The sequence below is a fragment of the Hydrogenophaga sp. genome (genome assembly GCF_048549895.1).
GTDB lineage: Bacteria > Pseudomonadota > Gammaproteobacteria > Burkholderiales > Burkholderiaceae_C > Hydrogenophaga.
Genome location: NZ_JBLYYB010000084.1, coordinates 1 through 49,373 on the forward strand (window position 1 = coordinate 1; position 49,373 = coordinate 49,373).

General features: G+C 65.3%; 41 protein-coding genes. 14 read left to right on the forward strand and 27 right to left on the reverse strand.

Annotated features, from left to right (window positions below):
• From ACN4F8_RS09235 to ACN4F8_RS09270, 8 genes are all read right to left on the reverse strand, one after another.
• The coding region (locus tag ACN4F8_RS09235) for a Clp protease N-terminal domain-containing protein (protein ID WP_419473307.1) at positions 1-1,958 on the reverse strand (1,958 nt) is incomplete at its 3' end.
• Between the two features lie 150 nt (positions 1,959-2,108).
• Positions 2,109-2,582 carry a molybdenum cofactor biosynthesis protein MoaE gene (locus tag ACN4F8_RS09240; RefSeq protein ID WP_419473308.1) on the reverse strand — a complete coding sequence of 158 codons (474 nt, stop codon included), beginning with the start codon at positions 2,580-2,582 and terminating at the stop codon, positions 2,109-2,111.
• Between the two features lies 1 nt (position 2,583).
• On the reverse strand, positions 2,584-2,835 hold the full coding sequence (locus tag ACN4F8_RS09245) for a MoaD/ThiS family protein (RefSeq protein WP_419473309.1): 252 nt from the start codon (positions 2,833-2,835) through the stop codon (positions 2,584-2,586).
• Positions 2,832-4,115: a gephyrin-like molybdotransferase Glp gene (gene glp, locus ACN4F8_RS09250; protein ID WP_419473310.1), complete on the reverse strand. Its 1,284-nt coding sequence runs from the start codon at positions 4,113-4,115 to the stop codon at positions 2,832-2,834. The genes ACN4F8_RS09245 and glp overlap by 4 nt, the downstream gene beginning before the upstream one ends.
• Positions 4,112-4,648, reverse strand: a complete 537-nt coding sequence (mobB, locus tag ACN4F8_RS09255; RefSeq protein WP_419473311.1) for a molybdopterin-guanine dinucleotide biosynthesis protein B — start codon at positions 4,646-4,648, stop codon at positions 4,112-4,114. The genes glp and mobB overlap by 4 nt, the downstream gene beginning before the upstream one ends.
• Entirely contained in the window at positions 4,645-6,087 is a 1,443-nt protein-coding gene (gene thrC / locus ACN4F8_RS09260; RefSeq protein ID WP_419473312.1) for a threonine synthase, read from the reverse strand. Before thrC ends, mobB begins: the two co-directional genes overlap by 4 nt.
• Positions 6,087-7,409 (reverse strand): homoserine dehydrogenase, encoded by a 1,323-nt coding sequence (locus ACN4F8_RS09265; RefSeq protein ID WP_419473313.1) that lies wholly within the window; start codon positions 7,407-7,409, stop codon positions 6,087-6,089. The genes thrC and ACN4F8_RS09265 overlap by 1 nt, the downstream gene beginning before the upstream one ends.
• A 26-nt stretch (positions 7,410-7,435) precedes the next feature.
• Positions 7,436-8,662 carry a pyridoxal phosphate-dependent aminotransferase gene (locus ACN4F8_RS09270; RefSeq protein WP_419473314.1) on the reverse strand — a complete coding sequence of 409 codons (1,227 nt, stop codon included), beginning with the start codon at positions 8,660-8,662 and terminating at the stop codon, positions 7,436-7,438.
• A gap of 139 nt (positions 8,663-8,801) precedes the next feature.
• Here ACN4F8_RS09270 and ACN4F8_RS09275 point away from each other — a divergent pair, with 139 nt between their 5' ends.
• The 3 genes from ACN4F8_RS09275 (at position 8,802) to ACN4F8_RS09285 (ending at position 11,782) form a co-directional block, all read left to right on the forward strand.
• Positions 8,802-9,182, forward strand: coding sequence for an Mth938-like domain-containing protein (locus ACN4F8_RS09275; RefSeq protein WP_419473315.1), 381 nt, complete (start codon positions 8,802-8,804; stop codon positions 9,180-9,182).
• Between the two features lie 166 nt (positions 9,183-9,348).
• Complete coding sequence (locus ACN4F8_RS09280) at positions 9,349-9,825, forward strand: peroxiredoxin (RefSeq protein ID WP_056276841.1); 477 nt, start codon at positions 9,349-9,351, stop codon at positions 9,823-9,825.
• Positions 9,826-10,012: 187 nt separating this feature from the next.
• Positions 10,013-11,782 (forward strand): PhoH family protein, encoded by a 1,770-nt coding sequence (locus ACN4F8_RS09285; RefSeq protein ID WP_419473316.1) that lies wholly within the window; start codon positions 10,013-10,015, stop codon positions 11,780-11,782.
• Positions 11,783-11,848: 66 nt separating this feature from the next.
• On the opposite strand, the gene dnaB is transcribed toward ACN4F8_RS09285, so the two are convergent.
• The 9 genes from dnaB to ACN4F8_RS09330 all read right to left on the reverse strand — a co-directional run bounded on the left by dnaB (position 11,849) and on the right by ACN4F8_RS09330 (position 18,565).
• Positions 11,849-13,273: a replicative DNA helicase gene (gene dnaB / locus ACN4F8_RS09290; protein ID WP_419473317.1), complete on the reverse strand. Its 1,425-nt coding sequence runs from the start codon at positions 13,271-13,273 to the stop codon at positions 11,849-11,851.
• A gap of 200 nt (positions 13,274-13,473) precedes the next feature.
• Entirely contained in the window at positions 13,474-13,926 is a 453-nt protein-coding gene (gene rplI / locus ACN4F8_RS09295) for a 50S ribosomal protein L9 (protein WP_069046752.1), read from the reverse strand.
• Between the two features lie 13 nt (positions 13,927-13,939).
• Entirely contained in the window at positions 13,940-14,221 is a 282-nt protein-coding gene (rpsR, locus tag ACN4F8_RS09300; RefSeq protein ID WP_056276851.1) for a 30S ribosomal protein S18, read from the reverse strand.
• Between the two features lie 11 nt (positions 14,222-14,232).
• Entirely contained in the window at positions 14,233-14,520 is a 288-nt protein-coding gene (priB, locus tag ACN4F8_RS09305; protein ID WP_056276853.1) for a primosomal replication protein N, read from the reverse strand.
• A gap of 26 nt (positions 14,521-14,546) precedes the next feature.
• Entirely contained in the window at positions 14,547-14,945 is a 399-nt protein-coding gene (gene rpsF / locus ACN4F8_RS09310) for a 30S ribosomal protein S6 (protein WP_056276857.1), read from the reverse strand.
• Positions 14,946-15,134: 189 nt separating this feature from the next.
• Complete coding sequence (locus tag ACN4F8_RS09315) at positions 15,135-17,246, reverse strand: sodium:solute symporter family protein (protein ID WP_419473318.1); 2,112 nt, start codon at positions 17,244-17,246, stop codon at positions 15,135-15,137.
• 4 nt (positions 17,247-17,250) lie between these two features.
• Positions 17,251-17,511, reverse strand: a complete 261-nt coding sequence (locus ACN4F8_RS09320; RefSeq protein WP_419473319.1) for a DUF4212 domain-containing protein — start codon at positions 17,509-17,511, stop codon at positions 17,251-17,253.
• A 146-nt stretch (positions 17,512-17,657) separates the two neighbouring features.
• Positions 17,658-18,239 (reverse strand): tetratricopeptide repeat protein, encoded by a 582-nt coding sequence (locus tag ACN4F8_RS09325; RefSeq protein ID WP_419473320.1) that lies wholly within the window; start codon positions 18,237-18,239, stop codon positions 17,658-17,660.
• Positions 18,230-18,565 (reverse strand): hypothetical protein, encoded by a 336-nt coding sequence (locus tag ACN4F8_RS09330; RefSeq protein WP_419473321.1) that lies wholly within the window; start codon positions 18,563-18,565, stop codon positions 18,230-18,232. The genes ACN4F8_RS09325 and ACN4F8_RS09330 overlap by 10 nt, the downstream gene beginning before the upstream one ends.
• A gap of 126 nt (positions 18,566-18,691) precedes the next feature.
• On the opposite strand from ACN4F8_RS09330, the gene ACN4F8_RS09335 reads away from it, so the two are divergent.
• Positions 18,692-20,182 carry a putative nucleotidyltransferase substrate binding domain-containing protein gene (locus tag ACN4F8_RS09335; RefSeq protein ID WP_419473322.1) on the forward strand — a complete coding sequence of 497 codons (1,491 nt, stop codon included), beginning with the start codon at positions 18,692-18,694 and terminating at the stop codon, positions 20,180-20,182.
• A gap of 23 nt (positions 20,183-20,205) precedes the next feature.
• Here ACN4F8_RS09335 and ACN4F8_RS09340 read toward each other — a convergent pair whose 3' ends face one another.
• The 5 genes from ACN4F8_RS09340 to ppsA form a co-directional block, all read right to left on the reverse strand.
• On the reverse strand, positions 20,206-22,404 hold the full coding sequence (locus ACN4F8_RS09340) for an exonuclease domain-containing protein (RefSeq protein WP_419473323.1): 2,199 nt from the start codon (positions 22,402-22,404) through the stop codon (positions 20,206-20,208).
• On the reverse strand, positions 22,401-22,775 hold the full coding sequence (locus tag ACN4F8_RS09345) for a response regulator transcription factor (RefSeq protein WP_419473324.1): 375 nt from the start codon (positions 22,773-22,775) through the stop codon (positions 22,401-22,403). The genes ACN4F8_RS09340 and ACN4F8_RS09345 overlap by 4 nt, the downstream gene beginning before the upstream one ends.
• Positions 22,772-25,522: an ATP-binding protein gene (locus tag ACN4F8_RS09350; RefSeq protein ID WP_419473325.1), complete on the reverse strand. Its 2,751-nt coding sequence runs from the start codon at positions 25,520-25,522 to the stop codon at positions 22,772-22,774. Before ACN4F8_RS09350 ends, ACN4F8_RS09345 begins: the two co-directional genes overlap by 4 nt.
• 2 nt (positions 25,523-25,524) lie before the next feature.
• On the reverse strand, positions 25,525-25,737 hold the full coding sequence (locus tag ACN4F8_RS09355) for a hypothetical protein (protein WP_419473326.1): 213 nt from the start codon (positions 25,735-25,737) through the stop codon (positions 25,525-25,527).
• A 157-nt stretch (positions 25,738-25,894) separates the two neighbouring features.
• Entirely contained in the window at positions 25,895-28,306 is a 2,412-nt protein-coding gene (gene ppsA, locus ACN4F8_RS09360; protein ID WP_419473327.1) for a phosphoenolpyruvate synthase, read from the reverse strand.
• A gap of 158 nt (positions 28,307-28,464) precedes the next feature.
• Between ppsA and ACN4F8_RS09365 the strand changes: the two genes are divergently transcribed.
• Entirely contained in the window at positions 28,465-29,286 is an 822-nt protein-coding gene (locus ACN4F8_RS09365) for a pyruvate, water dikinase regulatory protein (RefSeq protein WP_419473328.1), read from the forward strand.
• 87 nt (positions 29,287-29,373) lie between these two features.
• Here the strand turns inward: ACN4F8_RS09365 and ACN4F8_RS09370 are convergent, their stop codons facing one another.
• The 3 genes from ACN4F8_RS09370 to ACN4F8_RS09380 all read right to left on the reverse strand — a co-directional run bounded on the left by ACN4F8_RS09370 (position 29,374) and on the right by ACN4F8_RS09380 (position 31,991).
• Positions 29,374-29,733, reverse strand: a complete 360-nt coding sequence (locus tag ACN4F8_RS09370) for a hypothetical protein (protein WP_419473329.1) — start codon at positions 29,731-29,733, stop codon at positions 29,374-29,376.
• Between the two features lie 127 nt (positions 29,734-29,860).
• Positions 29,861-31,714 (reverse strand): sodium:solute symporter family protein, encoded by a 1,854-nt coding sequence (locus tag ACN4F8_RS09375; protein WP_419473330.1) that lies wholly within the window; start codon positions 31,712-31,714, stop codon positions 29,861-29,863.
• 16 nt (positions 31,715-31,730) lie between these two features.
• Positions 31,731-31,991, reverse strand: a complete 261-nt coding sequence (locus ACN4F8_RS09380) for a DUF4212 domain-containing protein (RefSeq protein WP_419473331.1) — start codon at positions 31,989-31,991, stop codon at positions 31,731-31,733.
• Between the two features lie 330 nt (positions 31,992-32,321).
• Here ACN4F8_RS09380 and ACN4F8_RS09385 point away from each other — a divergent pair, with 330 nt between their 5' ends.
• The 9 genes from ACN4F8_RS09385 (at position 32,322) to ACN4F8_RS09425 (ending at position 46,923) form a co-directional block, all read left to right on the forward strand.
• Positions 32,322-32,630 carry a DUF485 domain-containing protein gene (locus ACN4F8_RS09385; protein ID WP_419473332.1) on the forward strand — a complete coding sequence of 103 codons (309 nt, stop codon included), beginning with the start codon at positions 32,322-32,324 and terminating at the stop codon, positions 32,628-32,630.
• Positions 32,627-34,354, forward strand: coding sequence for a cation acetate symporter (locus ACN4F8_RS09390; RefSeq protein ID WP_419473333.1), 1,728 nt, complete (start codon positions 32,627-32,629; stop codon positions 34,352-34,354). The genes ACN4F8_RS09385 and ACN4F8_RS09390 overlap by 4 nt, the downstream gene beginning before the upstream one ends.
• A gap of 235 nt (positions 34,355-34,589) precedes the next feature.
• Positions 34,590-35,498, forward strand: coding sequence for a caspase family protein (locus ACN4F8_RS09395; protein ID WP_419473334.1), 909 nt, complete (start codon positions 34,590-34,592; stop codon positions 35,496-35,498).
• Positions 35,499-35,556: 58 nt separating this feature from the next.
• Positions 35,557-36,504, forward strand: coding sequence for an N-acetylmuramoyl-L-alanine amidase (locus ACN4F8_RS09400; protein WP_419473335.1), 948 nt, complete (start codon positions 35,557-35,559; stop codon positions 36,502-36,504).
• Between the two features lie 36 nt (positions 36,505-36,540).
• Positions 36,541-42,135 (forward strand): CHAT domain-containing protein, encoded by a 5,595-nt coding sequence (locus ACN4F8_RS09405; RefSeq protein WP_419473336.1) that lies wholly within the window; start codon positions 36,541-36,543, stop codon positions 42,133-42,135.
• Complete coding sequence (locus ACN4F8_RS09410) at positions 42,132-43,193, forward strand: toll/interleukin-1 receptor domain-containing protein (RefSeq protein ID WP_419473337.1); 1,062 nt, start codon at positions 42,132-42,134, stop codon at positions 43,191-43,193. Before ACN4F8_RS09405 ends, ACN4F8_RS09410 begins: the two co-directional genes overlap by 4 nt.
• A 29-nt stretch (positions 43,194-43,222) precedes the next feature.
• Positions 43,223-44,248, forward strand: a complete 1,026-nt coding sequence (locus ACN4F8_RS09415) for a M12 family metallopeptidase (protein ID WP_419473338.1) — start codon at positions 43,223-43,225, stop codon at positions 44,246-44,248.
• 15 nt (positions 44,249-44,263) lie between these two features.
• Positions 44,264-44,992: a toll/interleukin-1 receptor domain-containing protein gene (locus ACN4F8_RS09420; protein ID WP_419473339.1), complete on the forward strand. Its 729-nt coding sequence runs from the start codon at positions 44,264-44,266 to the stop codon at positions 44,990-44,992.
• Complete coding sequence (locus tag ACN4F8_RS09425; RefSeq protein WP_419473340.1) at positions 44,989-46,923, forward strand: hypothetical protein; 1,935 nt, start codon at positions 44,989-44,991, stop codon at positions 46,921-46,923. Before ACN4F8_RS09420 ends, ACN4F8_RS09425 begins: the two co-directional genes overlap by 4 nt.
• Before the next feature lie 4 nt (positions 46,924-46,927).
• Here the strand turns inward: ACN4F8_RS09425 and ahpF are convergent, their stop codons facing one another.
• Positions 46,928-48,520 carry an alkyl hydroperoxide reductase subunit F gene (gene ahpF / locus ACN4F8_RS09430; RefSeq protein WP_419473341.1) on the reverse strand — a complete coding sequence of 531 codons (1,593 nt, stop codon included), beginning with the start codon at positions 48,518-48,520 and terminating at the stop codon, positions 46,928-46,930.
• A gap of 93 nt (positions 48,521-48,613) precedes the next feature.
• Positions 48,614-49,177: an alkyl hydroperoxide reductase subunit C gene (gene ahpC / locus ACN4F8_RS09435; RefSeq protein WP_419473342.1), complete on the reverse strand. Its 564-nt coding sequence runs from the start codon at positions 49,175-49,177 to the stop codon at positions 48,614-48,616.
• Positions 49,178-49,373: the final 196 nt, after the last annotated feature.

Consider the following 49,373-nt stretch of genomic DNA (forward strand, 5'->3'; position numbering starts at 1 on the left):
AGTCGCGCCACGGAATGTTTCTCCATGAACTCGCTCATGTCGATGCGCACCAGGTGGTCTTCGCTGTCGAACAGGAAACCGGCCAGCGCCTTGCACAGCTCGGTCTTGCCCACGCCGGTGGGGCCGAGGAACAAGAAGGAGCCGGTGGGGCGGTTCGGATCGGAGAGGCCCGAGCGCGAGCGGCGGATGGCGTTGGCCACCGCGCCGATGGCCTCGTCCTGGCCCACCACGCGCTCGTGCAGCTTGCCTTCCATCAGCAGCAGCTTGTCGCGCTCGCCTTGCATGAGCTTGCTCACCGGAATGCCGGTGGCGCGTGCGACCACCTCGGCGATCTCCTCGGCGCCCACCTGTGTGCGCAGCAGCTGCGGGCGACCGTTGCCGTCCTTGTTCTGCGCCTTGCCCGACTCGACGGCCTGCGCGTCCTTCAGGCGTTTTTCCAGTTCGGGCAGCTTGCCGTACTGCAGCTCGGCGACCTTGTTGAAGTCGCCCTTGTCGGTGAAGGTCTTGATCTGGGAGCGGATGCGGTCCATCTCTTCCATCACGTCCTTGGAGCCCAGCGCGGCGGCCTTCTCGGCCTTCCAGATTTCGTCGTAGTCGGAGATTTCCTTCTCCAGCCGGGCTATCTCTTCCTCGATCAGGCCGAAGCGCTTCTGCGAGGCTTCGTCCTTCTCGCGGCGCACGGCCTCGCGCTCGATCTGCAACTGGATCAGGCGGCGGTCGAGCCGGTCCATCACCTCGGGCTTGGAGTCGAGTTCGATCTTGATCTTGGACGCGGCCTCGTCGATCAGGTCGATCGCCTTGTCGGGCAGGAAGCGGTCGGTGATGTAGCGGTGGCTGAGTTCGGCCGCGGCCACGATGGCCGGGTCGGTGATCTGCACGCCGTGGTGCACCTCGTATTTTTCCTGCAGGCCGCGCAGGATGGCGATGGTCGCCTCCACGCTGGGCTCACCCACCAGGATCTTCTGGAAGCGGCGCTCCAGCGCGGCGTCCTTCTCGATGTACTTGCGGTACTCGTCGAGCGTGGTCGCGCCCACGCAGTGCAGCTCGCCGCGCGCCAGCGCCGGCTTGAGCATGTTGCCCGCGTCCATCGCGCCTTCGGCTTTGCCCGCGCCCACCATGGTATGCAGCTCGTCGATGAAGACGATGGTCTGGCCCTCGTCCTTCGCGAGCTCGTTCAGCACGGTCTTGAGACGTTCCTCGAACTCGCCGCGGAACTTGGCGCCCGCCAGCAGCGCGGCCATGTCCAGGCTGAGCACGCGCTTGCCCTTGAGCGAATCGGGCACCTCGCCGGCCACGATGCGCTGCGCCAGGCCTTCAACGATGGCGGTCTTGCCCACGCCGGGTTCGCCGATGAGCACCGGGTTGTTCTTGGTGCGGCGCTGCAGCACCTGGATGGCGCGGCGGATCTCGTCGTCGCGGCCGATCACCGGGTCGAGCTTGCCCAGGCGGGCGCGCTCGGTGAGGTCCAACGTGTATTTCTTGAGCGCCTCGCGCTGGCCTTCGGCCTCGGGGCTGTCCATCTTCTGCCCACCGCGCACCGTGGTGATGGCGGATTCCAGGCTCTTGCGGTTCAGACCGTTCTCGTTCGCGATGCGGCCGAGCTCACCCTTGCTGTCGGCCACGGCGAGCAGGAACAGCTCGCTCGCGACGAACTGGTCGCCGCGCTTGATGGCCTCCTTCTCGGTGGCCTGCAGCAGCTTGGCCAGCTCCTGGCCCACCTGCACCTGGTCCTGCCCCTGCACCTCGGGCAGGCGCTTCATGGCCGCTTCGGCGGCCTTGGCCAGGCCGGGCACGTTGACGCCGGCGCGCTGCAGCAGCGACTGCGGGCCATCGGCCTGGCGCAGCAAGGCCAGCAGCAGGTGGACGGGTTCGATGTAGGCGTGGTCGGCGCCGAGCGCCAGCGTCTGGGCTTCGCTCAGGGCTTCCTGGAACTTGGTGGTGAGTTTGTCGAGGCGCATGAAAGTGCTCTCCGGATGATCAGATTGCTGGTCAAGTGGCGCTGCTGGCGCGTTTTTCAAGCCTGTCGTGCAGGGTGCACCTGCTGACGGTCCACCGACTTGATCCAGATCAATTCACCACCGGGGGGCGAGCGCCCGCGGGCGCAAGGCTCAGCTGTTGCTGACCGAAATACCCCAGCGCGCCAGCGCCGCGTCATCGCTCACGCGGGCATCGACCCAGCGCGCGCCTTCGGGCGTCTGCTCTTTTTTCCAGAACGGCGCCTGGGTCTTCAGGTAGTCCATGAGGAACTCGCAGGCCTGGAAACTCTGGCCACGGTGGGCCGAGGTCACGGCCACCAGAACGATCTGGTCCAGCGGCTGCAGCAGACCCACCCGGTGGATCACGCGCGCGCCAAAGATGTTGAAGCGCTTGTGCGCCTCGTCGATCATGGCTTCGATGGACTTCTCGGTCATGCCCGGGTAGTGCTCCAGCTCCATGGTGCTGATGCTCTGGCCGTCGTTGCGGTCGCGCACGGTGCCGATGAAACTGCAGACCGCACCCACGCCTTTCTCGGATTCGCGCAGTCGCGCGACTTCGGTGCTGAGGTCGAAGTCGTCGGTCTGGATGCTGACGCGGGCGGTCATGTCAGCCTCCCGTGACGGGGGGAAAGAAGCCGACCTCGGCGCCTTCGGTGAGCGCAGCGGCCTCATCGCTCATGGTCTGGTTCAAGGCCACGCGCACCGATTTGCCGGGCGCCAGCGCATCGGCGTAAGCACCACCCCGCGCCACCAGCTCGGCACGCAAATCGGCCAGCGTGCCGGCCTGCGTGTCGAGCGACTCGCTGCCGGTGCCCAGGGCCTCACGGATGGAAGCGAAAAAACGCAGTTGGACTTTCATGCGAGCAGATCGGCAAAAGAAATGAAGGACACCGGATCGCCATGGGCGATGGTGCTGCCAGCCGGGTTGTCGACCAGCCCATCGGCCCACACGGTCGAGGTGAGCACACCCGAGCTCTGGTTGGGAAACAGATCGAGTCCCCCCACAGCGTTGCGCCGCACGCGCAAAAATTCGCGGCGCTTGTCGGCCTTGGCCCATGCGAAGTGCGCGGGCACCGTGGTGGCTTTGAGCGCCGTCGGTTCGACGCCTTGCAAGCGCAACAGGAAGGGTCGCACCAGCAGCAGGAAGGTCACAAAGCTGGACACCGGGTTGCCCGGCAAACCGATGAAATGGCAGGGCTCCCCGGCTGCAGGGCCGGCACCAGCGTCGCGCTTCACGGTGCCGTAGGCAAACGGCTTGCCCGGCTTCATGGCAATCTGCCACAGGGCCAGACTACCCAGCTGCTGCACGGCCGGTTTGATGTGGTCTTCTTCACCCACCGACACGCCGCCGCTGGTGAGAATGAGGTCGTGGTGGTCGGCCGCCGTCTTGAGCGCGGCCAGCGTGGCTTCGCGCCGGTCGGGCACGATGCCCAGGTCGCTCACCTCGCAGCCCATGCGCTGCAACAGCGCGCGCAGGAAAAAGCGGTTGGAGTTGTAGATGGCGCCGGGCTTCATGGCCTCGGGCGGCACCTCACCCGGCATCACGAGTTCGTCACCGGTGGAGAACAGCGCCACGCGCGGACGCGCCACCACGCTCAGGTGCGCCAGACCCAGGCTCGCGGCCAAGCCCAGGCTCGCGGGCGAGAGACGCTCGCCCTTCGCCAGCACCACGGCGCCTCGCGTCACGTCCTCGCCCGCGCGCCGGACCCATTGACCGGGCTGCGGCAAGCTCTGGACATGCACGGCATGAAGGTCGCCGCCCACCTCGATGGTGTCTTCCTGCATCACCACCGCGTCGGCTCCGGCAGGCATGGGCGCGCCGGTGAAGATGCGTGCACAGGTGCCGGGTTCCAGTGGCTCGCCCGCGTGGCCGGCGGCAATGCGTTGCGTCACGGCCAGCACCTGGCCGGCTTCGGTCACGTCGGCCGCGCGCAAGGCGTAGCCGTCCATGGACGAGTTGTCGTTGGGTGGCACCTGCAGCGCCGACACCAGGTCTTGCGCGAGCACCCGGCCATCTGCTTCGAAGGTGGTGACGGTCTCGACGCCGGTCAAGAGGTGCGCGTGGGCCAGCACGTCGACCATCGCATCGTCCAGCGACATCAGGGGAGCGAGAGCGGGTAGAGAGGTGGACTGGGTCATGGCAAGCTGGGCGGGGTACGGTATTCAAACCGCTGTTCATTGTCGACCAACCACGCGGCCACGTCATCGGCAGCGTTCAAATCCAGCACGGGGCAATGGGCGGTCACCGGCAGCGCATCGGCGTCATCGGTGGCGATGGCCACGATGTGCGGGTCGTCCGGGAAACGCAGCGGTTTTCCGTGGGTCTTGCGCCAGACCTCGACCTTGGGCAGGTTGCTCTGCTTGAAGCCTTCCACCAGCACCCAGTCCACATCGGCACGCAACTGGGCGATGAGGTCGTGCACCGAGTGCTCCGCAATGGCTTCGAGTTCGCGCATGAGCACCAGCCGTCTGGGCGATGCAGCCAGCACCTCGAAGGCGCCAGCCTCGCGGTGGCGCCAGGTGTCTTTGCCCGGGTGGTCGATGTCGAATCTGTGGTGCGCGTGCTTGACCACGGACACGCGTTGGCCGCGCAGCTTGAGCGCGGGGATCAACTGTTCCACCAGCGTGGTTTTTCCCGATCCCGAGAAACCGGCGAATCCAACGACCTTCATGCGCGGGCGCAATGCTCGGCCACCAAGGCCTGCACGGCAGCCGTGCTCGCAGGCATCACGCGCACGCGCTTGGGCAGTTCTTCAATGCCGTCGAACTGCGGCGGGCGGTGCGGCTGCTGCCCCAACGCCTCCACAATGGTCTCGGCAAACTTGATCGGCAGTGCTGTTTCCAGAACGATCATGGGAACAGCAGGGTCACGGTGCTCGCGCGCCACCTTCACACCGTCGGCGGTGTGGGTGTCGATCATCGTGCCGTGGCGTTTGAAAACATCTCGGATGGTGTCCAGACGGTTCTCGTGCGTGCTCTTGCCACTGAGGAAGCCGTAGCGGGCGGCGGCGTCGGCAAAGGCCGGGTCGGCGCTCAGATCGAAGCGGCCTTCGCGCGCCAGCGCATCACCAAACAGTGCCTTGACGCGCGCACCGTCGCGGCCCAGCAGGTCGAACACAAAGCGCTCGAAATTGCTCGCCTTGGAAATGTCCATCGACGGGCTGGAGGTTTCGTGCGTGTCGGCGCTGATGCGCACACGGTACACACCGGTGCGGAAAAACTCGTCGAGCACGTCGTTTTCGTTGGTGGCGACCACCAGTTCCGCGATCGGCAGGCCCATCTGCCGCGCCACGTGGCCAGCGCAGACGTTGCCGAAGTTGCCGCTGGGCACGGTGAAGGAGACGCGCTCGGTCTCTTTTGTGGTCGCTTGGAAGTAGCCCGCGAAGTAGTAAACCACCTGGGCGAGCAGACGCGCCCAGTTGATCGAGTTGACGGTGCCTATTCTGTGCTCGCGCTTGAACGCCAGGTCGTTGCTGACGTTCTTGACGATGTCCTGGCAGTCGTCGAACACACCTTCAATGGCGATGTTGTGGATGTTCTGGTCCATCAGGCTGAACATCTGCGCCTGCTGGAACGGGCTCATGCGACCGTGCGGGCTGAGCATGAACACGCGAACGCCCTTTTTGCCGCGCATGGCGTATTCGGCCGCGCTGCCGGTGTCGCCCGAGGTGGCGCCCAGGATGTTGAGTTCTTCACCACGGCGCGCCAGCTCGTACTCGAACAGGTGGCCCAGCAACTGCATGGCCATGTCCTTGAAGGCCAGCGTGGGGCCGTTGGACAGGGCTTCCAGATAGAACCCGGATTCGAGCTTCTTCAGCGGCACGATCTGCGGCGTACCGTACACCGCTTCGGTGTAGGTCTTCTCGCACAGCGCGCGCAGGTCGGCGGCGGGGATGTCGTCGATGTAGAGCGACAGCACTTCGAACGCGAGTGCCGCGTACCCACCCGCCGCGCCTTGGTTGAACACCTGCCGCCAGCGGGCCAACGTGGCGGCATCGACCTGCGGATAGCGCTCGGGCAGGTACAGGCCGCCATCGGGCGCCAGGCCTTCGAGCAGGATCTCGCAGAAGTGCTTGCGCGCCGGGTCGCCGCGCGTGGACAGGTACAACATCAGTTCAGCTCTTCCTTGCGGATGCGCACGATGGGGGCGAGCACGGTCGGCAGCTTTTGCAGCTGCGCAAGCGCATCGTTCATGGTGCCTTCGCGGGTGTTGTGCGTGAGGATGATCAGGTCGGTGGACGTGCCACCCTCGCCGCTCACCTCGTCGGCCTCGCGCTGGAGCACCGCGTCGATGCTGATGCCGGATTTGGCCAACAGGCCCGTCACTTCGGCCAGCACACCCGCCTCGTCGGCCACGCGCAGGCGCAGGTAGTAGCTCGTGACCACCTCGCTCATGGGCAGCACGCGCAGGTCGCTCATGGCATCGGGCTGGAAGGCCAGATGCGGCACGCGGTGGTGCGGGTCGGCGGTGTGCAGGCGGGTGATGTCCACCAGATCGGCGATCACCGCACTGGCGGTGGGCTCACTGCCGGCGCCCTTGCCGTAGTACAGCGTGGTGCCCACGGCGTCGCCCTGCACCACCACCGCGTTCATCGCGCCTTCCACGTTGGCGATCAGCCGCTTGGACGGCACCAGGCTCGGGTGCACGCGCAGCTCGATGCCCTGGGCCGTGCGTTTCGTGATGCCCAGCAGCTTGATTCGGTAGCCGAGTTGTTCGGCGTACTTGATGTCGGTCGCGCCGAGTTGCGTGATGCCTTCCACGTAGGCCTTGTCGAACTGCACCGGGATGCCGAAAGCGATCGCGCTCATCAGCGTGACCTTGTGCGCCGCGTCCACGCCCTCGATGTCGAAGGTCGGGTCGGCCTCGGCGTAGCCCAGGCGCTGCGCTTCCTTGAGCACGACGGCAAAGTCCAGGCCTTTGTCGCGCATCTCGGAGAGGATGAAGTTGGTCGTGCCGTTGATGATGCCGGCGATCCACTGGATGCTGTTGGCCGTCAAGCCCTCGCGCAGCGCCTTGATGATGGGAATGCCACCGGCCACCGCCGCTTCAAACGCTACCATCACGCCCTTGGCCGAAGCCGCAGCAAAGATCTCGGTGCCGTGCACCGCCAGCAGCGCCTTGTTGGCCGTGACCACGTGTTTGCCCGCGGCAATGGCTTCCATCACCAGTGCCTTGGCAATGCCGTAGCCGCCGATGAGCTCGATCACGATGTCGATGTCGGGATTGGCGATGATGGCACGCGCGTCGTTCACCACTTTCACGTCCGGGCCCACTATGGCCTGCGCGCGCGCGGTGTCGAGGTCGGCCACCATGGTGATTTCAATGCCGCGACCGGCGCGCCGGCGGATCTCTTCCTGGTTGCGCTGCAACACGTTGAACGTGCCGCTGCCCACGGTGCCTATGCCCAGAAGGCCTACTTGGATCGGTTTCATGTCGGTCATGGTTGGGTGCAAAAAAATCAGGTGCCGTGGCGTTTTCGCCAGCCTTCAAAGAACCGGGCAACGCGGTTGATGGCTTCGCGCAGGTCGTCTTCGTGCGGCAGGAACACGATGCGGAAATGCTGGTTGTCGGGGTAGTTGAAGCCCGAGCCCTGCACCAACATCACGCGCGTCTCCTGCAGCAGTTCCAGGAACATCTGCTGGTCGTCCTCGATGGGGTACATCTTCGGGTCGAGCTTGGGAAACATATAGAGCGCGGCCGACGGCTTGACGCAGCTCACACCCGGAATGGCGGTGATCAGCTCGTGGGCGAGATCGCGCTGGCGGCGCAGCCGGCCGCCTTCGCCCACCAGGTCGTTGATGCTCTGGTAGCCGCCGAGCGCCGTTTGAATCGCCCACTGGCCCGGCACGTTGGCGCACAGGCGCATGTTCGAGAGCATGTTCAAGCCCTCGATGTAATCCTTGGCGGGTTTCTTGTCGCCCGAAACGATGAGCCAGCCCGCGCGATAACCGCACGAGCGATAGCTCTTGGAGAGCGAGTTGAAGGTCAGCGTGAGCACGTCGTCCGACAGACTGGCAATCGCCGTGTGCTTGACGCCGTCGTACAGCACCTTGTCATAAACCTCGTCGGCAAAGATCACCAGGCCGTGTTCGCGCGCGATGGCCACGATGGCCTTGAGCAACTCGTCGGAGTACAGCGCGCCGGTCGGGTTGTTGGGGTTGATGACCACGATGCCCTTGGTGGCCGGCGTGATCTTGCGGCGGATGTCGTCCAAGTCGGGCATCCAGCCGTTGGACTCGTCGCACATGTAGTGCACCGGCGTGCCGCCGGACAGGCTGACAGCGGCGGTCCACAACGGGTAGTCGGGCGCGGGCAGCAGCAGCTCGTCGCCGTCGTCCAGCAGCGCGTTGGTGGCCATCACGATCAATTCGCTCGCGCCGTTGCCAAGGTAAATGTCGTCCAGCGTCACGCCCTTGATGCCTTGCGTCTGCGTCTCGTGCATCACCGCCTTGCGCGCGCCGAAAATGCCCTTGCTGTCCGAGTAACCCGCCGAGTTTGGCAGGTTGCGGATCATGTCCTGCTGGATCTCCTCGGGCGCATCGAAACCAAACACCGCCAGGTTGCCGATGTTCAGGCGAATGATCTTGTGACCCTCGTCTTCCATCTTGCGCGCGGCGTCCATGATGGGCCCGCGAATGTCGTAGCACACGTTGGCCAGCTTGGCGGATTTCTGGATGGTCTTCAAAGTCGCTCCCTGGGAGTTCTGGGGTCGTGCGGCGCGGTGTTCCCGGTGCGTTGCACCGGGCGTTATATTCGGTCTCGCCTGCAGGGAAAACCTGCAATTTGACCACAGTTCCGCACCCCGCCAGATCGGCCACCGCCCCATGAAACTGCACTCCGACAAGCTGGATATCCAGTCCATCACCGGCTATGGCGAAGGCTGGATCGCAGTGAACGGGCAGCGCCACACCCACAGTCTCGTGCTCACGCCCAAAGCGGCGCTGTTGCCGTGGCCCTGCGCCCGTTTTGAGTTGCTGGAAGCTTCGCACTTCGACCTGCTGGTCGAGCAATCTACCGAACCGCCGGAACTCGTCGTGTTCGGCAGCGGCGCCCGGTTGCGTTTCGCGCCACCGGCTTTGTTGCGGGGTCTGATGGCCCGGCGCATTGGTGTTGAAACCATGGACACAGCAGCCGCCTGCCGCACCTACAACATCCTCGCGGGTGAAGGCCGGCGTGTGGTGGCGGCTTTGCTGCTGGAGACCTGAAGCGCCGGCCGACGCCGGGGGCCGCCAGCATGACGGACGGACCCAATCAGGGTAAAATAGCCGATTGTTTCCTGCCACGGGTCCCATTGCTGCAACGCAGGGCTCGCCGTGAAACAGCCGGGAAGCCAACGCATCACCACCAACTTACGTCAGGGGTCCACGCAGTATGGCAGTCGTTGTCAATAAACCCATTCCCGAATTCGAATCGATGGCCACCGGCGGCATCAAGGTCAGCAACCAGACACATCTGGGCCAGACCATCGTGCTGTACTTCTACCCCAAGGACAACACACCCGGCTGCACCACCGAAGCCATGCAGTTTCGCGACAAATACAAGGACTTCGTGAAAGCCGGCGCCCAGGTGTTCGGCGTGTCGCGCGACAACATGAAGTCACATGATGACTTCAAGACCAAGCTCGAACTCCCCTTCGAACTGATTGCAGACACAGAAGAAAAAATGTGCCACATGTTCGGTGTGGTCAAGAACAAGATCATGTACGGCAAGAAGGTCAAGGGCATCGAGCGCAGCACCTTCCTGATCGGTCCCGACGGTGTGCTGAAACAGGAATGGCGCGGCTTGAAGGTGCCCGGCCATGTGGAAGACGTGCTCAAGGCCGTCAAGACGCTCAAAAAAGCCGCCTGAACTGCGCTCGACGGGCTGGGCTCCCGGCCCGAGAGGAACACGTCACGGGACTCATGCATAATGATTTCATGACGCCGGGAAGCCTCTCAGCCCCACCCCTTCTGCCCACTCCAAGCAGACTCCAAAGCCGCCCGGTCACCCCGGCGGCTTTTTGTTTTCCAGCCTCGCGCTGAACACACAAGCCCACATGCCACTGCCCCCCGCCCCCTCCAAACGCGCCGCCCTCCTCTCACCCGAGGCCTACAGCCTCAAAGCTGCCGAAGAGCCCTTCGAGCTGGAAGCTGCTGCGTCACCCGTTGCGCCCGCGCCCGCTGCCCAACCGGCACGCCTGGCCGAGGCAGCAGCGATGACACCGCCTCCCGCCGCCAAAACCGCTGGCCGTGCAGGCGGCCGCGGTCGCAAGCCTGCTGCCGCAGCAACCCCCGTGGTGGCCGAGCGCGCGGAAACCGCACCCGTGCTGCAAAAAGCCACGACGCCTGTTGTTCCCGCACCGAGAAGCCCGCAGGCGGCGCAGGTCACCCCGTCGGCGGGCAGCCGACGCCGCACCGCAGGCAAGGCCGGCAACGGCCCTGCCAGGCTCTTCGTGCTGGACACCAACGTGCTGCTGCACGACCCGATGAGCCTGTTCCGCTTTGAGGAGCACGACATCTTCCTGCCCATGATCGTGCTCGAAGAGCTCGATGGGCACAAAAAGGGCATGACCGAGGTGGCGCGCAACGGCCGCCAGACCAGCCGCACGCTGGACGCCCTGGTGGCGCAGCAAGGTGGCGACATGACCAAGGGCCTCAAGCTCTCGGCCACCGGTCACCACGGCGCGCGCGGCCTGTTGTTCTTCCAGACCGAGCCGCTGGAAAGCAACCTGCCCTCCAGCCTGCCGCAGGGCAAAGCCGACAACCAGATCCTTGGGGTCGTGCATTCGCTGCGCCAACGCCATCCCGAGCGCGAAGTGATCCTGGTGTCCAAAGACATCAACATGCGGGTGAAAGCCCGTGCGTTGGGCCTGGCCGCCGAGGACTACCAGAACGACAAGACGCTGGACGACGGCGAGTTGTTGTACGCCGGTGCGCTGGCGCTGCCGCAGGATTTCTGGACGCGCCAGAGCAAAACCATCGAGAGCTGGCAGAGCGGCAGCCACACCTTCTACCGCGTCAGCGGCCCGGCGGTGGGGCAGTTCTACATCAACCAGTTTGTGTACTTTGAAGCGCCGGGCGAGCCCTCGTTGTATGCCCGCGTGACCGAGATCCGCGACAAAACCGCGGTGCTCAAGACGCTCAAGGACTACACCCACCTGAAAAACGCGGTGTGGGGCGTGACCAGCCGCAACCGTGAACAAAACTTTGCGCTCAACCTGCTGATGGACCCGGAGATCGACTTCGTCACGCTGGCCGGCACAGCCGGCACCGGCAAGACGCTGATGGCCCTGGCCAGCGGTCTCACGCAGGTGCTCGACGACCGCCGTTACACCGAGATCATCATGACCCGCGCCACCGTGAGCGTGGGCGAGGACATCGGTTTCCTACCCGGCACCGAAGAGGAAAAAATGGGCCCGTGGATGGGCGCACTCGACGACAACCTGGAATTCCTGGCCAAGGGCGATGGCGGCAACGCGGGCGAATGGGGTCGCGCGGCCACCAATGAGCTCATCCGCAGCCGCATCAAGGTCAAGAGCATGAACTTCATGCGCGGTCGCACCTTCATGAACAAGTACGTGATCATCGACGAGGCGCAGAACCTGACGCCCAAACAGATGAAAACGCTGATCACGCGCGCGGGTCCGGGCACCAAGATCATCTGCATGGGCAACCTGGCGCAGATCGACACGCCCTACCTCACCGAAGGCTCGTCGGGTTTGACGTTCGCGGTGGACCGCTTCAAGGGATGGCCGCACGGTGGGCACATCACGTTGGCACGTGGTGAACGCTCGCGTCTGGCAGACTTTGCTTCTGAAGTGCTGTGAACCGATCGCTCAAGAGAACAACAAAAAACCCGGCCATGGCCGGGTTTTTTCATGCTGGCTGAAGGATCAGAAGTCCCCACCGCCCGCGAGCGACTCGAACCGCGTGAGCATGTTCAGGAAGGCCAGCTTCACCGTGCCTGTGGGACCGTTTCGCTGCTTGCCAATGATGATCTCGGCCACGCCCGGTTCCTTGCACGCGTCTTTGGTGTAGTACTCGTCGCGGTAGATGAACATGATGATGTCCGCGTCCTGCTCGATGGCGCCCGATTCGCGCAGGTCACTCATCATGGGGCGCGTGTCGGTGCGGGTTTCCACACTGCGGTTGAGCTGCGAAAGCGCAATCACCGGGCACTGCAGTTCCTTGGCCAGCATCTTCAGACCACGCGAGATCTCGCCCAGCTCGGAGGCGCGGTTGTCACCATCACCGCCGCTGCCGCTCATGAGCTGCAAATAGTCCACCACGATCAGGCCGAGCTTGCCGCACTGGCGCGAGAGCCGGCGTGCGTTGGCGCGCAGCACGCTGGCGGTGAGACCCGGGGTTTCGTCGATGTGCAGCGACACGTTGCGCAGCTTCTCGATGGCCTCGGTCAGGCGCGGCCATTCGTCGTCGGTGAGCTTGCCGTTGCGCAGGTGGGACTGGTTGATTCGGCCAATGGAGCCGACGATACGCACCGCCAGCTGCGAGGCGCCCATCTCCATGGAGAACACGGCCACCGGCAGGCCTTCGTTGAGCGCCACGTGTTCGGCGATGTTGATCGCAAACGCGGTCTTGCCCATGGATGGGCGCGCGGCCAGCACCACCAGGTCACCGGCCTGCAGGCCTGACGTCATGCGGTCCAGATCGACGAAGCCGGTGGGCACACCGGTGATGTCGTTGGGGTTGTCGGCCATTTCCTGCACGCGGTCGAGCAGTTCGACCACCAGCGTGTCCATGCCCTGGAAGCCCTCTTTCATCCGAGAGCCTTCTTCGCCGATGTTGAAGATCTTCTGTTCGGCCTCGTCGAGGATCTTGTCGACCGACTTGCCCTGGGTGTTGAAGGCTGCGGTAGCGATCTCGTCGCTGGCGGCCACCAGTTTGCGCAGGATGGCGCGCTCGCGCACGATCTCGGCGTAACGGCGGATGTTGGCCGCGCTCGGCACGTACTGCGCCAGCGAGTTCAGGTAGGCCAGTCCACCGGCCTCCTCGGCCTTGCCGAGGTTTTGCAGGTGCTCGAACACCGTCACCACGTCGGCCGGTTTGCTGGCGTTGACCATCGTGGCGATGGCCGAGTACGTCAGGCGGTGTTCGTAGCGGTAAAAGTCGGAGTCGTTGACGAGGTCCGCCACCCGATCCCAGGCACCATTGTCGAGCAACAGGCCACCAAGCACGCTGGACTCGGCTTCGATGGAGTGGGGGGGAACGCGCAGTTGGGCAACCTGGCGGTCGGCGCCGCCGCCCTCGTCCAGACCGGCATCAAAGGAGGAGAAGGAGCTGGAGAAAACGGCGGACATCGGCGTGTGAAAAGTAAAGGGTCATGGTACGCGCTGGACCCTGGGAAGTCATGGGACAAGTCTGTGGACAAGCCCGGTAAAAGAAGTGGATGACGGACGGCCCCGAGGGAGCGGATGCACCACCCCAACTCCAAGTAAAAAAGCCGCTGCCCTTTCGGGCCGCGGCTTTTGAGCGAGGCGCCTGCGCGCCCGCGCGGAACTCAGGCGGTTTCGCCGAGCACCGTGACGTTGACGTCGACCGTCACGTCGGTGTGCAGGTTCACGCTCACCGTGTAATCGCCCACGTTCTTCAGGGGACCATTGGGCATGCGCACTTGCGACTTCGCAACCTTGAAGCCTTGCTTGTTCAGCTCTTCGGACACGTCGTGGTTGGTGACGGAGCCGAACAGGCGACCGTCAACACCGGCTTTTTGCGACAGCTTGACCGTCACGGCGGCGAGCTTCTCACCCAAAGCCTGGGCTTCGGCGTGTTTGGCAGCGGCCACTTTTTCGAGTTCGACGCGGCGTGCTTCGAATTCGGCGATGGCGTTTTGCGTGGCGCGGCGGGCGCGGCCGGAAGGGATCAGGAAGTTGCGGGCGTAGCCGTCTTTGACCTTGACCACATCGCCGAGGGCGCCGAGATTGACAACTTTGTCGAGCAGGATGATTTGCATGTCAGGCTCTCTTTCAGACGCGGTGCTGGTCGCTGTAAGGCAACATGCCCAGGAAGCGCGCGCGCTTGATGGCGGTGTTGACCTGACGCTGGTAGAAGGCACGCGTGCCGGTCAGGCGCGCGGGGATGATCTTGCCGTTTTCGGCGATGAAGTCGCGCAGGACATCGACGTCCTTGTAGTCGACTTCTTCGACGTTGGCCACGGTGAAGCGGCAGAAGCGCTTGCGCTTGAACAGCAGCGATTGGGTGTTGCGCTTGGGGCGCTTGTCTTTGTTGAAACGTTTGGGTGACGCCATGATGGGCCTTCCTATGTCTTGCTGAAATCTTGGATGTGGAACACCACGCCTTTGCCATTGCGCGCGTTGGTCAAAAAGCCGTGAAACTCACAAACCGAATCGAGTCCCTGTCGGGAGAGGATTTCGGCGTGCGACCCGAAGGCGATGGCCCTGAGTTGCAGTTTCACTTGCCTGGGGGTGTCCAGTTCGACGATCTGTGACTCGTGTTCGAGCACGAGGTTGACGGCCGGTATGCCTGCCGGTGTGTAACGCAGGCTCTGCACCTGCACCACCACGGCCGACAATTGAGTCTGGTTCACCCGTTGACGTTAACGCGCACCGGGCATCAAGCCTGGGCCTGTTCCTGCGGTTGGTGCTGCTGGGGGCGCTGCTCGGGCTGCTGAAGCTTGCGGGCCTCTTCGCGCTCGACCGACTTCATCATCGACGATGGGCCGGTGTCGGCTTTTTTACGCAGCACGGTCAGGTGGCGCAGCACAGCGTCGTTGAACTTGAAGGCGTGCTCCAGTTCTGCCATCACGGCCTGATCGGCTTCGATGTTGACGCACAGGTAGTGGGCCTTGGACAGCTTGTTGATCTGGTAAGCCATCTGGCGACGGCCCCAGTCTTCAACGCGGTGGATCTTGCCGCCGCCGGCGGTGATCATGCCCTTGTAGCGCTCCAGCATGGCTGGAACCTGTTCGCTTTGATCCGGGTGGATCAGCAAAACGATTTCGTAATGACGCATGGACTCTCCTTGTGGATTCGCCCACCTGCTGAGGCGGGCTTGGGTTGGAGCTGCCCCCAGCGTCAGATGGGGTGCAGCAAGGCAAGCCCACGATTCTAGCAAAAAACCCGGCCAGTCGTGAAACTGGCCGGGCTCCTGGGGCTCACCGGCCGCCAAAACGGCCAGTGAGCAGGGTGACTGAGGCTGTGCTCAGTTCATGCGCAGGCTGGGGTAGCGCACGTGTTCCACCAACTGCTGGACCTTGCGGCTCGGGGCCGGGGTGACCAGGCTCAGCAGGATGATCACGGCAAAGCCGACCGGCACGCCGAACACACCGGCCGAGATCGGCAGGATGCCGAACCACAGCTCGATGGGCGAGGTCACGCCGAAGATGCCGCGCATCCAGGGCTGGGTGGTCACCATGTAGTACACCGTGATGCCCAGACCGGCGACCATGCCCACTGACGCGGCGATGCCGGTGGCGCGCTTCCAGAAGATGCCGAGCACCAGCGCCGGGAAGAACGCCGCCGCCGCGAACGAGAACGCCGCCGAGACCAGGAACAGGATGTCCGCCGGTTTCTGCGCCGCCACGTAAGCCGCCGCCAAAGCCACGATCAGCAGCAACATCTTGGAGATGGTGACGCGGCGGGCCGTGGATGCGTTGGGGTCGATCATCTTGTAGTACAGGTCGTGCGACAGCGCGTTGGCAATCGTGAGCAGCAGGCCGTCGGCGGTGGACAGCGCAGCGGCCAGACCGCCCGCGGCCACCAGGCCCGAGATCACGTAGGGCAAGCCACCGATCTCCGGCGTGGCCAGCACGATGATGTCGCCACCGATGGTCATCTCGTTGAGTTGCAGGATGTTGTCCTTGTTGACGTCGGTGATCGACATCAGCGAGGGGTCCACCTTGTTCCACGAGGCCACCCAGGCGGGCAACTGATCGAACGGCGTGCCCACCAACACGTGGAACACCTCGTATTTCACCAGCACGGCCAGGGCCGGGGCGGTGAAGTACAGCAGGAAAATGAAGAACAGCGACCAGGTGACCGACTCGCGAGCCTCACGCACACTGGGCACCGTGTAGTAGCGCATCAGGATGTGCGGCAGCGCAGCCGTGCCGATCATCAGGCAGAAGATCAGCGCCAGGAAGTTGAGCCGCGAGGTGTCGTAGGCTGCCACGGCAGCTGCATCACCGTTGGGATCACCCGAGAACTGCTGTGCGTGCGGAGGCATGCCGTTGAGTGGGCGCGCCTTGGTGTCGGCAGCAGCTTTGGCGCGCGTCCATGCGGCCTTGGCAGCGGCTTCGTCCTTGGGCAGCGCGGCAATGGCTTTCTCTGCAGCAGAGATATCGGCCGACGGTGCATTGGCAGCGCGCAGCTCGGTCAGCTTGGCTTCGGCGGCGGCCTTGTCGGCAGCCAGCGCAGCGGCCGGGTCCTTGAGCTTCTCAGCCAGTGCGGCCGAACGCTGTTTGAAGATCTCGCGAACTTCCAGCTCTTTCGGATCGGCTGCCAGCAGCTTTTCCTTGGCTGTGACCTTCTCCAGCTGGAAGCCGTAGATGGCCTGCGGCACCGGAACGCTGGTCTGCTTCACCGACAACCACACCACCGGAATCATGTAAGCCACGATCAGGATGATGTACTGCGCCACCTGCGTCCACGTCACGGCACGCATGCCGCCCAGGAACGAACACACCAGAATGCCGCCCAGGCCCAGGAAAATCCCGAGTTCGAACGCCACGCCGGTCAGGCGCGAGGTGATCAGGCCCACGCCATAGATCTGTGCCACCACGTAGGTGAACGAACACAGGATGGCCGCGAAGATGCCGATGAAACGCGGCAGGTTGCCGCCGTAGCGCTCACCCAGGAAGTCGGGAATGGTGAACTGGCCGAACTTGCGCAGGTAGGGCGCCAGAAACAGCGCCACCAGGCAGTAACCACCGGTCCAGCCCATGATGAAGGCCAGACCGCTGTAGCCGGTCAGGTAGAGCGTGCCTGCCATGCCGATGAACGACGCCGCCGACATCCAGTCAGCACCCGTGGCCATGCCGTTGTAGACCGCTGGAACCCGCCGACCCGCCACGTAGTACTCGGCCGCGTCGGTGGTGCGGCTCATGATGCCGATGCCAGCGTACAGGCCGATGGTGGCGAGCAGGAAGATGAAGCCGATCCATTCGCGTGACAAGCCCATCTGCTCCAGGATGGCCAGGGCCACCACGAACACGAAGAAGCCGCCCGTGTACCACTTGTACACCTTGTTGAGCTGTTGCTTGAAAGCCTTGTTGCTGCCGGCACCGCCGGCACCCGTTTCGAACATGCCTGCCATGGTGTTATTCCTCGGTCTCTTCAACACCGTGTTCGATGTCGAGTTTGTTCATGTACCAGGCGTAGTACGCAATGATCACGCAGTACACCACCAAGGCGCCCTGGGCACCCATCCAGAAGCTGAACGGCCAACCAAAGAAGTTGAAGCTCAGTTCACGTGCGAAGTAGCTCACCACGAACGTCACGACGAACCATATTGCGAGCAATATGGCGGTGATGTTGAGGTTTTTCCGCCAGTAGCGGCGGTGCTTGTCAGTCAGTTCCATGCGATCGACCTCCATCAAGAACACCCTCTCGGGCACATCACGGACGCCGCCCCTGTCCCCCGGGCGGCCTGCAACCGGTCCGCGTTTCTCGGAAACCGGCTCACACCGATCTCCCCTTTTGAAGGCCGCGCAGCAGCGGCGTGAAATCAGGCCTGGGCTCGCCCAAGACCGGTCTCACGCTCCAGCTGAGCAGCCACTTTGGGCTCGAACTTTCGGAGATGGCGAATGATCTTCGCGGCCTCGTCGGGTTCTTGCCGGTCCACATGAACCCGGGCCAGCTGGTACCAGCCGTAGGGGCTCATCGGTTGCAGTTCGGTGTTCTTGCGCAGGGCGGTGACGGCTTCGTCGAAGCGGCGCTGGCGGATGAGACTCAGGGCCAGGCCGTACCAGGCCCGGTCGAGTGTGGGATCGAGTTCGGTGGCGCGCCGGAAAGCCGCTTCGGCTTGCTCCAGCTGGCCCATTTCTTCGCTGAGGTAGCCCAGGTTGAACCAGCCGGCGGGCTGACCGGGCTGGGCAGCCACGAGTTGCTGCAAGGCTTGCTGAGCGCCGACCTTGTCGCCCAGCTCGGCCAGCAGGTGGGCGCGCGAGGCCAGCGCGTAGGGGTCTTGCGCGTTGATGGCCAGCAGATCGTCCACACGCTGCAGCGCACGTTCGCGGTGACCAAAAAGCACCAAGGCCCGGATCTGCAGCTGGACGAACCTGCGGTTGAGCGACCGATTCACTGACACAGCGCCACCCCGATCTTCAGGCAATGGCTCACCTTGGTCAGCGTCACGGCGACCCAGATGAAGGCCAGAATGAGAAACGCCACCAAGGGCAGGTGGCGTTCGAGCACAAGTTTCGGTGTGACCAACCGGGCCACCTGCACAAAGGGTTTGCCCATCAGCTGAAGCAACTGATAAAACAGGTTCTGGTCGCGCCGCTGGCCGGCAAGCAAGCCCAGCACCCACTGGCCTGCCAGTGCCAGGAGGGCAATTTCGGTGATCAACTTGACCGCAGAAATGAAGAACAGCATGGACGCCTTGAATGGGTTGGCGCCATTCTGGATTTGCACCTTACCGAGTTCTTACAAATCGACAGGAAGCCCATGGGAGGCAGGTCAAACCCTCTAAGGACTAACCCGAGGTTCGCAACACAGAGACGGCAACCGACAAAGAATGGGTTCTTAAGGCCTACACACATGACCACACCCTTGATCGAACAGGGCAGCGCTTTGCCCGCTGCGCGCGAGGCCGCCGCTGCGCCGGGCGACTCGGCGCTCAACCTCATGACCACACCCGTGAGCTCGCTGATCAAACGCGCTCCGATCACGCTGCCGCCGCACACCAGCATCCGCGCTGCAGCGCAGCACATGAGCGAGCAGCGCGTGTCCTCGATCCTGATCGTGGAGCAGGGCCACCTGTTCGGACTGATCACCGACCGCGACCTGCGCAACCGCGTGATTGCCGCAGGGCTGGACACCGAGCGCCCCATCGTGGACATCGCCACGCTGGCGCCGTTCACGGTCGGCTTGCACGACCCGGCGTTCAACGTGTTGCTGCTGATGGCGCGCCACAACGTTCACCATGTGCCGGTGCTGGACGGGCAGCGCATCGCCGGCATGATCACCGCAACCGACCTGACCGAACAGCACAGCACATCGGCGGTGTACCTGGCCGGCGACATCTACAAACAAACGTCGGTCGACGGTCTGCAGCGCGCCAGCACCAAGGTGCGCGTGCTGCAGCAAAGCCTGGAGGCCGCCGACGCTTCGGCCTACAACACCGGCCACATCATCACCGCCATCACCGACGCGATCACCACCCGCTTGCTGCAACTGGGCGAGGCGCAGCTGGGCCCGGCCCCGGTGGACTATGTGTGGGTGGCCGCCGGGTCACAAGCCCGCAACGAGCAGACCGCCAAGTCCGACCAGGACAACTGCATGGTGCTTGACGATGCGTTCGATGAAGCGCAGCACGGCGAGTACTTCCGGCAACTCTCGCGCTTCGTCTGTGACGGGCTGGACGCTTGCGGCTACGTGCATTGCCCGGGCGAGATGATGGCCATGACCGACGCCTGGCGGCAGCCGCGCCACCGGTGGGCCGAGTACTTCCGGCGCTGGACCCACGAGCCCGAGCCCAAGGCGCTCATGCTCACCTGTGTGTTTTTTGATCTGCGGGCGATTGCAGGGCAGACCCGATTGCTCGATGGCTTGCGCCGCGACGTGCTGCACGGCACCCGGGGCAACACCCTGTTTCTCGCCCACATGGTCGGCAACGCGCTGACCCACCAGCCACCACTGAACTGGTTCAACGGCTTGTCGCCAGCGCGCAGCGGCGAGCACAAGGGCACCATCGATCTCAAGCACACCGGCGTGGTGCCCATCGTGGATCTGGCCCGCGTCTACGCGCTTGCCGGCGGACACACCGAGGTCAACACCCACGACCGGCTGCTCATGTCCGCCAACGGAGGCGACATCAGCGAACAAAGTGCGCGCGACCTGCGCGACGCGCTGGAATTTCTGGCCGCGCTGCGCATCCGCCACCAAGCGGGCCAAATGGCGCAGGGTCAGGCGCCCGACAACTTTCTGGACCCGGCCGAAATCTCCAACTTCGAGCGCACGCAACTCAGAGACGCGTTTCAAGTGGTGCAGACGCTGCAATCGGTGCTGGCGCAACGCTACAAGTTTTGAAACACCCCGGCAGTGCGCAAGGGTCAGTATTTCAAGCGGGAGAAGTACGTCTTTTGAGCGGCTTCGCGCGCCTGCCCCAGTGTGTGAATGCCCTGCTGCGCCAGCAGCGGGATCAACTTGATGAAGATCTCGGCTGTGACCATGGCGTCACCCATGGCTGTGTGCCGCCCGATCACCGGCACATCGAAACGTTCGGCGATCGCCTCCAGCCGGTGCGAGTCCTGATTCGGGTGGATCACCGCCGAGAGCAGGAGTGTGTCGAGCACCGGCTGGTCAAACACCACGCCGGTGGACTTCTCCTTGAGTTGCAGAAAACGCATGTCGAACGCGGCGTTGTGCGCGACCAGCACGGTGTCCTGCGCAAACGCATGGAAGGCCGGCAGCACCTCGCCGATCTTCGGCTGCCCCACCACCATGGCCAGCTGGATGCCGTGGATGGGAATCGAGGCCGCCGGGATGCTGCGCTGCGGGTCCACCAACTGCTCGAAACACTCCTGGCGCAGCAGCTTGCCGTTGACGATGCGCGCCGCGCCGATCTGGATGATCTCGTCGCCCTGTGAGGGCTCCAGCCCGGTGGTCTCAAGGTCGAACACGGTGTACACCAGGTCCACCAGGCGCCGATCATCCAGCGAGCGCGTTTGCTCGGTGGTCTTGAAGAGATCGAAGTCGTAGTACTCGGGCCGGCTCTCGTTGCGCACGAAGCTCGGGGTCTCCGATCGTTCACGCGGATCGGCCAGCGGCAGCAGGATGCGGAAAAACGCCTGGTGGCGCGAGCGATCACGCTCGAACCAGAAAGCGCCACCGTGCCGCTCGATCACATCGCGCACACTCAAACCCGTGGTCTCTGCGCCGACCTTCAGCGACTCCATTTCCCAGCTCATCACCGTCTCATTGCTGATGGCCGGCCCCGACCAGATCAGATCGAGCTGCGCCTTGCCTGCGCTGCCACTGGCCGTGTCCAGCCGCAACTGCACAAAGCGCACACCAAACTCCTCGGCAAGCCGGCCAGAGAGGTACACCAGCACCTGCAGCAGCGAGAAGCTCTCGACCTTGAGCCACAGGCCCAGGTTGACCTCCAGCGCGCTGGCCGGCAGCCCCGTCAGGGTCTCGATGCGGCGCAGCGCCGCCGACACCAGGTCAGCGCCCAGCATGTCCTCCAGCGGCCAGCGGGTCTTGAGGTTGTGCGCGGTGTCTGCTTCGATCGCCACGATGCGCCTCGCCAGCGCTGCGCTTTCTTCTCGAACCACGCGCAGGAAACGGTCGCGCCCGGCAGGCTCCAGATCGGGATGGTCCAGCACATCCAGCGCGGCCTGCATGTTGGCCAGAGCCGAGCGGGTGCCTTCGGTCAGGGTGTGCAGCACGCGGTCGCGCGCCGACTCTGCCTCGAACTCGCGCGTGATGTTGTCCAGCATGAGCACGAAGCCGGTGATTTCTGCGCGGTCGGCCGGGTCTTCGGCGGTCTGGGCCTGGGCCGAGCGCACCGGCGCCATCTGCACCCGGAGCAACTGCCCTGCCGGCGTGGAGGTCACGAGCTGGGCCGACGGCTGGGCCGCGCCCGAGAGCATGCGCTGCTGGATGTTCTCCAGCGCGTGCGCCACCAGCTTGCGATCGAACACCGTGTAGATGGAGCGGCCCAGACCGATCAGCTCGGCGCCACCGGCCACGTCGGGCGCTTGCGAGAGCGCGCGAAACTGCAGGCGCGCGCGCTGGTTGTAGAGCAGGATGCGCCCGTCCAGGTTGCACACCACCACGCTCTGCGTGAGCTCGGCCATGAGCGCGGCGAGGCGGCTCTTTTCCTGCTCGATGTTGTGGCTGGCCTCCTGCACGCGCGCGTCCATGTCGTCGCGCAAGCGCGTGCGTTGCGCCACCAGCTGGTTGATCACGTCGGCGACGGCGCGGTTCTCGGCGCTGCCCTGGGCCGGCAGGCTGCGGGCCACGTCGGTGCGCACCAGCAACATGCCCTCCTCGGCCAGTTGGGCGGCGGGTTCGATGAAGTGTCTGATGAGCGCACGCAGCGCAAACGCCAACGCGCCGAACAGCACCACGACCATCATGGCCACCAGCGTGCCACGCGTGCCCGGCAGGTCGACCAGCAGGTCGCGCTGCGGCTCATCCAGCGTCGACCACACGATGCCCACGGTTGCTCCCAGCCACAGCAGCACCGAGGCACCAGCCAGCACCAGGCCCAGCCACAACCGCCGGTCCACGCGGCGTCGACTCATGGCGCAGGCTCCAGCAACTCACGCACTTTCTGCACAAGCTCGCGGGTGGAAAACGGTTTGGTCATGTAGGCGTTGGCACCCAGCGCCAGACCCTTGGCCACATCGGTGTCACGCCCCTTGGCGGTGAGCATCACGATGACTGTGCTGCGCAGCGCCTCGCTGGCACGCACCTCGCTGCACACATCAAAGCCGGTCTTCACCGGCATCATCACGTCGAGCAACACCAGCGCGGGACGCTCCCGCGTGATCGCGTCGATGGCCTCCTGCCCGTCGCGTGCCAGCACCACCTCAAAGCCTTCGCGCTTCATCAGGAACTCCAGCGAAATCAGGATGTTGGGCTCGTCGTCAGCGATCAGTATCTTGTGGCTCATGGCGTGTCTCCTTGCGTTGTTGTTGGCCCATGGCGCGGCAGCGAGAAGCCGAACACCGCCCCCTGCCCCACCGTGGACCGCAGCCACATGCGCCCACCGAAGTGCGCCACGATCTGGCGGCTGATCGGCAGGCCCAGGCCAGTGCCACCGGGCCGGTAGTGCGCATCTCCCTCGATCTGGCGAAACTTCTCGAACACCATGGCCTGCTGATCGGGCGCGATGCCCGGCCCGTTGTCCTGCACTTCCACTTCTACACCTTCCACGCGGTCTTTGAGGCTCAGCACCACGCAACCCCTGTCGCGCGGCGCGTACTTGGCGGCGTTCGACAGCAGGTTGAGCACCACCTGCATCAGGCGGTCGGCATCGGCATGCAGTGGCTGCACCTGTGGCGGCACCTGCAGCACCAGCCGCACACCGCGTTCGCGCAGCGGCTCGGCCATGGTGCTGGCGGCCTGCTCCAGCAGCGCCTTCATGTCGACCTCGGTGTCGTGCCACTCGGCGTGGCCCGACTCGATCTTGGCCATGTCCAGCACCTGGTTCACCAGACGGCTCAGCCGTTCGGTCTCGCCCACGATGATGCCCACAAACTGCTGGCGCTGCACAGAGGCCATGCCTGCATCGTCGCGCATCAGTTCGGCCAGGGCCCTGATCGAGGTCAAGGGTGTCCGCAGTTCGTGCGTGACCGAGGACATGAAATCGTCCTTGAGCCGGTCCAGGCTCTTGAGCTGTTCGTTGGCCTGGCGCAGCTCGGCCGTGGCACGCTCCAGCGACTGCGATTTTTCCTCCAGCGCGTGCGAGTAGGCGCGCAACTGCGAGGCTTCGTCCAGGATGCGCATCACGTCGTCGAGGTCCAGCGCCTCCTCTTCCACCACCGACGCCACCATCACCCGCGCCGACGCGCTGCCGATGGCGCCCGCCAGTTGTGTCTCGACAAAGTGCACCAGCCGCGCGTCGGCCGGGATCTGCTCGATCTGCCGCGCGCCCACACGCAACGCGTAGTCGGCAAACAGGCGCTGCGCCGCCTCCACACCCAGAAAGCGCCCCACCAGCGGCAGCAGCGCCGACACCTGCGCCTTGCCCTGCCAGAACACCGGGCGCGAGGCGGGCGTGCGGTGGAACACGTCCACAAACAGCAGCGCCTGGCTGGTTTCGCGCGCGGTGGGCGCGCGCCAGAGCGACACGCCCACATAGGCCGCCACATTGGCCAACAGGCTCCAGATCAGCGAGTGCGTGAGGTTGTCCAGCCCGGCCAGGCCCAGAAAGGCCTCGGGCTTGAGCAGCCACCAGCCGAAAGGCCCCTGCTCCATGAAGCCGGCGGTGAGCCAGCCCGACTTCACCAGCGAAGGCAGCATGAGCGTGTAGGCCCAGAAGGCAAAGCCCAGCAACAGGCCTGCCAGCGCGCCGCGCTGCGTGCCGCCCTTCCAGTACATGCCGCCCAGCAAGGCCGGCGCGAACTGCGCCACCGCCGCGAAGCTGATGAGGCCGATGCTCACCAGCGCATACGCCTCGCCGGCCAGGTGGAAATACAGATACCCCAGCAGCAGGATGCCCAGGATGGCCAGGCGCCGGATGCGCAGCAGCACGGTGGTGAGGTCGCCACTGGCGCGCGCGCCAAAGCGCCGCATGCGCAGCAGCAACGGCATCACCAGATCGTTGCACACCATGGTGGACACCGCGATGGCCTCCACAATCACCATGCCGGTGGCGGCCGAGAGACCGCCCACAAACGCGAACAAGGCCAACGCGCCCTGCCCTTGCGACAGCGGCAATGACAGCACGAAGGTCTCGGGGTCCATGCGCCCGGGGCCAAAGTGCAGCAGACCGCCCAGCGCGATGGGCAACACGAACAGGTTGATCAGCAACAGGTACAGCGGAAACGCCCAGACCGCACGCTTGAGATGTTTCTCGTCCACGTTCTCCACCACCATCACCTGGAACTGGCGCGGCAGAAAGATCACCGACAGCATGGCCAGCAAGGTGAGGCCCAGCCACTGCGCGTATGCAAACGGCTGTCCCTGGTTGAACTGCATCAAGCGACGCAATTCGGCCACCGCATGGGCCTGGTCGAACAGCGCCGCCGGGCTCGCAAAAAGACCGAAACAGACGAACAGACCCACTGCCATGAACGCCACCAGCTTGACCACCGACTCGAACGCGATCGCCGCCACCATGCCTTCGTGGCGCTCGGTGCTGTCCAGTTGGCGTGCGCCGAACACGATGGTGAAACCGGCGAGTGCCAGCGCCACGTACAGCGTGCTGTCGCTCCACCAGTCCGCGCTCTGCACCGCGGGCATGCCCAGCGGCGAGGTAAGCACCGCGTAGCCGCTGGCAATGGCCTTGAGCTGCAGGGCGATGTAGGGAACGATGCCCACCACCGTGATCAGCGTCACCAGGCCCGCGAGCAGCGGGCTCTTGCCGTAGCGGCTGGCAATGAAGTCGGCAATGGAGGTGATGCGGTAGGTCTTGGCGATGCGGATCATCTTGCGCACCACCATCCAGGCCAGCAGCATGGCCAGCATCGGCCCGAGGTAAATCGGCAGGAACCACACGCCCGCGCTGGCTGCGCGCCCGACGCTGCCGAAGTAGGTCCACGCAGTGCAGTACACCGCCATGGACAACGCATACACCCACGGGCTGGAGATCACCGAGCGGCCCTGCGCGGCCCGCCGGTCGCCCCAGTACGCCACCGCGAACAGCAGCAGCAAGTAGGCAAACGAAACGCCGATGACCAGCGGGGCCGAGAGCATGGTCAGTCGAGCGGTGACACGTTGCTGTGGTGCTCCACCACCCAGGCGAGCACGGCGATCAACACACCCCAGATGACGAACAGCGCGAGCGGAAACAGCGGCAGGCCCCACACGCGCGCATCGTGGTCCCACAGCGCCAGCAAGGGAAAGTTGAACAACGCCGCGGCGGCGAAGAACAGGGCCACCAGGCGCTGGGCGGCAAGTCCTTTGAACATGTTTGTCTCCTCAGTCAGCCAACGCGGTGCGTGGCCAGCGTCGTGCGCTTTGATTGTGCGCCAGGCACCTCACCCATGAGGATGCGAATGGCCATGAAAAAAGCGGCAGGGTTGCCCGCTGCCGCCTCTTTCGGTCAAGCGCCACAGCGCAGGCGGGTTACTTCTGGCTGGACGACAGGAGCTGCCAGGTGTCCACCACCGAGTCGGGGTTCAGCGAAATGGAGCTGATGCCCTCGTCGCGCAGCCACTGCGCGAAGTCGGGGTGGTCGCTGGGGCCCTGGCCGCAAATGCCCACGTACTTGCCCTCGGCTCGGCAGGCATTGATGGCCATCTGCAGCAGTGCTTTGACGGCCGGGTCGCGCTCGTCGAAGTCGTGCGCGAGCAGCTCCAGGCCCGAATCGCGGTCCAGGCCCAGGGTCAACTGCGTGAGGTCGTTGGAGCCGATCGAGAAGCCGTCGAAGTACTGCAGGAAGTCCTTGGCCAGCACCGCGTTGCTCGGGATCTCGCACATCATGATGACCTTCAGGCCGTTGTCACCGCGCTTCAAGCCCTTGTCGGCCATGAGCTCGGTCACACGCTTGGCCTGCGCCAGCGTGCGCACGAAAGGCACCATCACCTGCACGTTGTCCAGGCCCATGTCCTCGCGCACGCGCTTGAGCGCTTCGCACTCCATGGCAAAGGCTTCGCGGAAGTCTTCGCTGATGTAGCGCGCCGCACCGCGAAAACCCAGCATCGGGTTTTCTTCGTCGGGCTCGTAGCGCGAGCCGCCCACCAGCTTGCGGTACTCGTTGCTCTTGAAATCCGACAGCCGCACGATCACCGGCTTGGGCCAGAAGGCCGCGGCGATGGTGGCCACACCTTCGGCCACCTTGTCCACGTAAAAAGCGCGTGGCGAAGCGTGGCCACGGGCCACCGACTCCACCGCCTTTTTCAGGTCGGCGTCGATCTGCGGGTAGTCCAGGATCGCCTTGGGGTGCACGCCGATGTTGTTGTTGATGATGAACTCCAGGCGCGCCAGGCCCACGCCGCCGTTGGGGATCTGGCAGAAGTCAAACGCCAGCTGAGGGTTGCCCACGTTCATCATGATCTTCACGTCCAGCAGCGGCATCTCGCCACGCTGCACTTCGGTGATCTCGGTCTCCAGCAGGCCGTCATAGATGTGACCGGTGTCGCCCTCGGCGCAGCTCACCGTGACCAGCGTGCCGTCTTTCAGGTGTTCGGTGGCGTCGCCACAACCCACCACCGCCGGAATGCCCAGCTCGCGCGCAATGATGGCCGCGTGGCAGGTGCGCCCGCCCCGGTTGGTGACGATGGCACTCGCCCGCTTCATCACCGGCTCCCAGTTCGGGTCGGTCATGTCGGTCACCAGCACGTCACCGGGCTGCACCTTGTCCATCTCGCTGATGTTGTGCACCAGGCGCACCGGGCCGGTGCCCACCTTCTGGCCGATGGCGCGGCCGCTGGCCAGCACCGCGCCCTTGCCCTTGAGCTTGTAGCGCACCTCGGTCTTGCCCGCGCTCTGGCTCTTCACCGTCTCGGGGCGGGCCTGCAGGATGTAGAGCTCGCCGTCGATGCCGTCCTTGCCCCACTCGATGTCCATGGCGCGGCCGTAGTGCTGCTCAATCACCATGGCGTAGCGGGCAAGCTGCTCCACGTCGGCGTCGGTCAGGCTGTAGCGGTTGCGCAGTTCCACCGGCACGTCGGTGGTCTTCACCAGCTTGCCCTTGAGCGCACCCGTGCCCGACTTTTCGGCGTCGGTGGTGAAGCCCATCTGGATCAGCTTGCTGCCCAGGTTGCGGCGGATCAGCGCGCGCTTGCCGGCCTTGAGCATGGGCTTGTGCACATAGAACTCGTCGGGGTTCACCGCGCCCTGCACCACGGTTTCGCCCAGGCCGTAGCTGCTGGTGATGAAGACCACGTCTTCAAAACCGCTCTCGGTGTCGATGGTGAACATCACACCGGCAGCACCCAGGTCGGAGCGCACCATGCGCTGCACGCCAGCGCTCAGGGCCACGTCGGCATGCGCAAAACCCTTGTGCACGCGGTAGCTGATGGCGCGGTCGTTGTAGAGGGAGGCGAACACCTCCTTCATCTTGTGCAGCACCTCTTCAATGCCGATCACGTTGAGGAAAGTTTCCTGCTGACCGGCGAACGACGCGTCGGGCAGGTCTTCGGCCGTGGCCGACGAGCGCACCGCGAACGAGGCCGTGTCGTTGCCATGGGTGAGCGTCACAAACGCTTCGCGGATGGCCTTTTCCAAGTCGGCCGGAAACGGCTGGTTTTCCACCATGGCGCGGATCTCGGCGCCCGCTTCGGCCAGGGCGCGCACGTCTTCGGTGTCCAGCGCGTCCAGTCGCGCGTTGATGCGCTCGGTCAGGCCGTCGTGTTTGAGGAATTCGCGGAAGGCGTGTGCCGTGGTGGCAAAACCGGTGGGCACTTTCACGCCGCTGGGCAGTTGCGAAATCATCTCGCCGAGGCTGGCGTTCTTGCCGCCGACCGACTCGACGTCGCTCATCCGCAATTTTTCGAAAGGCACGACCAGATCGGCCGCTCCAAACAGGTGGGACATGGGAAAACTCCTAAGGTTGAAAAACCGGGGGTGTCCATGCAGGGGCTGGTGACCTGTTGTTCTGTTGTGGGTCTGGCACCGGGCAGGGAGGCAAATGAGACGGCAGGGCCACGGATAATGGCCCCGACACAACATCCGGTATTGTAAGGACGCGCCCCATGCCCAACCGAACGGTCTTCTTCATCTCCGACGGCACCGGCATCACCGCCGAGACTTTTGGCAACGCCTTGCTGGCGCAGTTCGAGATTGAAGTGCGGCGTGTGCGCCTGCCGTTTCTGGACAGCGTGGACAAGGCCCACCAGGCGGTGCGCCAGATCAACCACACCGCCGAGATCGAAGGCAAACGCCCGATGGTCTTCACCACGGTGGTCAACATGGAGGTGCTCGCGGTGTTCCAGGACCACTGCAACGGCATGATGCTCGACATGTTCGGCACCTTCGTGGAACCCATGGAGCACGAGCTGGGCGTCAAGTCCAACCACCGCGTAGGGCGCTTCTCCGACGCCTCCAAAAGCAAGGCCTACAACGACCGCATCGAGGCGATCAACTTCTCGCTCGCGCACGACGACGGCCAGAGCCACAAGGACCTGCAAGGGTCTGACGTGATCCTGGTCGGTGTGAGCCGCAGCGGCAAGACACCCACCTCGCTGTACCTCGCCATGCAGTACGGCCTGAAGGCGTCCAACTACCCGCTGATCCCCGAAGACTTCGAACGCCGCAAGCTGCCGCCCGCGCTGGTGGCGCACCGCAAGAAGATCTTTGGTCTCACCATCGCGCCCGAGCGCCTGAGCGAGATCCGCAACGAGCGCCGCCCCAACTCGCGTTACGCGAGCCTGGAGAACTGCCGCATGGAGGTGAGCGAGGCCGAAGGCATGATGCGCCGCGAAGGCATCCGGTGGTTGTCAACGACGACCAAGTCGATCGAAGAGATCGCGACCACCATCCTGCAGGAAATCCGGCCCGAAAGACTGGAATACTGAGCCCCCACGCTCCGCCGCTGCGCGGGTCGCTGCCCCCCGAGGGGGCTGACCCGGCTTGGGGCGGCCCGGCGCCGGGCCTGTCTTGCTTCAGCCCTTCTTGCGCCCCAGCCCCTGGCCGTGCGCATGGCGGCTGAGCGCAAACGACGCCAGCAGCTTCATCCACAGCGTCACACCCGCCACGGCGATCCAGTCTTCGGACGCCAGCGCCTGGAAGCCGAGCACGGCCACCAGCACGCCGACCATGATCACGCCGCCCACCAGGTTGATCGCCATCTCGTAGGGCGCGTAGTGCTCGGCGTTGGGTGGGGCCACGCCCTTCTTCAAGGCCACCTCGGAGAAGTCGCGCTGGATGAGGATGCGGTACGCGCGGCGCAGCCAGAAAAACGCCACCGGGAACAGGGCGAGGAGGAACAGCCAGTTGAAGATGTAGACGCTGGGGAGGTTCATGTGTGGTGGTCCTGACGAGGCATTGTCGTCTGTCGGCTTTCAAAAAAACAAAACCCCGTCAGCGAACCGACGGGGTCTGGGTCACAGGCGGGCCGGGCAAGCGCCCGGGCCGTGTGAGTTCAAGCCATCAATGGCCGGTGGCGACGCCCGCACCCTTGGGCACGCGCACCGACTCCACGAGTTCCACGATGTGCTTGGGCACCGGCTTGGAGACCTTGCTCACCAGGTAGGCGACCACGAAGTTCACGATGGCGCCCACGGTGCCGAAGGCCTCGGGGGTGATGGTGAAGAAGCCGTTCACGCCGCCGACCATGTGCACGAAGTCCGTGCCCTTGATGAAGAAGATGCCCTTGTGTGCGAACACATAGAACAGCACCACAGCCAGACCAGCCAACATGCCGGCGATGGCGCCCTTGTCGGTCACGGTGCGGCTGAAAATGCCCATCATCAACGCGGGGAAGATGGTCGATGCCGCAATACCGAAGGCCAGGGCCACGGTACCGGCCGCAAAGCCCGGCGGATTCAAGCCCAGCCAGCCCGCCACGAAGATGGCCACGGCCATGGCGATCTTGCCGGCCATGAGTTCACCCTTTTCGCTGATGTCGGGCTTGATCGCGCCCTTGATCAGGTCGTGCGAGACCGCCGACGAGATGGCCAGCAACAGACCGGCAGCGGTGGACAGCGCAGCAGCCAGGCCACCGGCCGCCACCAATGCGATCACCCAGTTGGGCAGCAGTGCGATTTCCGGGTTGGCCAGCACGATGATGTCGGCATTCACGGTCAGCTCGTTGCCCTTCCAGCCAGCCGCTTCGGCCTTGCCTTTGGCGACTTCGTTCTTGGTGGCGTCGTTGTAGTACTGGATGCGGCCATCCGCGTTCTTGTCTTCCCACTTCAGCAGGCCGGTTTTTTCCCAGCGCTTCATCCAGTCGGGACGCTGCTCGTACTGCAGGCTCGATTCGGTGGCGTACAGGTCGGCGTTGGCATTGACCGCATTGGCGTTCACGCCGATGCCGCCGTCGACGCTGTTGACCAGGCCGACAGCGGAGTTCACCGTGCCGTGCAGGTTCAGCTTGGCCATGGCGCCCACAGCGGGTGCGGTGGTGTACAGCAGGGCAATGAAGATCAGCGCCCAGCCAGCGGTGGAGCGGGCATCGGCAACCTTGGGCACGGTGAAGAAGCGAACGATCACGTGGGGCAGGCCCGCGGTACCGATCATCAGCGACACGGTGTAGAAGAACATGTTCAGCGTGGAGCCCGCGCTGGTGGTGGTGTACTGGCCAAAGCCCAGGTCGGTCACCACCTGGTCAAGCTTGGTGAGCAGCGACACGTCGGTGCCTGCCATGTCGGCGCCCAGGCCCAACTGCGGCAGGAAGTTGCCGGTCAGGTTGAGCGAGATGAAGAAGGCCGGCACCAGGTAGGCTGCGATCAGCACGATGTACTGCGCCACCTGCGTGTAGGTGATGCCCTTCATGCCGCCGAACACCGCGTACATGAACACGATGGCCATGCCGATGTAGATGCCCTGGTCGCTGGAGACGCCCAGGAAGCGCGCGAAGGTCACGCCCACGCCGGTCATCTGGCCAATGATGTAGGTCAGCGAAATGATCAGCAGGCACAACACCGCCACATTGCGCGCGGTGGGCGAGTAGAAGCGGTCACCGATGAATTCAGGCACGGTGAACTTGCCGAACTTGCGCAGGTACGGCGCCAGCAGCATCGCCAGCAGCACGAAGCCGCCGGTCCAGCCCATCAGGAACACCGAGCCGCCGTAGCCCATGTTGGAGATCAGGCCGGCCATGGAGATGAAGGACGCGGCCGACATCCAGTCGGCGGCTGTGGCCATGCCGTTGGTGATGGGGTGAACCCCGCCGCCGGCCACATAAAACTCGGACGTGCTGCCCGCGCGTGCCCAGTAGGCGATGCCGAGGTACAGCGCGAAGCTGAGCCCGACGAACAAATAGATGGTGGTTTGAAGTGACATGGTGTTCTCTTGTGTCTCAGTCTTCCTGCATGCCGAACTTGCGATCGATCTGGCCCATCTTGTGGGCGTAATAGAAGATCAATGCAATGAACACGTAGATGGAGCCTTGCTGCGCGAACCAGAAGCCCAACGGATAGCCGCCGAGCGAGATGCTGTTGAGCAGGGGGGCGAACAAAATGCCCGCGCCGTAGGACACCAGGAACCACACGACCATTACCTTGGTCAGCAGGCCCAGCGTGGCAGACCAGTAGGCCTTTGCGTTGCTGTCGCTATTCATGAGTCATTTCCTCTGAGGTTGCTTGTTGATGGGCAGCGTGTGCCGCCGTTGGGTGCACTCCGCAAGCACGGGGCTTGTGGCATCACGGGGCGGACTTTGTTATCCGTTTCTTACAGCTAGATTGCGCTGCCGCCCTCAGCGCGGAAAACCAAGGGTATGCCCCTAGCAGATAGCAGCAAAGCTGACGCGCAGCTTTCAAAACGAGAGCAAATCACCTGGCTGTGTGGCGTGTGAATAGACCCCGCGTCAGCCCCGCTTCATATTCGGGTCAGTGCTTGGTAAGAGCCCGAACCTACGCTGGCCGCTCCACGTCCACTTTGAGGAGACCCCATGCAAGACGACATGGTCCAACACATCCTGAGCCACCCGAAATACCGGGAACTCAGGGCCAAACGTTCCAGCTTCGGCTGGTGGCTGACCCTGGCGATGATGGTCGTGTACTACGGCTTCATCCTGCTGGTGGCCTTCAACAAGGAATTCCTGTCAACGCGCCTGGGCGACGGCGTGATGACGATCGGCATACCGATCGGCTTCGGCGTGATCGTCTTCACCATCGTGATCACGGCGATCTACGTGAAGCGCGCCAACACCGAGTTCGACGAGCTCTCCAACGCGGTGGCGCAGGCGGTGACGAAATGAAGCACCTCACACCCACCTTGCGCCGCGTGCTCACGCTGCTGACCCTCTTCGGTGTGTCGGCCGCTGTCTGGGCCGCTGGTGCCGACCTCGGCCAGTCCGAAAAACAGGCCACCAACTGGACCGCCATCGGCATGTTCGGCGCCTTCGTGCTGGCCACGCTGTTCATCACCAAATGGGCCGCAGCCAAGACCAGGTCGGCCTCCGACTTCTACACCGCCGGTGGCGGCATCACCGGCTTTCAGAATGGTCTCGCGATCGCGGGCGACTACATGTCGGCCGCGTCTTTCCTCGGCATTTCCGCCGCGGTGATGGCCAGCGGTTTTGACGGCCTGATCTACTCCATCGGCTTCCTGGTGGGCTGGCCCGTCATCACCTTTTTGATGGCCGAACGCCTGCGCAACCTGGGCAAGTTCACCTTCGCCGATGTGGCCGCGTTCCGCTTCGAGCAGACACCCATCCGCATCTTCGCAGCCTCGGGCACGCTGGTGGTGGTGGCCTTTTATTTGATCGCGCAGATGGTGGGTGCGGGGCAGTTGATCAAGCTGCTGTTCGGTCTGGAGTACTGGATCGCGGTGGTGATCGTGGGCGCGCTGATGATGGTCTATGTCCTGTTCGGCGGCATGACGGCCACCACCTGGGTGCAGATCATCAAGGCCTGCCTGCTGCTGGGCGGTGCCTCGTTCATGGCGCTGTCGGTGTTGTGGCACTTCGGCTTCAGCCCCGAGGCCATGTTCGCCGGCGCGGTGAAGATCAAGACCGACCTGGCTTTGAAAGACGGCAAGACCGCCGAGGTGGCTGCGTCGCTCGGGCAATCCATCATGGGGCCGGGCAACTTTGTGAAAGACCCGATCTCGGCCATCAGCTTCGGCATGGCGCTGATGTTCGGCACCGCCGGCCTGCCGCACATCCTCATGCGCTTCTTCACCGTGCCCAGCGCCAAGGAAGCGCGCAAGAGCGTGATGTGGGCCACCGGCTGGATCGGCTACTTCTACCTGCTGACCTTCATCATCGGTTTCGGCGCCATCACCTTCGTGCTGACCAATCCGCAGTTTCTGGATGCCAAGGGCGCGCTGCTGGGCGGCAACAACATGGCGGCGGTGCACCTGTCCAGCGCGGTGGGCGGCAACGTGTTCCTGGGCTTCATCTCGGCGGTGGCGTTTGCCACCATCCTCGCGGTGGTGGCCGGCCTCACGCTGAGCGGCGCCAGCGCCGTCTCGCACGACCTGTATGCCACCGTCATCAAAAAGGGCAAGGCCGACAGCGCCTCCGAGCTGCGCGTGTCCAAGATCACCACCATCGCGCTCGGCGTGGTAGCCGTGGTGCTGGGCATCGCGTTCGAGAAGCAGAACATCGCCTTCATGGTGTCGCTGGCGTTCGCCATCGCGGCCTCGGCCAACTTCCCTGTGCTGTTCATGAGCGTGCTGTGGAAAGACTGCACGACCAAGGGCGCGGTGATCGGCGGCTTCATGGGTCTGGTGTCGTCGGTGGCGCTCACCGTGGTGTCGCCTTCGGTGTGGGAGGTGACGCTGGGCAACCCCAAAGGCTCGGCGCTGTTCCCGTACACCTCGCCCGCCCTCTTCTCCATGACCATCGGCTTCCTGGGCATCTGGCTGTTTTCCATCCTGGACAACAGCCGACGCGCCAAGGTCGACCGCGCCGGCTTCCTCGCACAGCAGGTGCGCTCGGAAACCGGCATCGGCGCGGCGGGTGCGTCGGGCCACTGACCCGCACCGACCTCACCACATCGATGCACGCCTGGGGGGCCTGGATTCGCTGAGCGATCCAGGCCCCTTTCTCCATGAGAAGGGCGTACATGGAGCACATGCCAATTAACCCAAAAGCTCCAGAATCAGACATTCACTTACAACTTGAGGTTTGCTTCACCAGGACAAAACGCCCAGAATTTGTGACAGATTGCACAGTTCGAACAATTTGAAACAGCCAGCCGGGGGAGTTCAAATGAACAGCAAAGCATCTGCTGCCGCCGCCAGAAAACCGCAGGCCTTGTCGCTTCACATCGGCATCAACGAGGTGAGCGCCGCCCACTACGAGGGCTGGACCGGACCGCTGGCGGCCTGCGAGTTCGATGCCCACGACATGGCCGCCATCGCCGCGTCAACGGGCATGAAAAGCACCCTGCTGATCACCAAAAAAGCCACGCGTGCCAATCTGCTCGCAGCACTGAACAAGGCGGCCAAGGCGCTGGCCGCAGGTGACTTTTTCTTCATGAGTTTTTCCGGTCACGGCGGCCAGGTGCCCGATGTGAGCGGTGAAGAAAAAGACGACAAGCAGGACGAGACCTGGTGCCTGTTTGACGGCCAGCTGATCGACGACGAGCTCTATTACGAGCTCAGCAAATTCAAGGCCGGTGTGCGCCTCTTCGTGGTCTCGGACAGTTGCCACAGCGGTACTGTGGTGCGCGCCGGGCGGCCACAACCCGGCACACCGGCGCAGCGCCCGCGCATCATGCCGCCGGCCGTGGGCATGCGGGTGTACGCGGCGCACAAGGCCTTCTACGACAAGCTCCAGAACGACGTGGCCAAGGTCGCTGGTGGACGCGTGACCGATCCCGACACCGCACTGGCCAATGTGACCGTGAGCAACCGGCTCACCGGCATCGTCAAGGAATTCAAGCCCGCGCTCATCCTCATCTCGGGCTGCCAGGACAACCAGTTTTCCATGGACGGTGACCACAACGGGGCCTTCACCGAACAACTGCTGCGCGTCTGGAACAACGGTGCCTTCACCGGCAGCTACGCGCGCCTGCACGCACTCGTTCGCGCAGGCCTGCCGCCCACCCAGTCGCCCAACCTGTTCACGCTGGGGCCGGCGGCCGCGTTCCTGAAGCAGACACCGTTCAGCGTCTGACCCGGCGGCGCCCGGCTTGGCGCCTTGTTTGCATCGGCAACCCAAGGGAGGGTTTCACATGCTCGGCATCCAGAACCACCGCCTCACCGGCCCCGACGTGAGCTTTAGAGCCACACCCAACGTGGGCGGCGCCATGCGCCCGCAGTTTGTGGTCTTGCACTACACGGCGGGACGCACGCTGGAGAGTTCGGTGGAATCGCTCTGCACCAGGAAGCCCCAGGGCAACGCCTCGGCGCACATCGTGCTCGGGCGCGACGGGCGCATCGTGCAACTCGCTCCCTTCAATGCGGTGACCTGGCATGCCGGCGTGAGCCAGTGGAACGGCATCGACGGACTGAACCACCACGCCATCGGCATCGAGATGGACAACGCCGGCCTGCTGCACCGCGAGGGCGAGCGCTGCGTCTCCTGGTTCGGCAAGGCCTATCCCGACAACGAGGTGGTGATGGCCGAGCACCGGCACGGTGGCGGCCTGCGGCCGTGGCACCACTTCACCGAAGTGCAGATCGAGCGCGCGCTGCAACTGTGCGAGGCGCTGGTGGCGCACTACGGCCTGAAGGACGTGCTGGGCCACGAAGACATCGCGCGCGGTCGCAAGGTCGACCCCGGCCCGGCTTTCCCACTGGCGGCCGTGCGCGCCCGCGCCCTGGGGCGTGGTGCCGACGTGGCGGTGCGCCTGGTGGTGAATGCCGCCAGCCTGAACATCCGCAGCGGCCCGGCGGCCGAGTTTCCCAAGGTCGCGCCCGCGCTCAAGCGTGGCGCAGAACTGGTGCTGCTGGAGCCGCAAGACCGCTGGAGCCGCGTGGCGGTGGTGGGCGCCACCGACCTCGAAGGCTGGGTCTGCAACGACTTCGTGACGCGCCAGGCAGCCACGCGCTCCAGCGGCGGCGTGCTCTCGCGTTCGCAGCGCGCCGTGCCGGTGGCGGCCAAAGCACCGGCCAAGGCAGCGGCCAGAAAGCGGGCAGCGCCAGCGAAGAAAGCCACCACCACCCGCGCGCGGCGCTGACGCGCGGCACGCGCATCTGTTGCAGAAAGTGCCTCCATGACCACCGCGCCCGCACCCATCACCTTCATCGTTCGCGGTCAGTCGCAAGCCGCTCCCACCGCCACACGCGGGCGCGGGCCGGGCTCCACCGCCAGCTTTGGTGGACGGGGGCAGACGCTGCAGCGCGTGCAGGTGGGCGCCACCCGTGGCAACAGCGACGCGGTGCGGCTCACCGCGCGCCCCGGGCTCGATGCGGTGGTGCTGCACATCACCAACGGCCCCTCGCTCATGCTGCACCCCGAGACCGCGCGCGACCTGATGCTGGCGCAGTCGGGCCTCACGCGCAGCCGCGCTGGTGTCGCTGCTGCGGGCACCGACATCAACGTACCGGCGCAGCTCGGCTGGCCAGGGCTTGAGCAGGCGGGTGCCTCGCGCGGCACTTCGCGCGGGCGCCTGGGCGACGTGCTGCTCTCCGCCGTCGAGGTGGTCACGGGTCTGCTGCTCGAGCCTGCCTCGCGCATCACAGCCGCGAAGATCGCCGCCCGGGTGGACAACCAGGTCGAAGCCGGCCTGTACCCGCTGTCGGCACAGAGCTTTGCCACCGCACTCAAGGGCAACGGCCAGCGGCTCACCCATGCGCCCTCTCCCACACCTGCCGATGCACCGCTGCTTGTGCTCTTGCACGGCACCTTCTCCGAGACCCACGGCACCTTCGGCAAGCTGTGGCAGCACCACCCCAACAAGGTGCGCGAGCTGTTCACGCGCTACGGCAACCGGGTCTATGGCTTCGACCATCCCACGCTCACGGCCAGCCCGATCGACAACGCGCTGCTGCTCGTCCGCTCGCTGCCCAAAGGCTCACGCCTGCACCTGCTCACGCATTCGCGCGGCGGGCTGGTGGCCGAGGTGCTGGCTCGTGTGTGTGCGCGGCCCGATCTCGATGAAAAGTCGCTCGCACCATTCAAGACACCCGACCACCGCAACCAGTTGAAGGCCTTGCGCGAACTGGCCACCGAGCTCAAGGGCCGCGACATCCGGGTGGAGCGCGTGGTGCGCGTGGCCTGCCCGGCGCGCGGCACGCTGCTGGCCTCCAGGCGGCTGGACGCCTACGTGTCGGTGCTCAAGTGGTCGCTGGAACTGGCCGCGATTCCGGTGGCACCCACGTTGCTCGATTTCATCGGCGAGGTGGCCAGCCAGCGCACCGACCCGGGCTTGCTGCCCGGCCTCGAATGCATGCTGCCCGAGAGCCCGCTGGTGCAGTGGCTGCACGCCAGCGAAGGCGCCGATGCCGGGCCGCTGCCGGGGCAGTTGCGCGTGGTGGCGGGCGACATCCAGGGCGACTCCATCACCTCGTGGGTCAAGACCCTGCTGGCCGATGCCTTCTACTGGACCGACAACGACCTGGTGGTGCAGACCCGGTCGATGTACGGCGGCACGCCGCGCGCGCCCACCGGCGGCCATGCGGCAGCCACCTTCGTGCTCGAGCGTGGTGGCAAGGTCACGCACTTCAGCTACTTCAGCGAGCCGCGCTCGACTGACGCCATCTGCAACGCGCTGGTGCAGGACTCGCCCGCGGGCTTCCGCCCCATCGGCCCGATGTCGTGGGCCGGCAGCTCCAGCGACGGCCTGCGCGGCATGCCCCGTTCGGCCGGTGCGGCACCGGCCTCCGAGCGCCCCGCCGTGATCATGCTGCCGGGCATCCTGGGCAGCCACCTGGCGGTGGATGGCAAACGCATCTGGCTGAGCGCCCGCATCCTCGGTGGCCTGGGGCGCCTGGCCTACCCCGATGCCGGCGGCCGCGTGCTGCCCGACGGCGCCATCGGCAGCGTGTACGACGACCTGGCCTCCTTCCTGTCGGCCACACACGAGGTCATCGAGTTCTCGTTTGACTGGCGCCGCCCGATCGAGGAAGAAGGCGCCCGCCTGGCCGACGTGATGGACCAGGCCCTGGCCGCGCGCGCCACCAGCGGTCAGCCGGTGCGCCTGCTCGCGCACTCCATGGGCGGCGTGGTCGCTCGCACGGTGCAGCTGGAGCGGCCCGACGTGTGGCAGCGCTGGCTGGAGCGTCCGGGCTCGCGCCTGCTGATGCTGGGCACGCCCAACGGCGGGTCGTTTGCACCCATGCAGGTGCTCTCGGGCGACGACAGCATGGGCAACGCGCTGTCCGCCTTCGGCATGCCGTTCCAGGACCACAAGGCGCGCCGCCTCATGGCGGCCATGCCGGGCTTCATCCAGCTGCAGGCCGGCCTGCTTGACCCCACGCTGGGCCTGGCACAAAGCGAACGCTGGCAGACGCTGGCCGACCAGGACATGAAGACACTGGAAGAGGCCAACGTCTGGCACGACCCGATCAGCCAGCAAACCGTGTACCGCTGGGGCGTGCCCTCGCAAGCGGTGCTGGACCAGGCCGTGGCGCTGCGCCGCCGCCTTGACCAGCAACGCGACGCGGCACTGCCCGGCTTTCGCGACCGGCTGCTGATGGTGGTGGGCCATGCGCGCTTCACGCCGGCGGGTTTCGAGATGGACGGACGCGAAGGCCTGGTCTACCTCGACCAGCCCGAGGGCGGCGACGGCCGCGTGACGCTGGACAACGCCTTGCTCCCCGGCGTTCGCGCCTGGAAGGTGGACTGCGAGCACGGCGGTCTGCCCGACGCCGCCTCGGCCTTTGCCGCGTACCTCGATCTGCTGCAGCACGGCGACACGCAGCGCCTGCCGGCGGTGGGGCCAACGCCCGCAACACGCAGCGGCGGCAGCGCCATCACCGCGCTGGTGCGCAGCCGGCCATCGCGTCAGCGCAGCGCGACCGTGCAGCCACCCACCGGCCTGGCCGAGCTGCTGGCCCAGGTGGCAGACGCACCCATCCGCACCGAAGCACCTCAGGGTGCGCTGCGCGTCAGCGTGCACAACGCCAACCTCAAGTTCATCAGCACGCCCCTGCTGGTGGGTCACTACTTTGCGTCCACCCTGAGCGGCACCGAAGCGGTGGTCGACCGCTTCATCGGCGGCGTGATGTCGTCGTCGCTCGCGGCGGGTCTGTACCCGGAGGCACCGGGCACGCACCAGATCTTCGTCAACAACCGGCAGGACCCGGACAGTCCGCTCGCCCTGCCACGCCCACCCCATGTGGTGGTGGCGGGCCTGGGCGCCGAGGGCAAGCTCAAGAGCGCAGCCATCACCCACACGGTGCGCCAGGCCACGCTGGCCTGGGCGCAGCGCGTGGCCGAGGCGCCGGGCGGCGGCGCCACCCAGTTCGAGCTGGCGGCCACGCTGATTGGCAGCGGCGGCAGCGGCATCAGCGTGAGCACTTCGGCACAGGCCGTGGCGCAAGGTGTGCGCGAAGCCAATGAAAAACTCAGCGCGGGCGGATGGCCGGTGGTGAGCCACCTGCGCCTGGTGGAGCTCTACCTCGACCGGGCCACCGATGCCTGGGGCGCGCTGACCTTGCTGTGCGCCGCGTCACCCGATCACTTTGCGCTCTCGCCCTGCGTCATCTCGGGCGTGGGCGCACTGCGCAAGACACTGGACAACGGCTACCGCGGCACCGCCTACGACTTCATCAGCGCCGTGACCATGACCGATGAGACGGGCGAGCCCAGCATCGTCTACACACTGGACACCCAGCGCGCCCGCGCCGAGGTGCGGGCACAGGCCACGCAGGCGCGGCTGGTGGGCGAGCTGGTGCGCCGCGCCTCGAACGACGCCAACCGCGACCGCGAGATCGGCCGCACGCTGTTCCAGTTGCTGGTGCCGGTGGAGATGGAGTCCAGCCTGAGTGGCACGAGCGAGTTGCTGCTGGAGGTGGACGACGGCACCGCCGCCATTCCGTGGGAATTGCTGGACGCGCCGGACGACGGTCGTGGCGGCCCCGAGGCGCCCTGGGCCATCCGCAACAAGCTGCTGCGCCGCTTGCGTACGGTGGCCTTTCGCACCCAGGTGAGCGATGCGCGGCTCGAAGACTGCGTGCTGGTGATCGGCGAGCCCCTGTGCGACCCGGCGCTGTACCCGCCGCTGCCGGCAGCGCGCACCGAGGCCGAGGCGGTGGTGGAGGCGCTCAGCGGCCAGCTCGGGCTGGACGCCTCCCGTGTGCACGCGCTGATTGCGCCCGACGACGGCCTGGGGCCCGACGCCGGCGCCGTGACCACTGCGTTGCTGCAGCGGCGCTACCGCATCGTGCACATTGCCGGCCATGGCGAACCCGAGCTGGAGCGCCCCGGCAAGCCACCGTTGCTGCGCGGTGTGGTGCTGAGCGACAACACCTTTCTCGGCCCGCGCGAGGTACAGGCCATGCGGGTGGTGCCCGAACTGGTGTTTCTCAACTGCTGCCACCTGGCCGCCGACCCCGACAAACTGCTCAAGGGCGGCTACGACCGTGCGCAGTTTGCCGCCGGCGTGGCCAAGCAGCTGATCCGCATCGGCGTGCGCTGCGTGGTGGCGGCCGGCTGGGCGGTGGAGGACGACGCGGCCAACGTGTTTGCCACCGAGTTCTACCGCGCCCTGCTCTCGGGCCAGCGGTTCATCGACGCGGTGCAGGCCGCCCGCGTGGCCGCCTACAACGCCAGCCCCTTGGGCAACACCTGGGCCGCCTACCAGTGCTACGGCGACCCCGACTGGGTCTGGCAGCGCACCGAGGCCGACACGCGCCGCACGCCACCGCCGCTGTCCAAGCTGTACGCCGGCATCGCCTCGCCCGTGGCGCTGGCCCTGGCCCTGGAAACACTCGCGGTGCAGAGCGCCACCCAGGGCGCCGCGCCCGAATCGCAACGCGAAAAAATCCGCTACCTGCAAGCCCGCTTCGACAGCGAGTGGGGCGGCATGGGCGCGGTGGCCGAGGCTTTTGGTGTGGCGTGGGCCGCCGCGCGCGACATCGAGCGTGCGCTGCACTGGTACCGTCGCGCGGTGGCGGCCAACGACGCCAGTGCATCGGTGAAGGCCAACGAACAGCAGGCCAACCTGGGCGCGCGCCAGGCCTGGGGCCGGCTGGAGGCCGCCGGGCGCAACGGCGCCAAGCCCGCTGCGCTGAAAGCGCTGATCGAACAAGGCCGCACCGACATCCGCCAGGCCATCGCCATCCTCGATGCGCTGGTGACACTGTCGCCCACGGTTGAGCGTGCAAGCCTGCTGGGCTCGACCTGGAAGCGCATGGCCCGCCTCGAAGGCATGGCGGGCCCGGCCGCAGCCTCGGCCAAGGCGCACGCGATCGATTGCATGGCCGAGCACTACCGCCGCGCCGAGGCCATGGCGCTGCACAGCGGAGAAGCCGACCTCTTCTACCCCGCGCTCAACCTGGTGGCCGCCGAGCTGCTGGCGCGTGGGCGCCATCGGCAGTGGCCGGGTTTTGGCGCCGCGCGTTTGCAGCGTGTGCGCCAGAGTCTGGAGCGCAAGCTGCGCGAAGACCCGGACTTCTGGAGTGTGGTGGGCCTGCCCGAACTCAGCGTGTACGAGGCCCTGGCCAACCACACACTGGCGGCGCAGTTGCCCAACATCCTGAGCAGCTTTGAAGACCTGCACCAACGCGCCGGCACAGGCTGGATGTGGGCCTCGGTGGCCGACCAGCTCGGCTTCGTGCTGGAACACCTCGATGGCATCACCAGCGCCGACCGGCCTGCGGCCGCCGAATTGCTGGGCTTGCTGAACCGCTACGCCGCCGAATGAACCGCATCTTCATCAGCTACCGGTCGTCCGACGGCAAGAAGGACGCGGACCGGCTGTGCGCCGACCTGAGCCGGCTCTACGGCGAAGACCAGGTGTTCTTCGACAAGCAGGACCTGCGGGGTGGGCATTCGTGGCGCAGCGCCATCATGGCCGCGCTGGGCACCAGGCCGGTGGTGCTGCTGCTGGTCACCCCCGATCTGCTGGGCATGGCGCACCCCGAAGGTGGCCGGCGCATCGACCGCGACGACGACCCCATCCGTGGTGAAGTGCTCACCGCCCAGACCCACGGCGCGACCATCATCCCGCTGCTCACCGAAGGCGTGCTGATGCCGGCCACCGCCGACATTCCGGCGCCGCTGCGTTTCCTGAAAGAGTCGCATGCGCTCAAGCTGCGCACCGAGGACTGGGCGGACGATCTCGACAAGATCGTGGTCGATCTGGCCAGCCACGGTATCCATCCGCTGGCGAAGCATCAAGACAAGAACGGCCCGGTGCGACGCAGCTGGCTGCAACGCATGCAGCGCGGATTCACCTGGATCGGCGGGATCTTCGTGGGCCTGGTGGTGATCGGCCTGCTGGTGCCCGAGGACGAGGAAGGTGCGGTGCCGACTCCAGCACCGTTGGTGTCTCCCACACCCACACCCACACCAGTGCCGGGCCAGGGCATCCGCGATGTCTCGGGCCTGTGGTGGTCGATCGACGAAAACAACCGGCGCCTGCGTGTGCAGTTCACGGTGAGCAACGGTGCGATCCAGCTGCAGACCGACCCCTTCCCGGTGTCGTGGTACCCGAAGTGGCAGACCTACGCCACGAGCGTTCGCGCACAAGGCTTCATCGTCAACGACGTGCGCTACATCGGCCAGGGCGTGCTCACCGACGTGATGGGTGTACCGCGCATCGAGATTCCCTTCCAGGCCATCACCGGCGACGGCCGGGGACCGATGGACACCGGCAGCGTGGTGCTCACGGCGAGTGCCGACGGACGCGAACTCACCGGCCAGCTCTGGAGCAACGGCGAACAAGCCGAAACCCCGCTGCGGCTGGTGCGCAACCCCTGACCTCCCAACAACCACCCGAGGAGATTCCCATGACCAAGCTCGTTCACGTCTGCACCCAGCGCCTGCTGCCCGCCGAGCTCATGCAGTTCCAGCCCACGGTGCGCAGCCGCGGGCGCACGCGCGCGATCATGCCGCTGGGCAAGCTCTGGATGAACGGCAGCACGCTGCGGGTGCGTTTCATCGGCGGCACAGCGGCACAGCAGGCCAAGGTGCGCGAGCAGGCGCAGTGGTGGACCGTGCACGCCAATTTGAAGTTCGAGTTCAACAACGCGGCCGACGCAGAAATCCGCATCAGCTTCGACCCGGCCAAAGGCGCGTGGTCGTACGTGGGCACAGACAACCGCAGCATTCCACTGGACCAGCCCACCATGAACCTGGGCTTCATGGACGGCGGCACCGTGGCCCACGAGTTCGGCCATGCCATCGGGCTCATGCACGAACACCAGAACCCGGCCGGCGGCATCCAGTGGAACGAGGCGGCCGTGATTCGCGACCTCTCGGGCCCGCCCAACAACTGGAGCGAATCCACCATCCGCCACAACGTGCTCAACAAGTACCGCGCCGACCAGATCAACGGCACCACCTTCGACCCCGACTCGGTGATGCTGTACTTCTTTCCCGGCAGCTGGGTTCAAAGCGGCGTAGGCACACGCGCCAACCCGACCCTCTCGGCGCTGGACAAAGCCTTCATCGGCGGTGCCAAGGCCTACCCCAAGACCGCACCCACGCTGCTCGATGCGCAGGAGCTCACCATCGGCGCCACGCGCCGCACCTCGGCGGCCATCGGCAAGGTGGGTGAAGAAGACCTGTTCCAGTTCAACGTGAAGACCGGTGGCAGCCACATCATCGACACACGCGGCCCGACCGACGTGGTGATGAAACTCTTCGGCCCCGACAGCCCCACCGCCGTGATCGCCGAGGACGACGACAGCGGCGTGGACACCAACGCGCTGATCCGCGCCAGCCTCATCCCGGGCCGCTACTACGTGCAGGTGCGCCACTACAACCGCGCCAGCGGCATGGGCAACTACACCGTGAAGGTGCGGCGCGCCTGAACGCCCGCACGGTCCATGAAAGACTTTTTCGTCAGCTACAACCGGGCCGACCGCGCCTGGGCCGAATGGCTGGCGTGGCAGCTGGAGGCGGCGGGCTATTCCATCGTGATCCAGGCGTGGGACTTCCGTCAGGGAGGCAACTACGTGCTGGACATGCAGCGCGCGATCGAAAGCGCGCAGCGCACCCTGATCGTTCTCTCGCCCGACTTCCTGGCCTCGCAGTACACCGCGCCCGAGTGGGCTGCGGCCTTCGCACAGGACCCCACTGGCGTTCAGGGCCGGCTGCTGCCGGTTCGCGTGCGCGACTGCCAGCCCACCGGCCTGCTCGCGCAGATCGTCTACATCGACCTGGTGGGCATCAAAAACCGCGATGAAGCGCGCGAGCGTTTGCTGGCCGGAGCCGCGAGCGCTCGCGCCAAGCCCGACCACGAACCCGACATGCCCACGCCGGCGCCCGGTCGCCCGGGCGCCGGTCCGGAGCCGGCCTGGCCCCCATCGCTGACCCTCGCTGCGCGCATCGCTGCCAGTGTGTTCTGGCGCATCGCGCGTTTCGCCCTGGTGCTGCTTGGCGTTGCGTTGGCGGTGCTGGCGGTGCTGGCCGAGGCCTTGCCGGCCTGGCGGTCCGAGAGTCCGGCACGCCTGTACCTGGCGGCCCTGCTGTGGGGCCTGGGGGTGGCGCTGGCGTCTGAATGGGTGCTGCGCCGGCGGGTCCGAACGGCAACACCTCAGGGGAGCCGCACATGACACCCACACTGGCCCGCCTGGGCCTCTGCGCGCTGCTGGCCAGCACCGTGCTGGGCGTGGCCGCCGCGCCCTCTCCCGCTGCCCTCAAGGCGTTGAAAGCCGCGCAAGACCGGCTGACCCAGCGAGAACAGCTGCACCAACAAACCCTGCGCGCAGCGAGCGAGGCCCGCCAGCTTGCGGCATCCGTGCAGGCCACGCGTACCGCCTGGGAGGCCAGCCGGCAAGCGGGTGCCGCAGCGCGCGATGCTGTGGCCGCCGCCACCGACTGCCAGGCCCAGGTGCCCCAGGCGCTCGAAGCCCAGGCCCGGGCACTTGACGACTTCGTGGCGGCGCAGGCGCTCTCGACCCAGGCTGTGCAAGCTGTGGTCGCCGCCGACAGGCCTTCGTTGGAGCGGGCCGCGCGTGCTTCGGACACCGCGTTCCAGCGCCGAGCCACAGCCGAACAGGGCGCAGACGACCAGCGGGAAGCCTTGCGCAGCCTTGTGCAGCGGTGCTCCAGCGCTACGCGGCAAGCCGATATGCGGCTTGACCTGGCCTTCGACCAACAGCAAACCCTGACCCGCAGGGTCACCGAACTGCCTGCTCAACAGCGGGAACTGCAGACCCGATGGGCCGAAGCCGCCGCTGGGCACCGCGCCGCCGCGCGCGCAGGCTGGGTGGGCGCACCACCGCCCGACCTGACGCTGCCCGATGGCGAAGTTGGCCGTTCGCTGGCGCGGGCCATGTCACCCGCACCGACCAGAGGGCAGCGCGCCAGCGACGCGGCGCTCCTGCAACTGCGGCAACCGCCAGCCGACCCACTGCCACGGGCCCAGTCACTGGCACGCCTGCTCGACGCGGTGGCCTACCTCGAACTCGTGAACGCTCCCTCAGCCTGCGCCGACGCGGCGGGCTGCGACGCAACGAAGGCCGAACAACGCGAGCTCGCACCGCGCATCGCGCAGGCGCAAGAGCAGCTTCGCGCAACCCGCCTGGCCGCGTCAGCGGCCGCACGGGAGGTGGCCTCGCTTTCAGGACCATTGCGCGTGGAACTGCTTGCGCATCACAGCGCACTGACCTTGGCCGACACCGACCTGGAGCGCGTGCTGAACGATGCCGCCGCAGACAGCCAGAGCGCCGACGCTGCACTGCGGACGCTGCAGGCCCGGGCTGATTCGGCCTTGGCACAGGCCGAGGCCGATTGGGAGTCCGCATGGCGCCAGGCCCATGGCCGTGCGCCTGAGCCGCGCGTGAACACGGTGCCCTTGAGCGCCAAACTCCAAATGCAGGCCAGGCCAGCACCCTCTGCGGCCATGAGCGCAGCCATCGATCTGCGCAGCCATGCCTACGAATTTTTCGAGGGCTGGAACACCGAGCGCAAGGGATTCGGCGCGTACACCTACGTGCTGATGCGCAGCGACAAAGACCTCAACAACGCGGACTCGCGCCGCCGCTTCACGCGTCTGCTTGAGACGCTGCAAAAGCTGCCCGAAGCACACCTGGTCGATCCGACCCAGACGCGCCACGTCAATCTCTTCTGCATCCCGGGCACACGCGCTGAGCAGACGGGTGCATTGCCGGTGAAGTACGACAGCGATCTGGGCCAGCAACTCAAGCTGCGCACGCAAAACGGTCTGATGACACGCAAGGAGGTCAGCCAGCGGCTGGTGGCTTCACCCGGCCCGTTCCTGATCACCTTGCCGGGTCGTATGGCGGACGTGTCGTCCAGCGCACCGTTGTTGTTTGCCGACCTCTCCGCCTACCCGGACGACGCCATCGCCGACCTGGCCACGCATTACATGAACGGCCTGGTCAACGACTTTCCCAGCCAGCAACTGCTCTGGAAGCCGCCGGTGTTGCAGCGCGTGGCGCTGGTCATGATCCACCTCGCCACGGGCACAGGCGACATGGTGAGCACTCTCATGCCCACGGCACAGGCAGCGCCGCGCTGAAACGTCAGGCCGCGACAGCTTCTTCGGCTTTGGCAGCCACCACCGGCTGGCGGATCAAATAATCGAAGGCGCTGAGCGCGGCCTTGGAACCGTCGCCTGCAGCAATCACGATCTGCTTGTAAGGCACCGTCGTGCAGTCGCCTGCGGCAAACACGCCGGGCACGTTGGTGTGACCCTTGGCGTCGATTTCGATCTCGCCGTAGCGGCTCAGGTCCACCGTGCCCTTGAGCCACTCGGTGTTGGGCACCAGGCCGATCTGCACAAACACGCCTTCCAGCGCCACGTGTTTCACCTCACCGCTCACGCGATCCTTGAACGACATGCCGTTGACCTTGCCACCTGCGCCCGTGATCTCGGTCGTCTGCGCGTTCACGTGGATGGTGACGTTGGGCAGGCTTTTCAGCTTGCTCACCAGCACCGCGTCGGCCTTGAGCGCGTCGGCAAATTCCACCAGCGTCACGTGCTTCACGATGCCGGCCAGGTCGATCGCGGCTTCCACGCCGGAGTTGCCACCGCCGATCACCGCCACGTCCTTGCCCTTGAAGAGCGGACCGTCGCAGTGCGGGCAGTAAGCCACGCCCTTGTTCTTGTACTCGGCCTCGCCGGGCACGTTCACATTGCGCCAGCGCGCACCGGTGGAGAGGATCACGCTGCGCGCCTGCAGCACCGCGCCGTTGGCCATTTCCACCTTCACCAGACCACCCGCTTCAGCGGCTGGAACGATCTTGTCGGCGCGCTGCAGGTTCATGATGTCCACGTCGTAGTGGCGCACCTGCGCTTCAAGCGCTGCAGCGAATTTGGGGCCGTCGGTTTCCAGCACGCTGATGTAATTTTCGATCGCCATGGTGTCGTTGGTCTGGCCGCCGAAGCGCTCAGCGGCCACGCCCACGCGGATGCCCTTGCGGGCGGCGTACACCGCAGCGGCGGCACCAGCGGGGCCACCGCCGACGATCAGCACATCAAAGGGGTCCTTGGCGTTGAGCTTGGCGGCTTCGCGCTCGTCGGACTTCACGTCCAGCTTGGCCACGATCTCTTCCAGCAGCATGCGGCCCGAGCCGAACAATTCGCCGTTCAAGAAGACCATCGGCACGGCCAGGATCTGGCGCTCTTCGACTTCGGCCTGGTACAGACCACCGTCGATCACCGTGGCTTTCACGGCGGGGTTGAGGATGGACATCAGCGTCAGCGCCTGCACCACGTCGGGGCAGTTGTGGCACGAGAGGCTCATGTACATCTCGAAATTGAAGTCGCCTTGCAGGCTCTTGATCTGTTCGATCACCGCAGCCTCCACCTTGGGCGGGTGGCCACCCGTCCACAGCAGCGCCAGCACCAGCGAGGTGAATTCGTGGCCCAGCGGAATCGCGGCAAAGCGCACCCCGGTCGTCTCACCTTCGCGGGCGACCACAAACGAGGGCTTGCGCGCATCGGTGCCTGACGCGTCGAAGCTCACCTTGTCGGACAGTTCTGCGATTTCCTGCAGGAGCTCCTTCATCTCGGCCGCGCCAGCGCTGGCGTCCAGCGAAGCGATCAAACGGATCGGGCGCTGCAACTTGCCGAGGTAAGCCTGCAACTGGGTCTTGAGTTGAGTGTCGAGCATGAAATTCTCCTGAATGGTGTTGAGGCATCAATGCCGCCGGTGGATGGGCCATGAAGGCCCATCGGTCTGCGGTACTAAAGACTGCAGGGGTGCTTAGATCTTGCCCACGAGGTCCAGCGAAGGCGTGATGGTCTTGGCGCCTTCGTTCCACTTGGCAGGGCAGACCTGGCCTGGGTTGTTGGCCACGAACTGGGCAGCTTTGAGCTTGCGCAGGGTTTCCTTGACGTCGCGGGCGATCGCGTTGTCGTGCACTTCGGCGGTCTTGATCACGCCTTCGGGGTTGATGATGAAGGTGCCGCGCAGTGCCAGGCCTTCTTCTTCGATGTGCACGCCGAACGCGCGGGTCAGCGTGTGGGTCGGGTCACCGATCAGGGGGAACTTGGCCTTGCCGACGGCAGGCGAGGTCTCGTGCCACACCTTGTGTGCGAAGTGCGTGTCCGTGGTGACGATATAGACCTCGGCACCGGCCTTCTGGAACTCGGCGTAGTTGTCGGCAGCGTCTTCCACTTCGGTCGGGCAGTTGAAGGTGAACGCAGCGGGCATGAAGATCAGGACCGACCACTCGCCGCGCAGGCTGGCGTCGGACACGGGCACGAACTTGCCGTTGTGGAAGGCTTCGGCCTTGAAGGGCTGGACGGTGGTGTTGATCAGAGACATGGTGATTTCCTTTGTAGTGACGTTGCTGGGATTGGTGATCAGGGAGCTGCTGTTGCAGCGATGGGTTGAACTATAGCCCAAGACTATCGATACTAAGAATTAATAGTCTCTATGTAGATCATAGCTGAAATGATGCGGCGCAACATGAGGGTCGCGGGCCGGTTACAAATTAATGCGAATCGTTCTCGTTTAATAT

Excerpts from the sequence above, each read along its gene's own strand:
- ACN4F8_RS09240 (WP_419473308.1), bottom strand. The coding sequence starts at position 2,582 with ATGACCGCCCGCGTCAGCATCCAGACCGACGACTTCGACCTCAGCACC.
- ACN4F8_RS09245 (WP_419473309.1), bottom strand. The coding sequence starts at position 2,835 with ATGAAAGTCCAACTGCGTTTTTTCGCTTCCATCCGTGAGGCCCTGGGC.
- glp (WP_419473310.1), bottom strand. The coding sequence starts at position 4,115 with ATGACCCAGTCCACCTCTCTACCCGCTCTCGCTCCCCTGATGTCGCTG.
- mobB (WP_419473311.1), bottom strand. The coding sequence starts at position 4,648 with ATGAAGGTCGTTGGATTCGCCGGTTTCTCGGGATCGGGAAAAACCACG.
- thrC (WP_419473312.1), bottom strand. The coding sequence starts at position 6,087 with ATGTTGTACCTGTCCACGCGCGGCGACCCGGCGCGCAAGCACTTCTGC.
- ACN4F8_RS09265 (WP_419473313.1), bottom strand. The coding sequence starts at position 7,409 with ATGAAACCGATCCAAGTAGGCCTTCTGGGCATAGGCACCGTGGGCAGC.
- ACN4F8_RS09275 (WP_419473315.1), top strand. The coding sequence starts at position 8,802 with ATGAAACTGCACTCCGACAAGCTGGATATCCAGTCCATCACCGGCTAT.
- ACN4F8_RS09280 (WP_056276841.1), top strand. The coding sequence starts at position 9,349 with ATGGCAGTCGTTGTCAATAAACCCATTCCCGAATTCGAATCGATGGCC.
- ACN4F8_RS09285 (WP_419473316.1), top strand. The coding sequence starts at position 10,013 with ATGCCACTGCCCCCCGCCCCCTCCAAACGCGCCGCCCTCCTCTCACCC.
- dnaB (WP_419473317.1), bottom strand. The coding sequence starts at position 13,273 with ATGTCCGCCGTTTTCTCCAGCTCCTTCTCCTCCTTTGATGCCGGTCTG.
- rplI (WP_069046752.1), bottom strand. The coding sequence starts at position 13,926 with ATGCAAATCATCCTGCTCGACAAAGTTGTCAATCTCGGCGCCCTCGGC.
- rpsR (WP_056276851.1), bottom strand. The coding sequence starts at position 14,221 with ATGGCGTCACCCAAACGTTTCAACAAAGACAAGCGCCCCAAGCGCAAC.
- rpsF (WP_056276857.1), bottom strand. The coding sequence starts at position 14,945 with ATGCGTCATTACGAAATCGTTTTGCTGATCCACCCGGATCAAAGCGAA.
- ACN4F8_RS09315 (WP_419473318.1), bottom strand. The coding sequence starts at position 17,246 with ATGGCAGGCATGTTCGAAACGGGTGCCGGCGGTGCCGGCAGCAACAAG.
- ACN4F8_RS09320 (WP_419473319.1), bottom strand. The coding sequence starts at position 17,511 with ATGGAACTGACTGACAAGCACCGCCGCTACTGGCGGAAAAACCTCAAC.
- ACN4F8_RS09335 (WP_419473322.1), top strand. The coding sequence starts at position 18,692 with ATGACCACACCCTTGATCGAACAGGGCAGCGCTTTGCCCGCTGCGCGC.
- ACN4F8_RS09340 (WP_419473323.1), bottom strand. The coding sequence starts at position 22,404 with ATGAGTCGACGCCGCGTGGACCGGCGGTTGTGGCTGGGCCTGGTGCTG.
- ACN4F8_RS09345 (WP_419473324.1), bottom strand. The coding sequence starts at position 22,775 with ATGAGCCACAAGATACTGATCGCTGACGACGAGCCCAACATCCTGATT.
- ACN4F8_RS09350 (WP_419473325.1), bottom strand. The coding sequence starts at position 25,522 with ATGCTCTCGGCCCCGCTGGTCATCGGCGTTTCGTTTGCCTACTTGCTG.
- ACN4F8_RS09355 (WP_419473326.1), bottom strand. The coding sequence starts at position 25,737 with ATGTTCAAAGGACTTGCCGCCCAGCGCCTGGTGGCCCTGTTCTTCGCC.
- ppsA (WP_419473327.1), bottom strand. The coding sequence starts at position 28,306 with ATGTCCCACCTGTTTGGAGCGGCCGATCTGGTCGTGCCTTTCGAAAAA.
- ACN4F8_RS09365 (WP_419473328.1), top strand. The coding sequence starts at position 28,465 with ATGCCCAACCGAACGGTCTTCTTCATCTCCGACGGCACCGGCATCACC.
- ACN4F8_RS09370 (WP_419473329.1), bottom strand. The coding sequence starts at position 29,733 with ATGAACCTCCCCAGCGTCTACATCTTCAACTGGCTGTTCCTCCTCGCC.
- ACN4F8_RS09375 (WP_419473330.1), bottom strand. The coding sequence starts at position 31,714 with ATGTCACTTCAAACCACCATCTATTTGTTCGTCGGGCTCAGCTTCGCG.
- ACN4F8_RS09380 (WP_419473331.1), bottom strand. The coding sequence starts at position 31,991 with ATGAATAGCGACAGCAACGCAAAGGCCTACTGGTCTGCCACGCTGGGC.
- ACN4F8_RS09385 (WP_419473332.1), top strand. The coding sequence starts at position 32,322 with ATGCAAGACGACATGGTCCAACACATCCTGAGCCACCCGAAATACCGG.
- ACN4F8_RS09390 (WP_419473333.1), top strand. The coding sequence starts at position 32,627 with ATGAAGCACCTCACACCCACCTTGCGCCGCGTGCTCACGCTGCTGACC.
- ACN4F8_RS09395 (WP_419473334.1), top strand. The coding sequence starts at position 34,590 with ATGAACAGCAAAGCATCTGCTGCCGCCGCCAGAAAACCGCAGGCCTTG.
- ACN4F8_RS09400 (WP_419473335.1), top strand. The coding sequence starts at position 35,557 with ATGCTCGGCATCCAGAACCACCGCCTCACCGGCCCCGACGTGAGCTTT.
- ACN4F8_RS09405 (WP_419473336.1), top strand. The coding sequence starts at position 36,541 with ATGACCACCGCGCCCGCACCCATCACCTTCATCGTTCGCGGTCAGTCG.
- ACN4F8_RS09410 (WP_419473337.1), top strand. The coding sequence starts at position 42,132 with ATGAACCGCATCTTCATCAGCTACCGGTCGTCCGACGGCAAGAAGGAC.
- ACN4F8_RS09415 (WP_419473338.1), top strand. The coding sequence starts at position 43,223 with ATGACCAAGCTCGTTCACGTCTGCACCCAGCGCCTGCTGCCCGCCGAG.
- ACN4F8_RS09420 (WP_419473339.1), top strand. The coding sequence starts at position 44,264 with ATGAAAGACTTTTTCGTCAGCTACAACCGGGCCGACCGCGCCTGGGCC.
- ACN4F8_RS09425 (WP_419473340.1), top strand. The coding sequence starts at position 44,989 with ATGACACCCACACTGGCCCGCCTGGGCCTCTGCGCGCTGCTGGCCAGC.
- ahpF (WP_419473341.1), bottom strand. The coding sequence starts at position 48,520 with ATGCTCGACACTCAACTCAAGACCCAGTTGCAGGCTTACCTCGGCAAG.
- ahpC (WP_419473342.1), bottom strand. The coding sequence starts at position 49,177 with ATGTCTCTGATCAACACCACCGTCCAGCCCTTCAAGGCCGAAGCCTTC.